The sequence below is a fragment of the Nocardia thailandica NBRC 100428 genome, assembly GCF_000308795.1.
GTDB lineage: Bacteria > Actinomycetota > Actinomycetes > Mycobacteriales > Mycobacteriaceae > Nocardia > Nocardia thailandica.
The window spans coordinates 1-56,720 of sequence record NZ_BAGK01000241.1 but is presented as its reverse complement, the minus strand read 5'-3'; the positions used below and the strand labels follow the sequence as shown (position 1 = coordinate 56,720).

Below are 56,720 nucleotides of genomic sequence, written 5' to 3'. Positions count from 1 at the left end.
ACGCGGCCAAGCTCATGGAATGGGGCGCGAGCACCCTGCAACGACTGGAGAAGGGCCAGTCCGACCGCATCCGCACCATCGACATCCACGAGCTGTGCCGCATCTACGGCATCCCCGACGACCTCGCCGAGGGGCTCAAGGGCCTCGCGCAGCAGGCCGCCGTCAAGAGCTGGTGGCACGCCTACGGCGATCTCATCCCGGAGAACTTCGACATCTACGTCGGCCTGGAGGCCTCGGCCCGCGGGCTCCGCGCCTACCAGTCCGAACTCGTCCTCGGCCTGCTCCAGACCGCCGACTACGCCCGCGCCCTCAATGTCCTGGGCTACCCGGAGGATTCGGCCGCCGAAGTGGACCGCCGCGTGCAGCTGCGCCTGCAGCGACAGGCCCTGATCACCCGCACCCACGCGCCCGCGACGATCGACGTGGTCCTGCACGAGTCGGTATTGCATCGCGTGGTCGGTGATGCAAAGGTGATGGCTGCGCAGTTGCGGCATCTGGCCGACATCAGCACGAGGGGCAATGTCACGCTGCGCGTCCTGCCGTTTGCCGCCGGTGTACCACTCGGAGTCTCCACCGGACCGTTCACGGTTCTCGAGTTCGGCACCGACGGCAAGGGGCAACCGGTCGAACCACCGGTGGTGTACGCCGAAGGCTTCACCGGCGATCTCTACCTGGAACGACGTGCGGATGTCAGAAGGTACGACCGGGCTCACGAGTGCCTCCAGCGCCATGCGCTGGATATCCAGCCGAGTAGACACCTGCTGCGGCAGGTCGCGAAGGAGTATGTGGCATGAGTTTCGAACTTGTCGGTGCGCACTGGTTCAAGAGTTCCCGCAGCGGCGCCGGTAAGGACTGTGTCGAGGTCGCCTTTCTGCACGGTGGCCGGGTCGGCGTGCGCGACAGCAAGAATCCGGCGGGTCCCGCGCTGGTGTTCGACGGTCCGTCCTGGGACGCGTTCACCCGCCGGATCGACGACGGCGAGTTCCTCGCCGGGTCCGTGCGGTGAGCGTGTCGGGCGGGGGATCGATCGATACCAGCGCGGCCACCTGGCTGCGCGCGGGCGAGGCGGCGGCCTCGGGCAGTGTCGAGGTGGCGCTGCTCGCCGACGGGCACGTGGCGCTACGCGACGGCAAGAACCCGGAGGGGCCGGTGCTCGTCTTCACCCCGGCCGAGTGGGCGGCGTTCACCGCGGGCGTGCACGACGGCGAATTCGACCGCCCGTGACCTACGTCGCGCCGCGACGTTTGGTGGCATAACACCCGGGTAACCCTCCCTTCATGGACCGAGGGTTGAAGAAGATGCCACCCCGGTACCGGAGGCCAGTGCCTGTGGTGGACGGGGTGGAACGCTTGATCGTGGTACTGCTTTTCGTGGTATCGGCGGTCGGAATCTATGTACTCACCGGATCATTCCCGACGGCGTTCGGTGTCGGCGTGCTGGTGGGTGCGGTCTCGGTCGGCGTCGTGGCGATGCTCTAGCGATCGCGCCGGAAGAGCTTGTTGCCGAGCCAGACCACCGGGTCGTACTTCTTGTCGGCGACCCGTTCCTTGAGGGGGATCAGCGCGTTGTCGGTGATCTTGATGTGTTCGGGGCAGACCTCGGTGCAGCATTTGGTGATGTTGCAGTAGCCGAGGCCTTCCTCGTTCTGGGCCTGTTCGCGCCGGTCCGCGGTGTCGAGCGGATGCATCTCCAGCTCGGCGATGCGCATGAGATACCGCGGGCCCGCGAACGCGGCCTTGTTCTCCTCGTGGTCACGCACGACGTGGCAGGTGTTCTGGCACAGGAAGCATTCGATGCACTTGCGGAACTCCTGGGAGCGTTCGACGTCCACCTGCTGCATCCGGTAGTCCCCGGGAGCCAGTCCGGCGGGCGGGGTGAACGACGTTATCTCCCTTGCCTTCTGGTAGTTGAACGAGACGTCGGTGACCAGGTCCTTGATGATGGGGAAGGTCCGCATCGGGGTCACGGTCACGACCTCGGCCTCGGTGAAGGTGGACATGCGGGTCATACACAGCAGACGCGGCCTGCCGTTGACCTCGGCCGAGCACGAACCGCACTTGCCCGCCTTGCAGTTCCAGCGCACCGCGAGGTCGGGCGCCTGGGTGGCCTGGAGCCGGTGGATGATGTCGAGGACGACCTCGCCCTCGTGCACCGGCACGGTGAAGTCCTCCAGCGCGCCACCCTCGTCGGTGCCCCGCCACACCCGGAAATGTGCGTCGTACGCCATGGCTACGCCTTCCCTTCCACGCCGGTGCCGGGATGCCCGGCCAGTTCCGCCGCGGTGTAGTACTTCTCGAGTTCGCCGAGCTCGAACAGGGCGAGCAGGTCCTCGCGCATGGGTGTCTGTTCGGCCGGGGTGACCGTCACGTCGGGCACCTGCGCCCCGGCGGTCGCCGGATCGACCGCGCAGACCAGCAGGGTGCGGCGCCAGTCGGCGTCCATGCCCGGATGGTCGTCGCGGGTGTGGCCGCCGCGGCTCTCGGTGCGCAGCAGCGCCGCCTGCGCGACGCATTCGCTGACCAGCAGCATGTTGGCCAGGTCGAGGGCCAGGTGCCAGCCGGGGTTGAACTGCCGGTGCCCCTCCACGACCACGTCGGCGTACCGGGTCCGCAGTTCGGCCAGCTTCTCGATGGCCGCGCGTACCTCGTGCTCCTTGCGGATGATGCCGACCAGGTCGTTCATCGTCTGCTGGAGCTCGGTGTGCAGGGTGTAGGGGTTCTCGCCCGTGCCGGTGGCGGGCGGATCGAACGGCGCGAGCGCGCTCCGCGCCGCGGCCGCGATGTCGGCGTCGTCGGGCCGCGGCCGCGCGGTCAGGCCCTGCACGTAGGCCGAGGCGCCGAGCCCGGCGCGCCGGCCGAACACCAGCAGGTCCGACAGCGAGTTGCCGCCCAGCCGGTTGGAGCCGTGCATCCCGCCGGAACACTCACCGGCGGCGAACAATCCGGGGACGACCGCCGCGCCGGTGTCCGGGTCGACCTCGATCCCGCCCATCACGTAGTGGCAGGTCGGGCCGACCTCCATCGGCTCGGCGGTGATGTCGACGTCGGCGAGTTCCTTGAACTGATGGTGCATCGAGGGCAGCCTGCGCACGATCTCCTCGGCGGGCATGCGCGAGGCGATGTCGAGATAGACGCCGCCGTGCTCGGTGCCGCGACCCGCCTTGACCTCCTCGTTGATGGCGCGCGCGACCTCGTCGCGGGGCAGCAGGTCGGGGGTGCGGCGCGCGGAGTCGTTGTCGCGCAGCCACTGGTCGGCCTCTTCCTCGGTCTCGGCGTACTGGCCCTTGAACACCGCGGGGATGTAGTCGAACATGAAGCGCTTGCCGTCGGTGTTCTTCAGCACGCCGCCGTCGCCGCGCACGCCCTCGGTGACCAGGATGCCCTTCACGCTCGGCGGCCAGACCATGCCGGTCGGGTGGAACTGCAGGAATTCCATGTTGATCAGCGTCGCGCCCGCCCGCAGGGCCAGCGCGTGGCCGTCGCCGGTGTACTCCCAGGAGTTCGAGGTCACCTTGTAGGACTTGCCGATGCCGCCGGTGGCCAGCACGATCGCGGGCGCCTCGAACAGCACGAAGCGCCCCGACTCGCGCCAGTAGCCGAAAGCGCCCGCCACCGCGCCGTTCTCGGTGAGCAGCTCGGTGATGGTGCATTCGGCGAAGACCTTGATGCGCGCCTCGTAGTCGCCGGTCTCGGCGTGGTCCTCCTGCTGCAGCGAGACGATCTTCTGCTGCATGGTGCGGATGATCTCGAGCCCGGTGCGGTCACCGACGTGCGCCAGGCGCGGATAGGTGTGGCCGCCGAAGTTGCGCTGGCTGATCCGTCCGTCGGGCGTCCGATCGAACAGGGCGCCATAGGTTTCCAGCTCCCAGACCCGCTGCGGCGCCTCCTGCGCGTGCAACTCGGCCATGCGCCAGTTGTTGAGGAACTTGCCCCCGCGCATCGTGTCCTTGAAATGGGTCTGCCACGTGTCCTTCTCGTTGGCGTTGCCCATCGAGGCGGCGCAACCGCCCTCGGCCATGACGGTGTGCGCCTTGCCGAACAGCGACTTGCACACCACGGCCACCGACAGTCCTTGCTCCCTGGCCTCGATGACCGCGCGCAAGCCTGCCCCTCCGGCACCGATCACCACGACGTCGTAGTTGTGCCGTTCCACTTCTGGCATGACGAAAAACTCCTGGGAGAATGAGAATCAGTCGATGAACCGGAGATCGGAGATGGTGCCCGAGGCCACCAGCATCACGTAGAAGTCGGTGAGCACGAGGGTGCCCAGCGTCGTCCAGGCCAGGGCCATGTGCCGGGTGTTGAGCTTGGAGACCTGGGTCCAGAACCAGTAGCGCACCGGGTGCGCCGAGAAGTGCTTGAGCCGCCCGCCCGCGATGTGCCTGCACGAATGGCACGACAGGGTGTACGCCCACAGCAGGACGACGTTCACCACCAGCACGACGTTGCCGAGGCCGAAGCCGAATCCGCCGCCGCTGCCGTGGAAGGCGTAGATCGCGTCGTAGGTGTTGATCAGCGAAACGAGCAGGGCCACATAGAAGAAGTAGCGGTGCGCGTTCTGGATGATCAGCGGCAGTTTCGTCTCGCCGGTGTAGCGGGCGTGCGGTTCGGCCACGGCGCAGGCCGGCGGCGAGAACCACACCGAGCGGTAGTAGGCCTTGCGGTAGTAGTAGCAGGTCAACCGGAAGCCGAGCAGGAACGGCAGCACGACGAAGCCGAGCGGGATCCACATCGGCAGCTCGGGGAACGGCGTGCCGAAGTGGCTGGACCCCGGCGCGCACGACGCGCTCAGGCAGGGGGAGTAGAAGGGGGTGAGGTAGTGGTATTCGTTCACCCAATAGGCCGTACGCACAAAGGATCTGACCGTCGCGTAGATGACGAACGCGGCCAGTCCGACCACCGTGACCAGGGGCGGAACCCACCAGCGGTCGGTGCGCAACGTGCGCGCGGAGATTCGGGCTCGGGTCCTGCTGAAAACGCCGGTCCCCGTCGCGGGGCCGGTGGTCGGTGCGGCACTCACAGGCGACGCCTCGCTGATCCGATCATGCGAAGGGGCGGTGATACCCCTCGCGAGCGAATGTGATGCAGAGCACCATACGCCTGATCTCGTGCCGATAAGTGCTTGTCACGGCGGGGCAACAAATCTGTGGTGACCTTGGCCCAGGAGGTCACGTCATGAGAAGAGCTGCCATCGTGGCGCCCGTGCGCACGCCGAATGGGATAGCGGGCGGTGCGCTGTCCGGCATGCCTGCCGACTGGTTGGCGACCACGGTCCTGTCGGCTGTGCTGGAGCGTTCCGGGATCGATCCGCTACGGATCGAGGACGTCGCGCTGGCCTGTATCGGTGGCGGCCTGGCCGACGTGCCCGCCATCGGCAAGCTCGCCGCCCGCGGGGCGGGGCTGCCGTTCGCGGTGCCCGGCTTCCTCACCGAGCGGCACAGCGGCAGCGGGCTGCAGGCGGTGATCACCGCGGCCATGATGGTGCAGACCGGGGCCGCCGACGTCGTCGTGGCGGGCGGGGTCGAGTGTGCCGCGAGCGGCGGTGGCCTGCCCGGGGGCGCCGACGGCCTGCGCAACGCCGAATACCTCGCCGGGTATTACGGCATCAGCCGGACCGAGGCCGACCGGTACGCGGCGGCCGGCCACCACAAGGCGGCGCGCGCCTGGCGGCAGGGCACCTTCGGCGCCGAGGTGGTGCCGGTGTCGGTGGATCCGCGCCACCCCGAGCACTGCGTCGTCCGGGACGAGGGCCTGCGCGAGGACGTGTCGTCGCGGACCCTGGCCGCGCTGCGGCCGCTGCTGGACGGCGGCGTGGTCACCGAGGGGAACATGGGTACCCACCGGCTCGGCGCGTCGGCCTGCCTGGTCGTGGCCGAGGACCGCCTCGAGGAGCTCGGCCTGCGGCCGATGGCCTACCTGGCGGGCTGGGCCGCCGCCGGCTGCGACGACGGCGACGGCCCAGCGCTCGGCGCGGCGCCCGCGGTGGCGAAACTGCTGCATCGCACCGGCTACACCTTCGACGACATCGATCTGCTCGAGATCAACGAGGGATACGCGGTCGAGGTGCTCGCCCTGGCGACCGAGTGGGGGATCGACCCGCTCGAACGGCTCAACGTCAACGGGTCGGCGATCGCGCTCGGGCATCCCGTCGGCGCGACCGGCCTGCGGATCATGACCACGATGCTGCACGAACTCGACCGCTGCGAGGGCAGGCTCGGGCTGGAGGCGATCGCCCTCGGGCCCGATCACGGCATCGCGGCGCTGTTCGAGTCGGCGGAACGGGCCGAACCGGCGGAGGCGCCGCGCGGGGCCCGTTTCCACGGTGCCCGCCCCGGTCGCCGGGGCAGGCACCGCATCTGAGCCGGGGCTCCCGCTACACCGTCCGCGGGCGGGAGTGGAAGCCGAGTCCTTCGTCCTGGGCCCCCATCCAGGCCGCTTCGTCGTGCTTGCTGTCCGGGACGTAGATCGGCGCCGCGCGCTGCCCGGAACGCTCCGGCGGTGGGGACTGCTCGAACTCCTCGGCGTCGATGACGAGGCGTTCGAGATCGTTCTCCAGGCGGCGGATGGTCGGTGCGTCACCGAAGTTGTTGCGCAGTGTGCCGATGGATTGCCGGAGTTGGCCGACCGCGAAGCGGAGTTCCTGAATGTCGCTGCGTGTCATGGATACCTCCTGTGACTCAACACACATCGTGATCTACACCACAGTAACCGATCTTTTCGAATGGGGTGGGAGGTTGCTTCAGCCCGCGACCGCGTACCGGTCGGCGATGCCCGCTGCGGCGCGTTCGACCAGGCCGGCGACGCTGCGCGCGACCTCGTCGGCGCAGTCGAGGATGACGCTGTGGCCGGCGCCGTCGATCCGGACCAGCTCGGCGGCGCCCAGCTGGGAGGCCAGCACGACGGAGTGGGCGAACGGCACCATGAGGTCGGCCGAGCCCGCGAGCACCAGCGCGGGCAGCTCGCGCAGGCGGGCCAGGGTGCCCGACTCGTCGTAGGTCAGCAGGGAGCCCAGGAACCCCGACATGGTCAGCAGGGGCGTCTCGCTCAGGATGGCGGTCGCCACCGCGGCCATGCGCGGAGTGGTGTGGCGGGTGCCCGCGGCGGTCTCGCGGATCAGCGGCGCGAGCAGCCAGCGGGAGAAACGCTTGGAGGCCTGGAGGATTCGCGGCGCGCGCACCACGACGTGCTGGAGCGAGGCGACCGCGAAACGGTTGAGCAGCCTGCCGAGTCCGATCTCGGTCAGCCCGCCCGCCGCGCCCGCGATGAGGCCGATGCCCGCGACCCGCTCCCCGACCGACTGCGGGTAGAGCCGGGTGTAGGCCAGGACCACCATCGCGCCCATCGAGTGGCCGATCAGGACGACCGGCCCGGCAGGGGCCAGGCAGCGCAGGACCGCTTCGAGGTCGTGGGCGAGCTGGTCGATGGTGTAGGTGGCGGGGTCGGCGTGGCCGGATTCGCCGTGGCCGCGGTGGTCGTAGAAGACCATGCGGGTGCCGGAACGCCAGTGGCCGTGCAGATGCTCGCGCAGCACCGACCAGGATTCGGTGTGCAGGCAGTGGCCGTGGACGAAGACGACGGTCAGCGCGGCGTCGGGCTCCCCGAAGGTGCGCACGGAGATCGGCACGCCGTCGTCGGCGACCACGGTCGCGCGGTGTCCGTCGAGATCGGCGGCGCGGCGGATGGGCGGCTGCGGCATGGCGTCCTCCTCCGGTGGGCTCGGGTACCCCTGCCCGGCTTGTCGGAAGTGATTTCCGCGGCGTTAGTGCCCCACGCCCGGCGTTATGGATTCGTTGATCCGTGGCGCCACATCGTTGCGAATCGGCAAAAGATACGGCTTTCTAGCCATTTTCCTAGAAAGTTCGATAGTCGGCTCGATTCCGGCCTCGATCGGTCTCTCTCACCCCTTCTAGCCTCTTCGCTAGACACGACCAGAAAGGTGTAGGCATCACACGCTGCGCAGGTAGCGGCCGAAATGCGGCACGGTGAAGCCGATGGTGCCGCGCTCGGCGGAGTAGATCAGGCCCTTCTTGATCAGGCCGTCGCGCGCCGGGGACAGCGACGCGGGCTTGCGCCCGAGTTCGGCGGCCACCGCCGCGGTGGCGACCGGGCCGTCGTCGCCGGACAGGTCGGCCATCGCGCGCATGTACTCGCGCTCGGCAGGCGTCGCCCGCTCGTAGCGGGACCCGAAGAAGCCGACCGCCAGCTCCTCCTCGGCGGTCGGGGAGGCCACCTCCACGTCCTCGGCCGTGATCGGGCTGTCGGGCGCCTGGTCCCAGGTGGCCTTGCCGTAGGCCTGCACGAAGTACGGGTAGCCGTCGGCCTTGCGGTACAGCGACTCCAGCGCCTCGGCGGTGAACTTCACGTCCTCGCGTTCGGCGGGCGCGATGAGCGCCTGGTCGGCCGACTCCCGGTCGAGCCGGTCGATGCGGTGATAGCCGAACAGCCGCTCGGAGTAGCTCTTCGAGGCCGAGAGCACCGCGGGCAGGTGCGGCAGGCCCGCGCCGACCACGATGAGCGGCGCGGCGTCCTGGCTGAGCTCGTGGCAGGCGCCGCAGATGGCCGACACGTCCGCCGGCCCCAGGTCCTGCATCTCGTCGATGAACAACCCGATGCCGATCCCCATGGCCGCCGCCAGCGCGGCGGCCTCCCGGAACAGTTCGATCAGGTCGATCTCGATGTCACCGGAATCGGCGCGGCCGGTCACCGCAGGCACGTCGATGCCCGGCTGCCAGCGCTCGCGCATGCCCTTGTCGGCGGTGGCCCGCAGCGCGAAGGCCTTCAGGATGCCGAGGAAATCGTCGACCTGTTCGGGGTTGCGGTGCGCGGCGGCGATCGCCCGCACCGCCATGTGCAGCGCCGAGGACAGCGGCCTGCGCAGGTCCTGGTCGGGCCGCGCCTCGATCTTGCCGGTGCCCCAGCCGCGCGAGATGGCGGCCGAGCGGAGCTGGTTGAGCAGGACCGTCTTGCCGACGCCGCGCAGCCCGGTGAGCATGACGCTGCGCTCGGGCCTGCCGCGGGCGACCCGTTCCAGCACGATGTCGAAGGCGGCCAGCTGTTTGTCGCGCCCGGCCAGTTCGGGTGGACGCTGTCCGGCGCCGGGGGCGTACGGATTGCGCACGGGGTCCATGCCCGAAAACCGTAGCGCGTCAGCGTAGGAGATTCTCGGTATCTCTGCCCCGTGTCCTAGATACTGCTAGCGAATCCGATAGTCCACGCGAAACGGAGCGGCATGTCCGACGACGAAACCGGCCCGCGCACCACCGCCGCCATGATCGCCTCCTGGCCCGTCCCGGAAGGCGCGCCCCAGGCCGAGATGATCAAGCAGAACCTGATCGCCGCGTTCGCCGCCCTCGACGACGATCCCCAGCTCGTCGCCGATCTGGCGGTCGGCCAGCTGGTGCTCGCCCTCGGCAACCTGGAAGTCGAACTCGCACAGGCACGTCACCGCATCGAGGCGCTCGAACGCGCGCTCGGCCGTCCCGCCCGTCCCGCCCGTGGATGACCGGGTCACGGCGGCGCCTCGCGGCGCGCGGAGCCGTGACCCGATCGCGACACGCCGGGTAACACCTGGCTGTCCTGCGACGATAGGGATGCGGGAAAACAACTTGCATGCTTCGCTGGACAGGGCGCATCACACGCCGTAATCTTCTCGTGACTTAGCGGAGTCTGTCGTTTCGTCAGAGAAGCGGCGCCGCTGAGTCACCGCCGAAACCACCCGGAGCCAAGGCGATCCGGAGCCTTGGCGGGAAGCGCAAGATCGGAGATTCGTCTCAGTGGGTAAACACAGCTTGCAGCGGGATTCTCGTCTGCCGAGTTCCGTCAAGGGCGCGCTCGTCATGGGTGCGGTGGCCGCTACGACGGGCGCGATGCCTGCCATCCCGGCCATGGCCGCCACCCTGAACATCCCGGGCTTCGGCAACGTCGACCTGCCGCCCGAGCTGGACCAGCCGGTCCAGGAGCTCAACAAGCAGCTGCAGTCCATGCAGGCCGCGCCGAGCGCGCCGCAGGCGCCGCAGTTCGCCAACCCGTTCCAGCAGCAGGAGCAGAGCGCGGGCAACATCGCCCTCGACGCCGCGCGGACCAAGGTCGGCGCCAACTACTCCTGGGGCGCCACCGGCCCGAACTCCTTCGACTGCTCCGGCCTGGTCCAGTGGGCCTTCCGGCAGGCCGGTGTCGAGCTGCCCCGCACCAGCTTCGAACAGTCCCACGTCGGTGCCCCGGTGTCCTTCGACAACCTGCGCGCCGGTGACATCGTCATCACCAACGGCGGCGGCCACGTCGGCATCTACGCGGGCAACGGCCAGCTGCTGAACGCGGTGCAGTCCGGTACCCCGGTCTCCTACACCCACCTCAGCGCCGACGACGTGGTGACCGCCCGCCGTATCGTCTAGGGGGTGTCCCCCGCCGAACAGCGCTCCACCACCCGGGCCCGCGTCGACTCGTGGACCTGGGCGGTGCGACTGTTCAAGACTCGTTCCGCCGCGGCAGAGGCCTGCCGCGGCGGTCACGTGCGTGTCAACGGGGCGACCGCCAAACCCGCTCAGCCGGTGCACCTCGGCGACGAGGTCCGGGTCCGGTAGGCCGGTCTCGAACGGATCGTGATCGTCGCCCGGATCGTGCACAAGCGGGTGGGTCCGCCCGTCGCCGCCGAGTGTCTCATCGACCGCAGCCCGCCACCGCCGCCCAAGGAGATCCTGGCCGCGCAGCCGCGCCGGGACCGGGGCGCGGGCAGGCCGACGAAACGCGAACGCCGCGAAACCGATCGGTTGATGGGCCGCCGCGACTAGACGCTCGGCGTGTCCGGGTGCGGCTCCAGCTTGCGTGCCGCGAGCCTGCCCGCCGCGATCGACGCCACCACGATGGTGCACAGGGCGGCCAGCATGATGGCCGACCCTTCGCCCGGCACCAGCACCGCGAGCTGTTCGCCGACGGTCACCGCGGCCACCGGCACCCCGATCTGCGCCGCGGCCAGCGCGCCGTAGGCGAGCGGCTGCCCGAGTGCCCTCGTCACGCAGTGCACGAGCACCGCGCCGAAGCCCAGCGTCAGGCCGAGCAGCACGAACTGCGGATGTTCGCCCAGCTCACGGAGATTCAGCCGCGCGCCGAGCCAGACGAAGAACAGCGGCGCGAGCAGGCCCTCGCTGATCGCGAACACCTGCTTGGCGACCCGCCGCGGCTCGCCGACCCCGGCCACCGCGAGCCCCGCCGCGAACCCGCCGAGCATGATCGAGACGTGCATCGCGCTGGCCACGCCGCACAGCGCGAACACCATCACCAGGCTGATCCGCAGCTCGACGGTGAACTTGCGGTCCTCGGACACCTCGTGGGTGCGGCGCTGGGCCCCGGTGTCGTAGAGGTAGCGCAGCAGCAGGAACATCACGACCGCGCACAGCCCGACCACGACCGCGCCGATGCCCGCGCGCACCGCGTGGGCCGGGTCGATGACGAGCGGCAGGGCGACCACGCAGGCGGTGTCGGCGATGGCGACCTGCGCGGTCAGCGACAGCACCGGCGGCCCGGTGAGGCCGAGCTGATCGATGATCGGCAGCACCATGGCCGCCGAGGAGGAGGCCATGAGCACCGCGTACACCGCGGCGTGGCCGATGCCGAAGACCTGGGCCACCGCCCAGCCGCCCACCGCCGCCGCCACGCCGACCACCGCCGCCCGGAGCAGCCCCGACCCCAGCGCGCCACGCACCGCCGGATCACGCACCGGGACATGGGTGCCCGCGGCGAACATGACCAGCGCGAATCCCATGTCGGCGAGGAAGGTGAACGTCTCGTCGGTCGCGTCGAGCACGCCGAACCCGGTGGCGCCGAAGACGACGCCGGCGGTGAGTTCGCCGAGCACGACCGGCAGGTGCCAGCGCCGCGGCAGGGCGAGCAGGGGTCCGAGCAGCCCGATCGTGACGACGAGGGCCAGCGTGGCGAAGGTCATGGCAGGGCGGCGATCTTGCAGGGTATGGCGACGTTCTCGTCGGCGAAGTACAGGGCGCAGACGCGGTGGTAGCCGTCGGCGATGAGCATGGGCAGGTCGCGCCGGCAGTCGCCGCGCACCAGCAGGATCGGGGACAGCTTCCTGCCCTCGTTGATCTTGAGCAGGTCGTGGCGTACGTGGGGGTTGTCGGGGGTCAGCGCCTCGAGGCGGGAGGCGCGCAGGATGTCCTTCGCCTTCTTGTGGACCAGCGGCGCGCGCCGGAGTTCGGCGACGAGCTCGTCCACCAGATGGTTGTCCGCGAGCAGTTGGAGGTAGTCCGCGGCGGCGGGATAGTCGTGCTCGTCGGGTTCGTCTTTCCACCGGACGGTGAGGATCTGATCGGCCATCGACCCATCATCGGTCCGCCCGGCGGCGCGAGCCGGGACGATCGCGGGGTGTCGCGCTGATCACCTCGGTTGGTCGGGGTCGGCGCGGTCGCCTACCGTGGCCGCATGGGCGAGTCAGGGGCCGCGGACCGGGCGGAACGAACACCGGGGACGGCGGCGGTGCTGCTCACCTGTGCGGCGGTGGCCGCCACGCCGCTGGACTGGGTGCGGCCCCGGCGGCCCGAGCCCGCGTGGCTCGAGGTGCCGCTCGCGCCGCTGCCCCCGGCGCGCGCCACCGTGACGCTGACCCGGCTCGAACAGGCCGCCTACGGCGGGCCCGCCGCGTTCGTCACCGCGGGCAGCCCCGGGTTCGGGACCACCCGGCTGACCATGTCGGGGTTCCTGGTCGAGCACCCCGACGGCCGGTTCCTCGTCGATCCGGCGCTGTGCGCGGGCGTCGTCGGGCGGGTGCTGCCCGAGCTCCCGTTCCCGCTGCCGTCCCTGCTCGCGCCGGGCGGCCCGGTGCGCGCGCTGACCGACGTCCTCGCCGCGCACGGGCTCGGCGGCGCCGAGATCGATTTCGTGCTGCCCACCCATCTGCACTGGGACCACGTGGCCGGCCTGTACGAGCTGCCGGGCTGGATCCCGATCCGGGTCACCGAGGCCGAATACCACTGGGCCATGGGCGGATCGCACGCGCCGCTCGGCGTCGCCCGCGGCCCGCTGCGCGGGCGCGAATTCCACCGCTACGAGCTGACCGGCCCGCCGGTGCTGACCTTCGCGCGCAGCCACGACCTGTTCGGCGACGGCGCCGTGCTGCTCGTCGACCTGGCCGGGCACACGCCGGGCAGCGTCGGCGTCCTGCTCGCCCTCGCCGACGGCTCGCGGGTCCTGCTGGCCGGTGACGCGGTGTGGTCGACGCGGCAGCTCGACCTGATCCGGGAGAAGGCGCCGCTGCCCGGCCTGCTGCTCGACGCCGACCGCGACACCGCCTTCGCCACCGTGCACCGCTTGGCCGCGCTGCCCGACGACATCGTCGTGCTGCCCGCGCACGACCACGCCGCCGTCGCCGCCTACTGAGCGGCCAGGCCCGCGGCCACGCTGGGATACCGTGGCCGCCAGCCGAGTTCGTTGTGCGCTCGCGCGCTGGAGATCCGCATCGATGTATCGACCATCAGCGCACCTAGATACGGCACCGCCAGCCGGATCAGCCACGCGGGCAACCGGATCGGGCGCGGCGTGCCCGCCGACCGGGCGACCTCGGCGAAGAACTCCCGCCAGGTGATCGGGGTGTCGTCGGCGAGATTGTAGGCGCGGCCGCCCTGCCCGCGCTCGAGCGCGGCGACGGTGCCCGCGGCGGCGTCGGCCACGTGCAGCCAGGTGTTGACGCCGCCGGGGCCGAGCGGGCCGACGGGCAGGCGCTTGCGCATCATCCCGGCGAACAGGTCGCTGAACGCGTGCGGACCGTAGAACAGGCCGTAGCGCAGCGCGATGCCCTCCACGTCGGCGGCGAAGACCTGCTCCTCGGCCGACACGCACGCCCGCACCACCTCGTCGGCCGCGCCGCCGTCGTAGACGCCGAACGGATCGTCCTCGGTGAGCGGGCGATCGCCGTGATCGCGGTATCCGTAGCCGAGGATCAGCGACTGGACCAGGAAGCGGCGGGCACCGAGCGCCTCCGCGGCCGCGAGCAGGTTGGCCGTGCCGACGGTGCGGAGCAGCCCGGTCGGGTCGTCGGCGGGAATGGCGCGTTGCGGCTTCACCTCCCGCAGCGCGGTCGCCTCGTGCAGCACCGCGTCGGCGGTGAGCCCGTCGACGGCGCGCAGCAAGCCGTCGCGGTCGAGGGCGTCACCGGCGACCGGGGTGGCGCCGAGTTCGCGTACCAGCGCGTGCTTGGCCGGGTCGCGGACGAGCGCGAGGACGCTGTGCCCGTTCGCCGTGAGCGCGCGGATGAGCGGCTGCCCGATGGCTCCGGTGGCGCCTGCCAGAAGTACCCGCATGAGATCTCCTTCGTCCGCTGCTGTTCGGTCGGAGATGGGACGGTCCGGGACCGGCCGCTGTGACGCGCTGTGACCGCCCTCACCCTAGGCGGTGACGAACCGGTCCCACCGCGGGGCGATCAGCGCCGCCAGCTCGGCGTATCCCGCGGCGCCCGGGTGGGCGCCGTCGATCGCGGCGACCTCGGCCATCCACGCCGCGGACGCCCGCAGCGCCGCGTACACCGGCACGTACGCGACCCCGGCCGTCGCGCACACGGCGGCGAAGGCGGCGTCCAGTTCCGCGATCGCCTCGTTGTGCGCCGGATCCCGCACCGCCGGCGGCCCGACGACGAGCGCGGGCAGGCCGGCCTCGGCGAATTCGGCGAGCAGCGCGGTGACGGTCTCCACGGAGACCGCGAGCGGCACGCGCCGCGCTCCGTCGAGCACGTGGGTGTCGTTGACCCCGCAGGAGAGCGCGACGCGCGCGTCGGTGCCCGAGGGGAGGCGGGGTTCGCACTCGGCGCGCCAGCGGGCGCGGATCTGCGGCGAGGTCGCGCCGCGCACCCCCAGGTTGTACGGGGTCAGCGGCTGCCCGGCCGCGTACGACCGGGCGGTGAGCCTGCCCGGCCAGCCGAGCCCGGACCGGTCACCGACCCCGGCGACGAGGGAGTCGCCGAGGAAACACACGCGAAGATCTCGAGTCACCCCACGATGGTGTCAGGGCGGCGACGGGAAATAGGATCGGCGTCGATCGTGTGCGGGGAGGGAGAGATCGTGGCCGGGGAATCGGAATGGGCGCCACCGTGGTTCGCCGAATTGCTGGCGCACCGGCACTGGATCCATCGGGAGCGGCCGTTTCCGCACGTCTACGCAGCGGGCGTGTTCGCGGAGTTCTTCGCGGTCCGGCTGGCCGCCGAGGTCGCGGCGGCGGCGGGACAGGGGCGTGACACCACGCACGCCGACTGGACCGACGGCCCGACCGCGCTGTTCGCGAGCCGGGAATGGGCCCGGCTGCTGGCCGGGTTCACGGACGCGCCCGGCGCCCTCGGCGGGGTCCTCGGCCGGGCCGCGGAGGTCCCGCTGTCGCGCGAACACGCCGTCGTCGCGGTGTTCTTCGCCGACGAGGCCGCCGAGCTGACGCTGCGACTCGGCGCGGGCGGGCCGGCGCGAACCGTTGCGGCGCAACCCGGTTCGCTGGCGCTGTGGCGGCCGAACCCGCGCACCGACTGCACGCTCACCGGGGACGGCGGCGTCGTCGTCACCTGGCTGACCGGCGCGCAGGCGCCCGGAACCGGAGGCATCGCATGACCACCCGCCGTGTCTGCCTGCTCATCGGCGCGAGCACCCCGCTCGGCGACGCGTTCTGCCGCCGCCTGCGCGACCGGTACGACATCGTCGCGATCTGCGGCGCGGCCACCCCGGCCGCGCCGTCGCAGGAGGAGTGGTTCGTCGACCCGCTCGCGCCCGGCGCCGACATCGCCGAGAACCGCGACCGGATCTTCGTCGTGCGCGCCGACCTCGCCGAGCCCGGCGCGGTGGCCCGGGTCGTCGACCTGGCGCTGGCGCGGTTCGGCCGGGTCGACCTGCTCGTCGACCTGCCCGCCCCGCCGGAACCGGACGCCGGGCTGCTCGACGCGGGCGCCGCGGCGCTCCGGGCGGGGCTCGACGCCGAGGTGACCGTGCCCCTCGCCCTGTCGGCCGCGCTGGCCGAGCGGGTCTGGACCGACGTCCCGGCGAACCGGGCGGCCGACCGCAACATCGTCACCGTCTGCCCGGACGAGGTCGCGGGCGCGGCCGCCGTCACCCGCGCCGCGCGGGCCGCGCTGGCCGCCGAACTCGCGCGTGTGTGCGGGCCGCTCGGGGTCCGGGTCAACACCCTCGTGGCCCAGGGGTATCCCGCCCGGGTCGCGCCGGAGCCGGTGCTGCGGGCGATCGTGGCCGTCGACCGGGGCGACATGACCGGTGCTGTGCACGGTCTCGGCGCGGATTGACGCTGGTCGGCGCGGCGCGCGATGTCGAGGGCGGGTCGGCGGGAGGGCGGTGTGTATCGTGCGGCACATGCGAGTCGACGGGCGGGAGATCCCGGTAACCGGGAGCCTGCTGCAGCCGTTGATCCGGCGGACCAGTGACATCGTCCGGGTCGTCCTCGCCATGGGCGGCGTCGCGATCGTCGTCGCGGGCTCGCTGATCACCCGGCCCGAATGGCTGGCGCTGGAGAAGTCGGTCTCCGGCATCGTCGACTTCCTCAACCCGGATCAGTCCAACCTGGTCTACCTGATCTACGGAATCCTGATCCTGGCACTGCCGTTCGCGATCCTCATCGAGCTCGCGCTCGGCAGGCAGTGGAAGCTCTTCGCCGGCTACGCTGCCGCGGGCCTGCTCGCGGTCCTCGCGCTGTCGATCACGGGCACCGGGCTCTCCACCCCGAAGTGGCATCTGCAGGTGCCGGACCGGCTCGACAACACCTTCCTCTCGCAGTTCCTCGACGACCCGCGCTGGATCGCGATGCTGGCGGCGATGCTGACCGTGTCGAGCCCCTGGCTGCCCACCCGGCCGCGGCGCTGGATGTGGTTCCTGCTGTTGATGTTCGCGCCGATCCACCTGGTGGTCTCCTCGGTGGTGCCCGCAAGGGCCATGTTCGGCCTCGCGGTGGGCTGGCTGGTCGGCGCGGCGATCGTCTGGCTGGTCGGCACGCCTGCCCTGTCGGTGCCGCTCGACGGCGCGGTCCGGGTGCTGGCCGCGCGCGGCTACACCGTGCGGTCGTTCACGGTCGTGCATCCGGCCGGGCGCGGACCGCTGATGCTGGCCACCGAGGTCGGCGGGCCCGAGGCCGAACTCGTCGTCGAGCTCTACGGCAAGAACCAGCGCAGCTTCGGCGCGCTGAAGCAGCTGTGGCGCTGGATCACCTTCCGCTCCAGCGAGACCGCGCCGCTGCACGGCTCGATGCACCGCGCCGTCGAGCACCGGGCGCTCATGGGCATCGCGATCGGCGACCACGGCATGGCCGACTGCCGTCAGGTCGCCGTGGCCGGCCTCGACCGCGGCTGGGTGCTCTACGCGCACACCGTGCCGACCGCCACCCCGCTGCGGGAACTGTCGAGCCAGGTGCTGCCCGGCGTCTGGCGCTCGCTGAAGACCCTGCACGACAACCAGATCTCGCTCGGCGACCTCCAGCCCGACTACATCCGGGTGCAGCAGGGGGTGACCCTGTTCGGCGGGTTCGCCGCGGCCGAATTCGGCGCCTCCGAGGCGCAGCGGCAGTCCGACATCGCCCAGCTGCTGGTCACCACCACCGCGCTGTTCGGCAAGCACACCGCCGTCGCCACCGCGCTGGAGGTGCTCGGCAAGGAGACGGTGGTGACGGCGGCCGGGCGGCTCACCAAGTCCGCCATGCCCACCGGCATCCGCCGGTTCGTGCCGGACTGGAAGGACGTCCTCTCCACCGCCCGCGAGGAGATCCGCGCGCAGACCGGGCACTCGCGCATCCCCGCCGAGCAGCTCACCCGGTTCAACCGCAACCAGGTCATCCAGCTGGTGCTGCTGGTCGGCCTGGTCTACGTGGCCTACCCGTTCATCAGCCAGGTGCCGACCTTCTTCACCCAGCTGCGCACCGCCAACTGGTGGTGGGCGCTGCTCGGCCTCGCGATCTCGGCGGTCACCTACTTCGGCGCGGCCGCGGCACTGTGGGCCTGCGCCGACGGGCTCGTCCGTTTCCGTCTGGTGCTGCTCGAACAGGTAGCCAATACCTTCGCCGCGACGACGACGCCTGCCGGTGTCGGCGGGCTCGCGCTCGGTGTGCGGTTCCTCCAGCAGGCGGGGATGTCCACCGTGCGGGCCACGGCGGCGGTCGCGTTGCAGCAGTCGGTCCAGGTGATCACCCATGTCGGGCTGCTCGTCGTGTTCTCCGTGGTGGCGGGCACCTCCACCAACCTCTCGCACTTCGTGCCGGACCCGACGATCATCTACCTCGTCGCGGGCGTGATCCTCGGCATCGTCGGGGTGTTCATGTTCGTGCCGAAGCTGCGGCACTGGGTCAGGACGGCGGTCCGGCCGCAGGTGCAGGAGGTGACCGCCGAGCTGACCGGCCTCGCGCGCGACCCCAAGCGGTTCTCGCTGATCATCGGCGGCTGCGGCGCGATCATCCTCGGCCAGGCGCTGGCGCTGTGGGCCAGCGTCGAGGCGTTCGGCGGCAGCACCAATTTCGTCACCGTCGCCATCGTCACCATGATCGGCGGCACCCTGGCCTCCGCCGCGCCGACCCCCGGCGGCGTCGGCGCGGTCGAGGCCGCGCTCATCGGCGGCCTGGCCGCCTTCGGCCTGCCGACCGAGATCGCGGTGCCCGCGGTCCTGCTGTACCGCGTGCTCACCTGCTGGATCCCGGTCCTGCTCGGCTGGCCGATCATGCGCTGGATGGGCGAGAAGGAGATGATCTGAGGCCGGCGCGGACGTGCGGGGCCGTTGCTGTCTGATCCAGACGCGTCCCGTTTCGTCCGATTTCCGCGTGTTTTCGCGGTTGCCGGGCGTTGGCGGGGGAAGTGAGACTGCACACATGTGGGCACCGGGGTGCGAGGTGCGTGCAGGGGCATTCAGGAACACCTAGACTGTCTGGGACGTATCCGGATCATGACCGAGAGGTGATATTTCGATGGGACCCCGGACGGTGGTCGCCGACGTCGCCGACGAGCTGGCCCGCCGGGTCGCCACGGGCGAGTATCTGCCGGGTGATCTGATGCCGTCGGTCCGCCAGGTGGCCGAGGAGTTCGGTATGAACCGGGCCACCGCACAGTTGACGCTGGGCAGGCTCGAGTCCTACGGCTTCGTCGAGGCGCGCCGTGGCAAGGGCTTCACCATCCGTGACGTCCGGCAGGACGGCGGCATGGACGTCTACCGTCACCTCTTCCGCTTCTCCGTCGCCGCGCCGGAACTCGCGGCCGAGATGTTCGCCGACATCGTCGACGTCGAACGCGGCATCGTGCTCGAGGCGCTGCTGGGTTACACGGCCGCCGAGAAGGTGCTCGATCCGGCCGGACTGGCCGCTGCCGTCGACGAATTGGAGGCCCTCGCCCGCCGCGAGGACCCCGACCGCATCGCCATCCTGGCCGCCGAGGTGTCGCTGGTGCGCACGCTGCTCGGCGTGCTCGGCATGAGCATGCAGCGGGCCGTGCTGAACTCGATCGCCGACATGGTCGTCGAGGTCCCCGAGGCGGTCACCGCCTACTTCGCGGTCGCGCCGGATCTGCACGTGCTGGTGTGGCGGGCGCTGCTGGCGGTGTGGGACACCGGGTCCGGCCCGACCGAGGCGCAGCTGGCGCTGTTCGAGGACCTGTTCGCGCTCTACCACGAGAAGGTGCTCGCCCGCTTCGGCGAACTGGTCGGCGTCCTGCCGCAGCCCGCCGAGCGCGCCGCGACCGCCTGACTCAGCTGTCTGGGTCGGGCGAGGGGCGCGGATTCCCGTGCCGCGCCAGCCACGATTCCACCCGGGCGCTGGGATGCGCGGTGCCCATCAGCGTGGTCATGTGCGGATAGGACGTGCGGATCAGGCCGGATCCGACCATCACGCCCAGCGCGATCGACATCACCGACAGCAACGCCGACACCATGACCTCCAGCCCGGACACCCCCACGTCCCGGGTGGTGTGCAGCACCAGCTCGGAGACGCCTTGGAGGCTGATACCGCCGGGCACCAGCATCCAGAACGCGGGCAGGAAGGCCACCTGCGGCGGCGGGGCGTTGCTGCGGTTGCGGATCAGGTAGGCCGCGGGCACCGCGACGAGCCCGCCGAGGAATGCGCCGGTCAGCGGGCCGGAGACGAACTTGCCGAAGGCCTGCGCCGCGAAGGTCGCCCACAGCACGACCAGCAGCCAGCCCAGCGAGTTCTTCGGCGCGCTCGAGCGCCACGAGTGCCCGATGCCGATGAGCAGGACGCCGATCAGCGGCGCCCACCACCCCAGCTGCGACGACTCCGGCTGGGCGGGCGGCAGGTCGCCGAGCACGCTGATCCCGACGTAGAGCCCGAACGACAACAGGAACAGCATGTTGATGCCGTAGACGATGCGGCTCGCCCCGGCGACCATCGACCCGTTGGCCAGCTCGATGGTGCCGTTGGTCAGCATCGTGCCGGGCAGCAGTGTGGCCACCGCGGGGACGAGCAGCTGGGTCGGGTTGCCGCCGGAGAGCGCCTCGGGGAACCCGAACGAGAGCGCGGCGACGGCCGCGGCGGCGACCACCGGCAGCGCGTAGGACAGCAGCCGTACGCGATCGCCGATCTGGGTCAGCACCCCGACGACCAGGCCGAGCACGACGTAGCCGACCAGCGCCTGGGCGGCCGGATTGAGCATCATGCCGAGCCCGACGGTGAGCACCACCTGCCCGAGCAGGATCAGCCACGGCGGGCTGCCCGGCTTCGCCGACAGCAGCGCGGTCAGTTCCCGGTCGGCCTCGGCGGGCGGCGGTACCTCGTCCTGGATCCGGTCGAGCAGCCGGTAGAGGCCGGCGATCTGATCCAGCGGGAGCGTGCCGACCTCGGCGTCGAGCATGTCCACCGACGAGCCCGCGGTGGTGCGGACCCGGACGAACACCGCGGTGGGCAGCACCATGAAGTGCACGGTGTGCGCGCCGTAGCGGGCGGCGAGGTCGTTGAGCGTGTTCTGGACGGTCGCCGAGGTCTCGCCGGCGCCGATCAGCGCGACGCCGACGCGGCACAGCAGCGTCAGCAGCTCGCCGGGGACCTCCTGTTCCTCCTCGACCGCGGGCGGGGAGCCCGCGGGCGCGCCGAGCGCCTCATCGAAGCGGCCCGCCAGGCGGGTGACCGTCCGGCGGAACCGGTGCGAGGCCGTCGACCAGCGGCGGTGGTGGGGAGGAGGGGAGGTCACGGCACCGCCTTCCCGTGCGAGGCAAGCGACCGGCAACGGGATCCGTGCACGCGACGAACGGCGCGATGCCGGCGGCGCGGGGCGCGCCACCGGTGAGTTTATGGCAGGCGGCTCGTTCCGGCAGGCGACCGGCCGCCGGGCGGTGCGCCACGGGCAACCCCGGGGCGCACCGCGGCGGGTCAGCTGTTGAGCTTGGTCAGCCGGTCGCAGGCCGTGACGTACTCCTCGACCAGCCGGTTGACGACGTCGGCGCTGCGCTCGACGCGGTCCATCATCCCGACCACCTGGCCGACCGGGTTGAAGTTGACGTCCTTGGCGGCCTCCGGGTACCGGTGCCCGCGCTTGACGCCGTCGAGCGCGACCATCATCTGCAGCGGCATGGGCAGCGGGTCCGGGGTGCCCTCGGCCTCCCAGGCGTCGGTCCAGTCGTTGCGCAGCATCCGGCACGGCTTGCCGGTCCAGGACCGCGACCGGACGGTGTCGTGGCTCGACGCCGACAGGTAGGTGTCGCGCTGGGCGGGCGGCACGTTGGCCTCCTCGACGGTCAGCCACAGCGAGCCCGTCCACGCGCCCTGCGCGCCCATGGCCAGCGCGGCGGCCACCTGGGCGCCGTTGCCGATGCCGCCCGCGGCCAGCAGCGGCATGTCGCCGATGGCCTCGACCACCTGCGGCCACAGCACCAGCGAGGAGATCTCGCCGCAGTGGCCGCCGCCCTCGGTGCCCTGACAGACGACGAAGTCGAGCCCGGCCTCCTTGTGCGCGAGCGCGTGCTTCACCGAGCCGCAGAGCGCGCCGATGACCCGGCCCGACTCCTGGATCTTGGCGACGACGTCGGCGGGCGGGGTGCCGAGCGCGTTGGCGACCAGCTTGGCCTTGGGGTGGCGCAGGATGACCTCGACCTGCGGCGCGGCGGTGGTCGCGGTCCAGCCGAGCAGCTCGTTGTGGTGCTCGCCGTCCGGCAGCGGCGGGACGCCGTGGTCGTCGAGCAGCTTGGCCGCGAAGTCGCGGTGACCCTGCGGAACCAGCTGGGCGAGCTGTTTCTCGAGCTGCTCGGGGGACAGGCCCTCGACGCCCTTGCCCTCGTACTTCGACGGGATCACCAGGTCGACGCCGTAGATGCCGTTGACGTGCTCGTCCAGCCAGGCGAGTTCGACCTCGAGCTGTTCGGCGGTGAACCCCACCGCGCCGAGCACGCCGAGCCCGCCGGCGTTGCTCACCGCGGCCGCCACGTCGCGGCAGTGGGTGAAGGCGAAGATGGGGAACTCGATGCCGAGCTGTTCACAGAAATCGGTGCGCATGGCGAACTGTAACACGTTCTATTTTGCTCGCGAAAGGATCAGATGGCGGCCTCTTCCAGAGCCGCCAGCGAATCCTCGAGATGGTCGAGCAGCCGGGCCAGATCCGGCAGCGTCCGGCGGCAGCCGACGAGACCGAAGTCCAGGTTCTCCCCGTTCGAGGTCAGGGTGATGTTCACCGCCTGCCCGTCGAGCGGGATCGACAGCGGGTAGCCCGCGTCGAGCCGCGCGCCGTTCCAGTACAGCGGGTCGCGCGAGCCCGGCACGTTCGAGATGACGATGTTGAACGGCGGCGCCGCCATCGAGGCGAACCCCGGCAGCAGCATGGTCGCCATCGGGCTGAGCATCAGCGCCGACAGCGCCATCGACTGGGTGCTGCTCAGCGACCGGTAGACCTCCTTGTTGCGCCGCGTCGACTCGCTGACCACGCGCAATCGCTCCAGCGGGTCCGCGACGTCGGTGCCCAGATTGCACAGCAGCGCCGCGACCCGCACGCCCTGGGTGTCGGTGTCGTCGGCCTCGCGCACCGACATCGGCACCATGGCGATCAGCGGCTTGTCGGGCAGCGCGTCCCGTTCGATCAGGTACGAGCGCAGCGCACCCGCCGACATGGTGAGCACCACGTCGTTGACCGTCGCGCCGGTCGCCTTGCGCACCTGCTTGATCCGGTCCATCGGCCAGGAGCGCACCGCGCACCGGCGCGCGCCGCCGATGGGCACGTTGAACACCGTGCGCGGCGCGGCGAAGGGCAGGGTCAGCTGCTGCTCGACCAGCCCCGTGCGCGCCGCACGCAACAACGCCGTCGTCGAGCGCGGCGCCGACGAGAACAGGTTCTTGGCCAGGCCGAGCGCGCCGCCGTTCCCCGCCCGCTCCGACCGGGCCCGCCGCGGCAGGTTCCACGGCACCCGCGCCTCGCCGGAGGACGGGTCGCTCGTCAGGGTGCGGCGCATCAGCCGCTGCGCCGCGACCCCGTCGATGAGGGCGTGATGCATCTTCGAATACAGGGCGAACCGGCCGTCGGCCAGACCCTCGACGAAGTGGAGTTCCCACAGCGGCCGGTGCCGGTCGAGCAAAGCGCTGTGCAGCACCGAGGCGTGATCGAGCAGCTGCCCGAAACCGCCCGGCGCGGGTAGCGCGCTGCGCTGGACGTGGAAGTCGAGATCGATGTCGCTGTCGGTGGTCCACGCCAATTGCGGCGCGCCGAGCCAGGTGGCGGGCCGCTTGCGGAACGTGGGGTGAAAAGCCTTGTCCGCGATCAGCTTTTCCTTGAATTCGCGCAGATAGTCCGGACCGGCGCCCTCCGGCGGTTCGAACAGTTGCAGCGATCCGACGTGCATCGGATGTTCCCGGGATTCGGCCAGCAGGAACAGTGCGTCCAACGGTGCAATGAACTCCACGAAAATCGCCCCCTGACGAGTGTGGTGTGGTGCTTTTGTTCGAGCGAAATGACGATCGACCACGCTGTCGGGCCGGCACGAGGTGCCGTGTTCAAAGCTACCGTGCCGCCGCGGGCTCCGTCAGGCGATCGTCCGCACCACGCCTGCTCGCGGCACCCCCGGCGACTCAGGCGGGCTGATGGACCACCTGGGTCGGGACGGTTTCCCGGTCGGGCTCGCCCGCGGGCGCCTGCTCCGCGTCGGGCGCGGCCGCCTGCTCGAATTCCGGTTCGGGCGTGGCGGGTTCGGCCTCCTCGGGCTCGGCCGCGGGCGCCGGCGCCGGGGCGGGCGCGGGAACCGCGACCTGCTGCACGGCCGCGGGCTTGGCCACCTCGAGCCCGAGCTCCGCGCGGGCGACCTCGACCAGCGACCGCTCCTGCTCGGCCGCGTGGTGCATCGCCTTGTGCCACAGCGAGGCCATCTCCTCGATCTCCTCGAGCGTGGCCTCCAGATCGATGTGCAGCTTGAGACGCTGCATCGTGATGTGCTGGGCCGCGGTCAGCGTGCGCAGCAGATCCTCGCACTTGTTCGGGATGCGGCGGTGCGCGACGACCCGCAACCGGGTCAACGTGCCGCCGGACTGCTCCCAGATGGTCTTGCTGATCTGCGCGCCGACGGCGTCGATCTGCTCGACGGTGACCAGGTCCCAGTCGCTGCAGCTGCTCAGATCGGTGCGCACCTGCGCGGAGGTGTCCAGGATGGAGGCCACCGCCGAGAGCACGACCTCGCGCCGCCAGGACTGGTGATCACGTTCGCTGCCAACCTGATTGGACAGTTCGATATGGCGCTGGGCGGTGTCGAGGGCCTGCCTGCCCCGCTCGTCCGCCGCGGCCAGTGCCTCCCGGTGGGTCCGGTTGACCAGGATTACGCCGATGAGTATTGCGGCGGCGACGATGAGCGAGCTGAGGAAGGGGAGCCACTGAGTCACGCAGCAAATCATCGCACCGTACCGACATTGCGTCACCATGATCGGCGGGTTGTCCCCGGCGACACACCGGCGGGCCCGGACAGGCGAGGAGGTCCGGACCCACGGATCGGGCCGGACCTCCTTCGATCGCCGAGGGTGGCGATCAGACCTCGAGCTCCTCTTCGATGGACTTGAGCTTGTGCCGGGCCAGCGCCAGATTGGCCCGCCCCCGCTCCAGCGCGAGATAGAGGAAGAGCCCCTTGGACTTCCGGCCGGTCATCGGGCGGATGAGGTGGTACTGCGAGGACAGCGTGATGAGGATGTCCTCGATGTCCTCGTTGAGGCCGAGCTGCTCGATGGTCCGCAGCTTGGCCCGGACCACCTCGGTGTTGCCCGCGGCGGCGACCTGCAGATCCAGCACCTTGGTGCTGGAGAGCATGCCGAGCGCCATACCGCTGTTGAAGTCGACGACCGCGGCGCCGACGGCGCCGTCGATCACCATCATGTCCTTCAGCGCGATATCCATGTTGGACATGTGTTTCCTTTCAATCGGTGTTCTTCGCCTGGTGCTTGCCCAGGTCGCTGGTGGTTGGCGCGAGATGATCGGCGATGGCGCGCGCGACCGGTCGCGATTCCAGGTGCAGCCGGCCGACATTCACGTCGGAACCGGTCAGCACGGTCAGGGAGGTCCAGCCCGCGGCGTAGATGACCACGTGGCCGTCCGTCCCGTGCACGACGACTTCGTGGAAGCCGCTGCCGTGCGCGGTGGTGGCGAGCCGGTGCGAGAGCGACAGCTGCGCCGCCGCCATCGCGGCCATCCCGCCGGGTTCGATGTGCGGGGGTAGGTCGTGGGCGATGAGCAGCCCGTCGCTGGAGGCGACCAGCGTGCCGGTCAGCCGGGGCACCCGGTCGCGCAGTCCTCTCAGCTCCGCCAGCACCGCCGCGTTGGGTTCGGGTCCCGACATCGCCACCTTGGTCAACCTTCCCTTGAGTCTGTCGCGGAGCAATCTCTTCCGCTGGGTCACGCAGAGCCCTCCAGTGCCGCCTTGAGCCGGATCAGCACGTCCCGGTCGACCGGCTCCCAGCGCTCGGGCACGGGTAGCGCCGGCGTCGCCCTGACCCGCCTGCGGGCCAGGGTCGGCCGGTCGGCGCCGGAGACGAGCACGCGCGGCTCGGTGGGCACGCGCGGCTCGGCGGAGGTGATCGGTACGGGCGCCGGTCCGGGACGTTCGACGAGGCCCGCGTCGGTGAGTTCGCGCACCGCGACCAGGCAGCCGTAGGTGGTGCGGCCGAGGTCGCGGGCGATGCCGGCGACGCTGCGCCGGGAGTCGGCCGCGGCGAGGACCTCGACCTGTCCGCCGGTCAGCGCGATGCGCCGCTGCCGAACGCGGCGCGTCGGCACCACCGGCACCCGATCGACCAGGTCGGCGGGCCAGGGGGAGCCGGTGGCGTCGCGGCGGCGTTCGAACTCGTCGACCACCGCGCGCGGCGCGACCCGGCACATGCCGGTCATCCAGTGCGCGGGCCCGGGGCGGAACTCCGGCGACGACCGGGACGACATGAGGAAATAGGCCGCGTCGAACACCGACAGCACCGCGAGCGCCTCGAGGCGGGGCCGGTGCAGCACCCGGCTCGGATCGCCGCTGCGGGCCCGTCGCCATTCCTCCGCGGTCGCCACGCCCGATTCCACCGCGAGCCGTTCCAGGCCGGTGGTGCGGCGGCAGTCGGCGGAGGTGATCGCCCCGTCGGTGAAATGGATCGCGCCGTCGCCCGTGCGCAGGACTCCGGTGCACTTCTGTATTTCGAGCCGGCGTAGGACGACGGCGAGTTCAGCGCTCACGACGTTCCTCGGAGAATTCGGTGAGGATGCTCTTGATCTGATATCGCGCCATTGCGAGGTTGCCGCCCGAGGACTCGTCGAACACGACGTGCACGAAAAGCCGGCCGTCGAAATCGGCGTCCAGGAAATTCAGCAGGTGGTAGCCGCGGTCGTTGCACACGACGATCTCGGTGACGTCGCCGTCGGCCTCGGTCGACAGGGTCGGGCAGCTCAGCACGGCACGCACCACATCCGTTGTGGCGGCGGCGTCCTCGTGTTCGTCGAAGCCCTCGTGCTCGCCCGCGGCGGCGATCGCGAGTCCGCTCGCGCCGTCGGCCAGGGTCACACTGCGCGCACCCGGGATGTCCATGATGCGTTTCAAGCTGCCGTCGATACTGAACACTCGCCCACCGTCAGTCGTGCCCGTGATTTCTGATTCGAGACGCTACACAGCATCGGAAGGTCTGTCCGGCTAACCCGTGGAATTCGCCCCGCAAACGAGCGTTGCCGGGAATTCAGAAATATACCCGATGGTATTGAATACCGTACGGTTTCGCATTTCCCCTGGTGACTACTTGTCGGTACGGGAACATCGCAGCCGGATGACCTGCGCGAAGTCCGAATATTGACTTAGGTCATATCGCCCCGCTAATTCCGGGCAATCGAGTGGACGTACCGGCTGTTCGGTATGTCCGCCCTTGCGCCGCCGTCGCGGTTTTCGGTCAGGAACGATGCAGGAAGTGCGCGAGGCCGGCGAGCTCGGGAACCTGCTCCGCGTCGTCCAGCGCCGCCTCCAGTACGCGGTCGTGCGTCGGCTTGGCGGCGTCGTAGGCCGCGCGGCCCTCGGCGGTGAGTTCGGTGTAGATGCCGCGCCGGTCGTCGGCGCACAGGACCCGGGTCAGCAGGCCGCGGTCCTCCAGCCGGTTGACCAGGCGGGTGGTCGCGCTGGCCGACAGGGCGGCGGCGCGAGCGAGCTGGGAGATGCGCATGTGCCAGCCGTCCTGGCGGGTCAGCGCGTCCAGCACGGTGTACTCGACCACCGAGAGGTCGTGGGCGCGGACGAGTTCGCGCTCCAGCGCGGTCTCGATCCGGCCGTGCAGCGCGGCCAGGGTGCGCCACCCGGAGGCGCGGACTTCGACGGCGTCGTCGGCAATACCCATGCGGCCATGATAACCGGCGGTTGCAATAGTCCGCGTGTGCAACTATCTTGGCCGAGTACTTAGTTGCACACGCGGGATAACCGCGCACGGTGAAAGGAAGCGTGAGCTATGCCTCTGGGTCTCCTCGCCCTGGCGCTCGGCGGGTTCGGCATCGGGCTCACCGAGTTCGTCATCGCCGGGCTGCTGTCCTCGGTCGCCACCGACATGGACGTCTCGGTACCGACCGCCGGGTACCTCATCTCCGGCTACGCGCTCGCCGTCGTCGCGGGCGCGCTCGCGCTGACCCCGGTCGTCACCCGGAAGCCGCCCAAACGCGCGCTCCAGCTGCTGATGATCCTGTTCACCGTGGGCAACGTCGCCTCCGCCCTCGCCCCCGGCTACGCCGCCCTGCTCGGCGGCCGCGTCCTCGCCGCGCTCGCGCACGGCGCCTTCTTCGGCATCGGCGCGGTCCTCGCCGCGAGCCTGGTCCCGGCCGAGAAGAAGGCGGGCGCCATCTCGATCATGTTCGGCGGGCTGACCGTCGCCAACGTCCTCGGCGTCCCGCTCGGCACCTTCATCGGGCAGCAGTGGGGGTGGCGGGCGACCTTCGCCGTCATCGCCGTGGTCGGCCTCGCCGCCCTCGCGGGCATCACCGCGCTGGTCCCGGAGACGCCGGCGAGCGCGCGGCGACCGGACCTGCGCGCCGAACTCGCGGTCTTCCGCGAACCCCAGGTCTGGTATTCGCTCGGGCTGACCGTGCTGGTCTTCGGCGGCATGTTCGGCGCGTTCATGTACATCGAGCCGCTGCTCACGCGGGTCACCGGCTTCTCCGAGGGCGCGGTGCCGTGGCTGCTCGTGCTGTTCGGCGTCGGCCTGTTCTTCGGCAATCTGGCCGGCGGCCGCCTGGCCGACCGGGCCCTCACCCGCACCCTGGCCGCGCTCACCCTGGCGCTCGGCGCCGCGCTGGTGCTATTCGCGCTGCTCGCCGAGCACCGGCTCGCGGTGTTCGTCCTGCTGCCCGCCATGGGCTTCTTCGGGTTCGGCGCCACCCCCGGCCTCCAGATGCGGGTGCTCGACTACGCGGGCGCCGCGCCGACCCTCGCCTCCTCGGCGAACATCGCCGCGTTCAACGTCGGCAACTTCCTCGGCGTCTGGCTGTCCGGCCTGGCGATCGCAGCGGGGCTCGGCTGGGTCTCGCCGCTGTGGGTGGGCGCCGGATTCGCCGCGACCGGCCTGGTGGTGCTGGCCGCCGCCACCGGTGCCGGCCGCCGCGCACGGGCGGGCGCCGCGGCGCCCGAGCCCGTCACGGTGTGATTCAGCGCCGCTCGGCCAGTTCGGCCAGTCGGTCCACCGAGGCCTGGAGCTTGTCCTCCGTCGTCGCCCGCGCCCGGACCTGGCGCTTCTCGTCGGTCAGCGCGGTCCAGTCGTAGGTGTGGGTGACCTTGGTCCGGTCCTCGGCCACCGGCTCGAGCTCCCAGCGCCACAGGTGCCCCGGCGCGGGCTGCCCGACCTCGGACGGGTTCCAGGCGATGAGCCTGCCCTCGGCGAACTCCACGACGTGGTTCTGCCGCACCGCCCCGGTGTGGGTCAGCGTGGTCAGGAAGAACTGCCCGGCCGCGGTCACCCGCTGGCCGTCCTCGGCCTCGGCCAGGTTGTCGTTGCCGTCCCAGCGCGGCTGCTGGGCGGGGTCGGCGATCAGCTCGAAGATCTCGGCCGCCGGAGCGGCGATCTCGCGACTGGCATGAACGATCTTGTTGTCGGCGGTCATGGCACGGATCGAACCACGCCGGGCCCCGCCGCGTGCAGGGTAAGCCTCGCCGCGATCGGAATACGGCGAAGGCGCCGGTCCACGGAACGTGGGACCGGCGCCTTCGTGCGCGGCTACGGAGTCGCGGGAGTCGCGGTGGTGGTCGGCGCCGGCGTGGTGGTCGGCGTGACCGTCGTGGTCGGCGCGGGCGTGGTGGTCTCGGCGGGGGTCTCCGCCTTGACCTTCTTCGGCTCCGCGGGCGCGGTGGTCGTCGTCTCCTTCTTCGGCGCCTCGGCCTGGGTGTCCACCGGCTTGGGCGTGGTGGTGACCGGCGGCGTCGTTGTCGTCGTCTTCGGCGCGGTGGTCGTCGTGCCCGGCTTCGTCGTCGTGGTCGGCTTCGCCGTCGTCGTCGTGCCCTTGGCCGTGGTGGTCGGCGTGGCGGTCGGGGTCGCGGTCACCGCGGCCGCCGCGGCCCGAGCGTCGGCCAGGTCCTGCTCCTCCGGCTTGGCCCTGGTGTCCGGGGTGCGCCCGGCCTGGGCCTCCTTGGCCAGGTGGGTCAGCCACGCGGCGGCGTACTCGGCCGAGGTCAGCGGCTTGCCGTTCGCCGGGTCCGAGTCCCGCCAGTAGTCGAAGTGGTGACCGGTCTTGTTCGGGCCGAGCGTCAGCTGGTACGGATCGCTCATGATCACCGGGATGGTGTTCTGGTTGGTGACGATCAGCCCCACGATCTCGTTGAAGATCTTCTGCGGCAGGTAGGCGATCGGCGAGAGCTGGTCCTGGGTGATCGAATCCTGCGCGACCGTCTTCACCGGCTGCTGACCCGGCTTGTAGGCCGGATCCGACACCCGCAGCAGCACCTGGAGGAAGGTCTCGTCCGAGGCCATCCAGTTCGGCTGCGAGGCGATGTCGGAGAACGCCAGCATGGCGATCTGGCCCAGCTTCATCGCCACGTCACCGCCGGTCGCCTCGGTGAGGCCCTGGGCCTGCAGCGAGTCGACGTCGAGCTGGCGGCCGACATTGGCGGCCAGCTGCAGCAGCGAGATGTTCTGCGGGGCCGCGCAGGTCAGGTCGCCCTCGGAGCAGAACGAGGCGACCTTGCCGTTCAGCTTGCCGAAGCTGCCCGAAGTGCCCGGCAGCGCGCCCTGACCGGGCGCGGTGCCGTTGCCGGTCTGATACGCCGGATCGAAGTTGTCCGGACGGTTGGGATCCACCGCGCCCGGGAACGGGCCCTCCCCGGCCTGCCTGCCCGCGTCGGCCAGGATGACGACGCCGAGCACGTCGTCGGGGTTCACCACGCTGTACCCGTCGGCGGGATCGTCGTTGCCGATACCCATCGCGACCCGGCGGACCACGTCCGCGCCCTCGCTGTACCCGACGATCGAGAACTTGGTGTCCGGGCAGGCCGCCGCGATCTGCTGCATGACCTGCTGGGTGTTGGCGACACCGGTGTTCACCGCGTCCTCGTAGGAGTCCATGTTCGCCGGGTAGGCGATGTAGACCGCCGCGTAGTCCTCGCCGGTCTCCGCCTTGGGCGCGTTGATCACCGGGTCGAGCCATTCGCTGCTGTGATCGCCCGACAGGGCGGCGGGCAGCGGGTTGCCGTTGGCGTCGACCAGCATCGCGGTCGTGCCCTCACGGGGTGTGTCGTTACGTCCGGCGACCGAGATGGTCACCATGTCGTGGCATTCGGTCACCGACGAGACGAGCGTGGTGTCCGCCTTGCGTGGGGTGTCCGTCACCGCGAACGATGCCGCGACGATCGCGGCGATACCGAGCACCGCGGGTGCGGCGACCGCCGACGCGATGCGATGCTGCGCGAGGAACTCGCGAAGTGCCATGGTCCGATCCCATTCCGTTGCCGATACCTGGATGGACAGGCCCCCCGACGGGCCAGATGTCACCAGAGCTGTCGTGCCGCCCCCGAAGATCGTTACCGTGGCGAACACAACGTCGGCGTGTCGGATCACGCCGTGATCACCGCCGATAGGCCACGACCGGGCGCCGTCGGCGGCTACGGCAAACGTCACGCGGTGGTCTCAGCCGCGGGCCATGTCCACGAACCGGCTCAGGTGCAGCTGGTGGGCGACGGTGATCGTGGCGGTGGGACCGTTACGGTGCTTGCCGACGATGAGGTCGGCTTCGCCGCCGCGCGGGTCGTCGCGCTCGAAGGCGTCCGGGCGGTGCAGCAGGATGACCATGTCGGCGTCCTGTTCCAGCGAGCCGGACTCGCGGAGGTCGGACACCATGGGCCGCTTGTCCGTGCGCTGCTCGGGACCACGGTTCAGCTGCGAGATCGCGATGACCGGGACCTCGAGCTCCTTGGCGAGCAGTTTCAGGTTTCGCGAGAAGTCCGAGACTTCCTGCTGTCGCGATTCGACCTTCTTGCCGGAGGTCATCAGCTGCAGGTAGTCCACCACGACGAGTTTCAGGTCGTGCCGCTGCTTGAGGCGCCGCGCCTTGGCCCGGATCTCCATCATCGTCAGGTTCGGCGAATCGTCGACGAACAGCGGCGCCTCGCTGATCTCGCTCATCCGCCGCGCGAGCTTCGTCCAGTCGTCGTCGCTCATCCGCCCCGCGCGCATGTCACCGAGCTTGATCTTGGCCTCCGCGGACAGCAGACGCATCACGATCTCGGTCCGGCTCATCTCCAGCGAGAAGATGACGCTCGCCAACCCGTGCTTGATCGAGCAACTCCGCATGAAATCCATACCGAGCGTCGAATTGTGGGTCGGGATCATCGAGCGGCCGGCCAGGTACAGATGGTCGGGGTTGTCGACTTCGACGCACCGGACCGGCACCGACGCGATCCGGCGCACGTCGACGATGTAGCGGGAGCCCGTCCGCGTGGTGTTGCGCGCCGCGCGACGCTCCTTGTGCAGGATCGCCTTACGGTGCAGGCCGAATACTTCGTCGTCGGTGGCGAACGTGGCGGTGAACGCGACCGAGGTCCGCTCCGTCCGACCGCGGACCCGCTTGGTCGACACCGAGCACCGGTAGCCGAGCCCGACGATGAGCTCCTGCACGTCGCGGAACAGCCGTTCGTCGGTCACCGAGAACTGCACGGACCCGCCGTGGGTCACCGTGCCGTCGGTGTCGAGCAGACCGGCCAGCAGGGCGCGGCGCTGTTCCTCCGAGGCGCGCAGGTAGGCGACGGGGATGTGCTTGTCGCCGAGAACGCCGAGCGTCCGCAGCCGCGCCTGGACGCTGCCGACCGACGAACGACAGTCCTGGCACAACCGCAGCCCGGACGAGGGCGCCGCACAGCGCGCGCACCGCGGGGCGGCGACCGGCGCGGACACGAAACGCGCGCGGCCGCCGCAGGACCGGCCGCACGTCCGGACTTCGCTGGTGCGGGGGATGAACGAGGCGCCGCAGACCACACAGGCCCTGGCCTCGACCGCGCCGTCCTCCGGCAGCACCAGCTGGTACCGCAACCGCGCCGACCGCGAGGGGACGGCGACGATGCCCTCGCCCTCGATACGCGCGACGATCTCCGGATCGGCCGTCGTGAGCTGCGCGGCCGCCGATGTTCCGTCGCCCAGCCACGCGCCGAGGGTGTACGGGGGAACGAGCAGGTCCCGCGCGGGCAGCTGCAGGGGCGCGGTGTTGACGACGGAGTGATCGAGCCTCGCGTCAGCGGTGTCGCACCGCAGCGTCGCGGCGATCTCGGCGGTCGTGCGGACCGCGGCGACGGTGCGCTGACGGCGCTGTCCGCGAGCGCCGGACGCCGCCTGCTGCGCCGAGCGGCGGGACGCCCGCGTATCGGTCAGCCACTGGTGCTGTTCGTCGGCCACGATGACCGAACCGTCGGAGAACTCGACCTCGTAGCACGGTCGGTCGAGCATCACCTCGGTCGCCGCGACGACCCGGGTCGGCCTGCCCTGCGCGTCGATCAGCTCGTCGCCGACCCGCACCTCACCCATGGTGGTCCAGCCCGTCGGTGTCGGCAGCGGCGTGTCGAGGGACAGCGCCTTGCCCACACCAGGCCGTGCCGCGACGATGATCATCTGGCCCGGGTGCAGGCCGTTGGTGAGTTCGTCGAGTTCGCTGAAGCCGGTGGGGACGCCGAGGGAGATGCCGCCGCGGGAGGCGATGGAGTCGATCTCGTCCATGGTGGGCTGGAGGAGTTCTTCCAGGGGCAGGAAGTCCTCGGTGGTGCGGCGCTCGGTGACCTCGTAGACCTCGGCCTGGGCGCGGTCGACGACCTCGGCGATGTCCTGGCCGTCGGCGCCCGCGTAGCCGTACTGGACGATGCGGGTGCCCGCCTCGACGAGGCGGCGCAGGATGGCCTTCTCGGCGACGATCTCGGCGTAGAAGCCCGCGTTGGCGGCGGTCGGCACGGTCTGGGTGAGTGTCACCAGGTACGGCGGGCCGCCGATGCGCTTGAGTTCGCCGCGGCGGTCGAGACCGGCGGCGACGGTGACCGGGTCGGCCGGTTCGCCGCGGCCGTAGAGGTCGAGGATGGTGTCGTAGATGGCCTGGTGCGCCGGGCGGTAGAAGTCGCCGGGGCGGATCACCTCGACCACGTCGGCGATGGCGTCCTTGCTCAGCAGCATGCCGCCGAGGACGGACTGCTCCGCGGCCATGTCGTGCGGGGGCTGGCGGCCGAAATCCTCGCCGGGGGCCTCGGGGGGGAAGTCCGAACGTCCGCGATCGTCGGTGGTGGTCACCTGGCTCGACCGTCCTCTCTTCGGCGCCAGCAATCGGCAGCCGTGCCCGGTCCCGGGTGGTCGGCACACGGCACTGCAACGAACCTAGGCGACCCGGTCGGGACGCGCCAGGACGAAATCTGTCCCCACCTGTGGATAACTCCGCCCCCGTTCACCCAAAGTTGGGTACGCCCTGTGGATAACTTGGGGACAACCAGGGTTTGTCCTGGTGAAACGCCAGATAAGGGCAGAAATCCATGTTCATCACCATGTGGATGAATAAGTTCGCGGCCGGAGTGTGAAGTTGAACGGCCGGGCGTGTTCAGTTAACAGAACGGTCCGCTCTTATGGCCTACGTCACATTACTGCCGGTCGGTTTCGGCATTCATCCACAGGTGGAATAAGTGCTGATCACAGCCGTGCCCGGCTGCGGGGAGGTACTCCGCGAGCGGCGCCGCACACCGTTCAGCCATTGACTGGCAAACGCGGCCGGAGGCACAGCCGAAGAACACTCCCGATGGATACCGGGAGTGTTCTTCGTCAGCGTGGGATCACCCGAAGGTGAGCCGGCTCAGTTCGCCGCGACCTGCAGGGCGAACTTGGCGACCACGTCGGGGTGCAGGTGCACCGCGATGTTGTGCTTGCCGGTGGCCTTGATGTGGGCCTTCGGCAGCTCGATGCTGCGCTTGTCGACGACCGGGCCACCGGCGGCCTTGATGGCACCGGCGACGTCGGCCGAGGTGACCGAGCCGAACAGCTTGCCGCTGTCGGAGGTCTTGACGCTCAGCGACACCGACTCCAGGCCCTCGATGGCCTGCTTCAGCTCGTTGGCGTGGTCCAGGTCGCGCACCTTGCGCGCGTCCTGGGCACGACGGATGCCCTCGACCTGCTTCTGGGCGCCACGGGTGGCCACGATGGCCAGGCCGCGGGGCAGCAGGTAGTTGCGGCCGTAGCCGTCCTTGACCTCGACCAGGTCACCGGGGGCGCCGAGGTTGTCGACATCAGCAGTCAGGATGAGCTTCATCTGCTTTTACCTCCCTTTCTCAGCGAGCGGTCGAGACGTAAGGAAGCAGGGCCACCTCACGCGAGTTCTTGACGGCAACGGCGATGTCGCGCTGGTGCTGCACGCAGTTACCGGTCACACGACGGGCGCGGATCTTGCCACGGTCGCTGACGTACTTGCGCAGCAGCGTGGTGTCCTTGTAGTCGATGTTGACGAGGCCGGACTTGGCTTCCTTGCAGAAAGTGCAGGCCTTCTTCTTCAGCACCTTTTCGCGCGCGGGCGCTTTAGGCATGGTCTTCTACTCCGTAATTCGTGATGGCCGTTCGTCAGAACGGCGGTTCGTCATCCATGCGGCCGCCGCCCCCGAAGGAGCCGGCCGCGGGCGCGCTACCCCACGGATCGTCGTCGCCGGCGTTGCCGCCGCTCGACCGTCCGCCGCCACCGTTGTTGGCGTTGTAGCCGCCTGCGCTGCCACCACCGGCATTCCCGGAACCACCACCGAAGCCGCCACCGCCGCCTCCGCCGCGACCGGCCTTGGCGACCTTCGCTGTCGCGTAGCGCAGCGAGGGGCCGACTTCGTCGACCTCGAGTTCGACGACCGTGCGCTTCTCACCCTCGCGGGTTTCGTAGGAGCGCTGCTTGAGTCGTCCGCTCACGATGACGCGAGCGCCTCGGGTCAGGCTCTCGGCGACGTTCTCCGCTGCTTCACGCCAGATGTTGCAGCGCAGGAACAGAGCCTCGCCGTCTTTCCATTCGTTCGTGTTGCGATCGAATACGCGGGGCGTGGAAGCGACGGTGAAATTCGCCACCGCTTGGCCCGCGGGCGTGAAACGAAGCTCGGGGTCGGCCGTCAGATTTCCGATGACGGTGATGACCGTGTCGCCTGCTGCCATGAGGGGTTCCTCCTGCTCGGGGGTGCAGTCCGTTCTCGCTGTTCGCGCACAGCCTAGAGACAGGCTCCGACGAAAACGAGGTTTGCCGGACTACTTGTCTTTGCGCAGAACCTTGGTGCGCAGCACCGTCTCGTTGAGACCCAGCTGGCGGTCGAGCTCGCTCACCGTGGCGGGAGTCGCGGTCAGCTCGGCGACGGCGTAGATGCCCTCGGCCTGCTTGGCGATCTCGTAGGCGAGACGACGACGGCCCCAGATGTCGACCTTGTCGATCTTGCCGCCCTCGGTCTTGACGACGTTGAGCAGGTTATCCAGGGACTGCCCGACGATGCGCTCGTCCAGGCTCGGGTCGAGGATGACCATCACTTCGTAATGACGCACGGACCAATCACCTCCTGTGGACTAGGAAACGGCCACGGACTTTCCGTGGCAGGAGGGTCGTTGCGTCAGCAACCCGATCAGGCTACAGGAGACCCGCGTGCGGCCCGAAATCGATCCGCGCGTCACAGTCCGCGTCGCCCGGGGTGCTCCGCATATTGTCGAGCCCATGCCGACCGTTTCCCCTTCTGTCCGCAGGCAGGCGCCCGCGGTGCTGGCCGGCCTGATGCTGCTGCTGTGCGCGCTCACCCTGGTGCTGGCCTATGCCAACAAGGCCCGCTGCGCGGGCGGCGAACTCGACGAATGGGGTCGCAGCCTGGTTTTCGACATCCGCAAGGACCGGGATGTCTGCTATTCCGATATCCAGTTCCTGTGGAGCGGCCGGGAGATCGACAATCACGTCTTCCCGTATGTCGACGGCGACCTCGCCGACGACGGCTCGCTGATCGGCGGGGCGGTCGAATACCCGGTGCTCAGCGGCGTGCTGATGTGGGTGGGCGCGATCGGGGTGGACAACGACGCCGATTATCTGTGGCATTCGGCGCTGCTGCTCGCGCCGTTCGCGTTGCTCACCGCGTGGATGCTGGCGCGGCTGGCGGGCTGGGCCGCGCTGGTGTGGGCGATCGGGCCGCCGCTGGTGCTGTACGCCTTCCACAATTGGGAACTGCCGGTCGTGTGCACGGCGGTCGGCGCGGTGTTCGTGATGGCGACGATGACCCGATGGAGTATCCGGGTTCGTGGGATCGTCGCCGCGGTGCTGCTCGGCCTCGGTTTCTGCCTGAAACTGTATCCCGGCATCTTCGTGCTCCCGCTGGCGCTGTTCGTGCTGACGCGTGGTGAAACAGCTTCGGGGCGAAGGGATTTCGATGTCCGTGGCGCGGCGCAGACGATCCTGGCGGCCATGCTGACGGTGGTCGCGGTGAATCTGCCGTTCGCGGTGGCGGGTTTTCCCGGCTGGCGGGCGTCGATCGTCTTCCAGCAGCAGCGTTCGACCGATGTGACCACCAATTCGTTCTGGTACTGGGGTCATCAGCTGATCTTCGGACCGTACGCGGAATTCGGCGCGGCCTGGCACCGCGGCGTCGCGGTGGCCTCGCCGCTGCTCGTCCTCGGCGCGTTCGGCCTCGCGCTGTGGCTGGGGTGGCGTCGCTATGCCGCGGGCGGGGTGTTTCCGTGGGTCGGGGTGAGCGCGGCGATGCTGTGCGGATTCCTGCTTTTCCACAAGGTGTATTCCCCGCAGTACACCCTGTGGATAATTCCGTTCTTCGTCCTGCTCGAGGTCCCCTGGGCGATGGTCGGCGCCTATCTGGTGGCCGACGCGGCCGTCGGCGTCGGCGTCTTCCGCTATTTCGCCGCGCTCGGCTCGGGCCACGGCGTCGCGCTGTGGGAGGCGACCGTGCAATTCGGCGTATGGGGACGCACCGCGCTGCTGGTCGTGTTGTTCTTCGTGTTCCTGCGGTCGGGCACGCGCGCCCCCGTCGGCAAGCGCCCGATCCCGAAGTATCGGCAGTCCAGCGCCCGCCCGCCCGCGCTGTCCGCTTCCCCGTGATCCTGCCCGCCCGGCCGGGCCCCGCATCCCAGCCCGTGACCCACATCCCTGACCGTGCCCCGCATCCTGACCGTGCCGCGCATCCCTGACCGCGCCTCACCGCGGCGGACCCCCACCCCCGATCGCGACCCACACCGGCCGACCCCACCCCCGATCGCGACCCACACCGGCCGACCCCGAGGAGGCCGGCGAGCGAAGCGAGCGTCGCGGCCGCCCCGACGACAAGGACCCCGACCCAATGCGGCGCAGCCGCGAGGATCGGGGTCCTTGTCGTCGGGGCAGAAAGGGCCGCGACCCGAGCGCGCCAGCGCTCCTAGGACACAGCCGTAGGTTCCTTGGCGTCCTCGATCTCGTCCGGCTCGCCCTTGCGGTTGCGCAGGACGCTGGACAGCAGTGCCGCGCCGATGAACGCGACGCCGACCAGGCCGGTGATCAGCTCGTTGACGTGTACGCCGATCGAGACGAACAGGATGGCGGCCAGCGCGCCGATCGCCCACATGGCGCCGTGCTCCAGGTAGACGTACTCCGACAGCGTGCCCTGGCGGACCAGGTACACGGTGATGGACCGGACGAACATGGCGCCGATCAGGCCGAGGCCGAGCGCGATGATGATCGGGTCGGAGGTGATGGCGAAGGCGCCGATGACACCGTCGAAGGAGAACGACGCGTCGAGGACTTCCAGGTAGAGGAACAGGAAGAACGCGGCCTTGCCGGTGGCCTTGACGATCTCGTTGGGGCCGCCGCCGGTGGCGTTCTCGGCCACGTCCTCGGCATGGAACATCGAGCCGAGGCCGTCCACGGCGATGTAGACGATCATGCCGAGCAGGCCGGCGATCAGGACCGTCTCGGCTTTGCCGTCGGGGGCCAGGAATTCGGCGGTCAGCACCAGGCCGATGCCGGCGACCACGACGGCGAGCATGTCGAGCTTGCCCGCCTTGGCCAGCGGCTTCTCCAGCCAGCTGAGCCAGGTGATCTCCCGCTCCTCGAAGATGAAGTTCAGGAACAGCATCGCCAGGAACATGCCGCCGAAGGCCGCGATCTGCGGATGCGCGTCGGTGAGCAGGGTTTCGTAGCTGGGGCTGCCGTCGGGGAAGTAGGCGGCGTCGTCGGCGGGCGGGTTGAGCGCCAGGTCGAAGGCCTCGATCGGGTTCAGGCCCGCGGTGATCCACACGATGGCGAGCGGGAACACCAGGCGCATGCCGAACACGGCGATCACGACACCGATGGTGAGGAAGATCCGCTGCCAGAACTCACTCATCTTCTCGAGGATGGTGGCGTTGATGACGGCGTTGTCGAACGACAGCGAGACCTCGAGGATGCCGAGGATCGCGCAGAGCAGTAGTGCGGTCGGCCCACCGTAGATCACTGCTACGACGAGTGAGAGCACCGTAATGACGATGGACAGCCCGAATATGCGCAGATTCACGCGGGTGGACCTTTCTGTTATCGCACCAAGAGGGGGCTCGTCAGACGAGCCCCCTGTCGGTGATGCCGTTGTCGGCTAGACGTTGACGCCGTAGTCGCGGGCGATGCCCGCCAGGCCGGAGGCGTAGCCCTGGCCGATGGCGCGGAACTTCCACTCGGCGCCGTTGCGGTAGAGCTCGCCGAAGACCATGGCGGTCTCGGTCGAGGCGTCCTCGGAGAGGTCGTAGCGGGCCAGTTCCTCGCCGTTGCTGCGGTCGACGACGCGGATGTAGGCGTTGCGGACCTGGCCGAACGACTGTGCGCGCGAGTCGGCGTCGTAGATCGAGACCGGGAAGAAGATGGACTCGATGGTGGGCGGGGTGTTGGCCAGGTCGACGTTGATGACCTCGTCGTCGCCTTCGCCCTCGCCGGTGGTGTTGTCGCCGGCGTGCTCGATCGAGCCCTCGGGGGACTTCAGGTTGTTGAAGAACACGAAGTGCTTGTCGGACACGACCTTCTTGTCGGCGCCGGTGGCGATCGCGCTCGCGTCGAGGTCGAAGTCGGTGCCGGTGGTGGTGCGCACATCCCAGCCGAGGCCGACGGCGACCGCCGTGAGGTTCGGAGCGGCCTTGGTGAGCGAGACGTTGCCGCCCTTGGACAGACTGACACCCATGCGGGGATCCCTTTCGATCGGTTCGGTGTGTCGGTTCCCAGCATGTCCGAATCGCCGGGTACGGGTACGACAGTAATAGGTTTCGGCGAAGTTGGTCACGGTCCCGGTGCAACCCCCGCTGATCACCGCGAATCTCCTACCATCGGCACGGAGAGGCCGCGGCGGCGCGGGAGGGACCGCCGTCGGCACGGCGGAAAGGATGACGCGTGACAGGCTCCAGGCGCCGCTGGTTCCGTTCGTCGGGACAGGAGGAGTGGATCGCCGACGCCCGGTCGGCGACCGCGGCCGCGTTTCTCGACATGGACCGGCGTCAGAGCGCGGCCGAGGCGGGGGTGGTCGCGGCCGATCAGGTGTTCCCCGAGCGGGGGCTGGGGCGGGCCTGGGAGCCGGTGCGGACCCGCTGTTACGCGGCCGCGGGCGCCTATCTGGAATTCACCGAGCGGCTCGACGCGGCCGAACGGGACGGTACCCGGATCCCCGACGGCCCGGCCCGCGCCCAGGCGGTGGGGCAGCAGCTGAGCGAGGCGGCGCGCGGTGTCGACGAGTTCTATCGGGCGCACGAGGGCGCGCTCGGGCAGGCCCGTTCGCTGCTGGCGGCGACGCCGCAGCTGGTGGCGCACGTGCGGGGCGAGGCCGAGCGGGTGCGCGCGGCGGTCGCGGCGTCGGGGTTCGCGGAGTATCCGTCGGTGCGGGCCGCGGCGGCGGCGCTCGATGAGGAAATGATCACACTGGCCGCGGCCGATCCGGCGGGGGCGGTCGGCGCCGCGCGGAGCGCCGCGAACCGGGTCGAGCAGGCGACCGCGAGGCTGTCGGATGCGTTGGCGCAGGCCCCTTCTCGGGAGAGTGCGGCACGCAACGCGATCGCTTCGGTGACCACCCGGCTCGCGGCGGTCCGTACCAGGGCCGAGGGGTTGGCTCCGGCGTACTCGGCGCTGCTGCGCGAGTTCAACGCTGCGAGTTCGGCGGATCTGACCAACAATGAACGCGAGAGCGCCCGTGGTATCGATGCCGCCGACGCCGCCCTGGCCGGTGCGCGGGAGAAAGCCGCAGCACACGACCCGGAAACCGCCCTCGAGCTGACCGCGAGCGCGCGCGAGCACCTCGCCGAGGCCGAGCAGCTGGTCGACGCCGTGACCCGGCGGCTGACCCTGCTGCGCGAGGTGCGGGCCGATCCGGAGGAGCAGGCGCGCGCGGTGCGATTCCGCCTGCGGGACGCGCAGATGCTGGCGGTCGGGCGCGGCCTCGCCGGTGAATGGGGTTCGGTCCTCGATGCCCAGGTGGAGCGGATCGACCGCATCACGGCGGGACTGACGGGTCGTCACCCGGACTATTGGGCATATGTGACCGAACTGGGTACGGTCGCGGAGTTCATTGCCGGGGTGGTCGACCGGATGAGAAAACACGCAGGTTAGGACATTGCGACGGAGATGAAGAGATGACCGCGGGTTACGCCGCCGCCCCGGAGGTGTGCCTGCACAAGCGCACCCCGCTGCGGCACTTCCGGCAGCTGCAGGGCCCGCGGGCGCGTGAGCTGTTCCTACGGGAGCCGGAGCCCATCGAGGGCACCGAGGATCGTGACCTGCTGGCCACCGCGCTCGGCGCCACCCTGTACGCCCCGGCGACCCGGCCCGACCTGGTCGAGACCATCTGCCGCCGGGCGGCGCAGGGCGTGTGCTCGATGGTCATCGATCTCGAGGACGCGGTCGCCGACCATCAGGTCGAGGCCGCCAAGCAGCACACCGTCGAGACGCTCGACCTCCTGGCGCGGCGCCGCGATCCCAAGCCGATGCTGTTCGTGCGGGTGCGTGACGCGCAGACGGTGCCCGAGATCGTCGACCGGCTCGGCGCGGGCGCCGACCTGCTGACCGGCTTCGTCTTCCCGAAGTTCGACGCGGCCACCGGCCCCGGCTACCTGGCGGCGCTCGAGCGGGCGTGGGAGCGGCTCGGCAGGCCGGTGTACGGGATGCCGGTGCTGGAGTCGCCGAGCCTGGTGCACCGTCAGTCCCGCGACTTCCAGCTCGCCCGCATCGCCGAACTGCTCGCCGAGCACCGGGACCGCGTGCTCGCGGTCCGGATCGGCGCGACGGACATGTGCTCGACCTTCGGCATCCGCCGCGACCGCGACCTCACCATCTACGACGTACGGGTGGTCGCGGACGTCATCGCCGACATCGTCAACTACCTGGGCCGTGCCGACGGCACCGGTTTCGTGATCACCGGGCCGGTGTGGGAGTACTTCGCCGACCACGAGCGGATGTTCCGCCCGCTGCTGCGCACCGCGCCGTTCGAGGAGTCCGACGCGGTGAAGTTCCGGCAGTACCTGGTCAGCCGGGACCTGGACGGGCTGCTGCGCGAGATCAGCCTGGACCGGGCCAACGGCATCCAGGGCAAGACCGTCATCCATCCCTCGCACGTGGCGGCGGTGCACGCGCTGTCGGTGGTGACGCACGAGGAGTACGCCGACGCCCAGGACATCATGGGCGCCGACACCGGCGGCGTGGCCGCCTCGGAGTACCGCAACAAGATGAACGAGATGCGCCCGCACCGCAGCTGGGCCCGGCAGACACTGCTGCGGGCCCGCGCGTTCGGGGTCGCGGGTAAGGGAGTGTCTTTCGTGGATCTGCTCACGGCCTCGGTGCACGGATGACCGCGCCGGACACCGCGACCCCCTGGGCCACCGCGCATCTCGGCCTCACCCTGCATCACGGCGAGTCCTTCGCCGGCGGGCAGTCGGTGGCCGACCTGCTGGAACCCGGCCTGCGGCACAACAATCCGCGCCGCGCGCACCTGCTGGTCTCGACCGTGCTCGGCAAGCACCTGCCGACGGATCCCCGCGTCGTGCTCGACGCGGGCAACCGGCTCGGCGACCTGGTCCGCGAGAAGCTGGGCGCGCGCGAGCCGGTCGTCCTCGGGTTCGCCGAGACCGCGACGGGGTTGGGGCACACCGTGGCCGCGCGCATCGGCGCGGGCTGCTACCTGCACTCGACCCGGCGCGCGGTGCCGACCGCGACCACGTTGACCGGGTTCGAGGAGGGGCATTCGCATGCCACCTCGCACCTGCTCCAGCCCGCGCCCGCCGACATCTTCGTCAACGACCTGCCGCTGGTGCTGGTCGACGACGAGATCTCCACCGGGGACACCGCCCTCGACGCGGTACGTGCCCTGCACGCGTTCGCCCCGCGCGCCCACTACGTGCTCGCCTCGCTGGTCGACATGCGGACCGCCGCCGACCGGGCGCGCTTCGACGCGGCCGCCGCCGAACTGGGGGCGCGCATCGACACCGTGTGCCTGGCCACCGGCCGCACCCAGCTGCCCGAGGACCTGGTCGGCGCGGTGGCCGGCCTGCCCGCCCCGGCCCTCAATCCGGTCGGGTGCGCGACCGGGGCGCACGCGCGCGTGGCGCTGCCCTGGCCCGCGACGGTCCCCGAGGGCGGACGCCACGGGATCCTGTCCTCGGACGTGGCCGCCTTCGAGGCGGCGCTGACCGAGGCCGCCGCGGTCCTGCGGGCGCGGCTGGCCGCGGACTTCGCGGGCAGGCCGGTGATCGTGCTCGGTCACGAGGAGCTCATGTACCTGCCGCTGCGGCTGGCGGGTGCGCTGGCCGACGGCGGTACGCCGACCCGGTTCCAGACCACCACCCGATCCCCGGCCTACGTCCTCGACCGGCCGGGTTACCCGCTGCGCCGCGGATTCCGTTTCACCGCACCGGAACCCGGCGAGCAGGCGCCGCGCTACCTGTACAACGCGCGCTGGCCCGAGGCGGAGGACGACGCCGTGCTCGTCCTCGTGGTCGACGAACCCGCCGACACCGAGCTGCTGCACGCCCCCGGCGGCCTGGTCGACGTGCTGACCGCGGCGGGGGAGGACGTCCTGGTCGCGGTGCTGCCCGGCGCGGATCCGCGCGCGCTGCGCGACCGCCGGACGCCGTCCGCAGGCGGAACGGCCCGGTCGTTCCCGGAACCGTTGCGCGGGCCGGACTTCGGTTCCTACGCTCCCGACGAGGTCGCCTGGCTGCTCCAGGACCTGTCCGAGGTCGACCTGGAAGCCGATGTCGCCGAACGGGAACGGCGCATCCAGGCCGGCGTCGCGCACTACGCCGAATCGCTGCCCGTCGAGTTCCAGCCCGACGCCGCCTACCGCGAGCTGTTCGACGAGGTCCTCACCGCGTCGGCCGAGCGGCTGGCCCTCGCCGTGGCCACCGTCGCCGAACTGGTGGTCGCGCAGCGCGGCGACGATGTCGTGCTGGTGTCGCTGGCCAGGGCGGGCACGCCGGTCGGGGTGCTCATGCGGCGATGGTTGCGCTACGCGCGCGGCCTCGAGGCGCCGCACTACGCGGTGTCCATCGTGCGGGATCGGGGGATCGACGCGGTCGCGCTGGATTACCTGGCGCACCACCACGATCCGTCCTCGATCGTCTTCGTCGACGGCTGGACCGGCAAGGGCGCGATCACCCGCGAGCTCACCGAGGCGCTCGACGCCTACCACGCGGCGGGAGGCGCGCGCTTCGACGACGAACTGGTCGTCCTCGCCGATCCCGGTCAGTGCGTGCGCACCTACGGCACCCGCGACGACTTCCTGATCGCCTCGGCCTGCCTGAACTCGACGGTGTCGGGCCTCGTGTCGCGCACCGTGCTCAACGACACCCTCATCGGTCCCGGCGAGTTCCACGGCGCCAAGTTCTATCGCGAGCTGGCCGCCGACGACGTCTCGAACCACCTGCTCGACACGGTGACCGCCGCGTTCGGGACCGTTCGGGACCGGGTCGCGGCGGCGGTGGCCGGGATCGAGGCGAGCGACCGGACGCCGACCTGGGCGGGCTGGGCCTCGGTGGAGAAGGTGCGCGCCGAATACGGCGTCGCGAGCGTGAATTTCGTCAAGCCCGGGGTCGGCGAGACGACCCGCGTCCTGCTGCGGCGGGTGCCGTGGCGGGTCCTCGTGCGGGAGGCCGACGCCCCTGAGCACGCGCACATCCGGCTGCTCGCGCGGGCGCGCGGCGTGCCGGTCGAGGTCGTGCCGGACCTGGCCTACTCGTGCATGGGCCTGATCAAGGAGATCGACCAGTGAGGGCCGTCGTCGCCACCGACCTCGATCGGACGATGATCTACTCCCGCAACGCGATGCGCGCCGACGGGCCGCTCGAGACGGTGTGCGTGGAGCACTACGAGGGCGAGCCGCTGTCGTACATGACGACCGGCGCGGTGCGGCGGATGACCGAGCTGGCCGGGCTTGCGGCGCTGGTGCCGACCACCACCCGCACGATCGAGCAGTTCCGGCGCATCCGGCTGCCCGGCGCGCCGTGGCGGTACGCCATCACCAGCAACGGCGGCAACATCCTCGTCGACGGCGAGCCGGACACGGTGTGGCGCAAGGGCGTCGACGACAGCGTCCGGGCGGGCGGGGCGACGCTGGCCCGGGTGGGCGCCGAGCTGCGCGACCGGATCGACGACTCCTGGGTGAGCAAGTACCGCGAGGCCGACGAGCTTTTCTGCTATCTCGTCGTGCGCCCCGAGGCGGTGCCGCCGGGTTTCCTCGCCGCGTGGGACGCCTGGTGCAGGCCGCGGGGCTGGTCGGCCTCCCAGCAGGGCCGCAAGATCTACACGATGCCGGACGCGGTGTGCAAGAGCCTGGCGGTGGCCGAGGTGCGGCGCCGCCTGTGCGACGCGGGGGAGATCGCCGCGACGGCGAAGGTGTTCGCGGCCGGTGACGGCGCGCTCGACGCCCCGATGCTGCGCGCCGCCGACGCCGCGGTCCGGCCCCGGCACGGGGAGCTGGAGGAACTCGGCTTCACCCATCCGGGGCTGACCGTCACCGCGGCCGAGGGCATCCTCGCGGGCGAGGAGATCCTGGACTGGTTCCACCGGGCCTGCGCCTGATCAGCGCCCGGGGAACAGGCCCTTCTCCAGGACCGGCCACGACGACTTGAGATCGTCCTGCCAATAGCCCCAGGAGTGGGTTCCGGTGTCGCGGTAGACGAAGGTCGCCGGGATCTTCAGCGCGTCCAGCCGGGCCTGCATGTTGTGCGCGGACAGGAAGATCGCGCCCTCGATGGCGGCGCCGAGGGCGACCGTCTTCGGGGTGTCGGCGGGCTTCTCCATCCGGAACTTGCCGCCGGGCACGTCGTAGGCGCCGGGGATGCCGGTGCCGGTGGAGATGAACAGGTTGGTGCCGCGCAGCTTCTCGGCGTTGACGACCGGGTCGTTGGCCACCCACAGCGGCCCGCCCTCCGGGCCCCACATGTTCTCGGTCGAGCCGCCGCCGTAGAGCTCCACGGTCAGCTTGACCGCCTGCTGGCCGAGCGGGTCGCTCACCTGGGTGAGCCCGGAATAGACCGCCGCGCTGCGGAACAGGCCCGGCTTGGCGATGGCGAGGTTGAGCACCGGCACCCCGGACATGGACAGCCCGGCGATGGCGTTGACGCCGTTGGTGCCCAGCGCGGCGTCGACCAGCGGCGGCAGTTCGTCGGCGATGTAGGTCTGCCACTTGTTGCGGCCGAGGACCGGGTCGTCGGCGATCCAGTCGGTGTAGAAGGTCCAGGCGCCGCCGATGATCTGCACGACGTTGACGTCCTTGTCGCCGAGGAAGTCGAGGGCGTCGGTGCGCAGCTGCCAGGAGGCGTTGTCCACGCCGCCGCCTGCCCCGTTGAGCAGGTAGAGGGCGGGTTTGGGCGCGGAGGTGTCGGCCGGGCGCAGTACGTCGACGGGCAGGGTGACGCCCATGGACGCGGAGTACACGTAGAGCCGCAGGTGCCGGTCGTCGGTCACGTCGACGCGTTCGACGAACGATCCGTTGGGCGACCGCAGCTCGGGCACGGTGACCCCGGGCGCGGACGCCGGGGCGGCGGTGGCGGGGAGGGCGGTGAGAGTCAGCGAAGCCGCGGCGCACACCAGCGCCGCCGCGACCCGCCGGATGCTGCGACGCGGCACGCGTGCACTCCTAGAGATCGAACCGAACCGCCGACACGTTCACTCGGCTTGCCCCACGGTAGCCGCCCGCCGACCGCCGCCGCCGGTTTTTGAGGCAATCGGTTTTCACATCTCAGTAGTGGTGCTGCTGCCCCTGGAGCTGCTGGGTGATCACCCCGTGCAGGCGCTGGAGGCCGCCCACGGTCATCCCGCTCTGCAACTGGCCCTCGATCGTGCGGACGAGGGCGAGATCGCTCATCACCTTCTCCGAGGACTGGATCAGCACCGTCCCCGCCCCGGTGAAGTCGAACTGCCGCTCCTCCCCGGAGTTCACGCCCATCCGGGCCGCGCCCGCGGCCAGGAAGTTGCCGATCCAGCCCTGGTCGTAGTGGTGGCTCGGCGACGGGCAGTCCGCCCAGCCGACCAGCGCCTCCGGGTCGACCCGCAGCGGCGGCTCGGCGAACATGACCGGCCCGTTCGACGACGCCAGGAATTTGCCGGTGCCGATCAGGGTGAGGAACCCGGGCACGATCGACTGCTTGAGCGCCAGACCCGGCTCGAAGGCCAGCAGGTTGGCCGCCCGGATGGTCAGGTTGCCGTTGTCGAGATCGAAGGAGTTGATGTCGTAGCCGCGGTCGCCGATCAGCAGCTTGCCGTGTCCCCCATTCGGATCGGCGACGACGTAGTCACCGGCGAACAGCGGCGCGGAGAAGGCGGTCGACACCATGTGCAGCAGGTTGCCGTGCAGGCCGTGGGTGAGCGCCTGGAACTGCATCTGGCCGTAGTAGGCGATCATCGCGCCCTTGCGCATGAACCACGGCGAGGTCAGGTCGATGCAGTAGGCGTAGCTGTTGCCCGGGACATTGTCGCTCGCGCCGAGAGTGGCGGGGCTCAGGATTTCGCTCACAGCTTCACAGTTTCTCTTCGGAGGCCTGCACGTACACCACACCCTGGCCCTGGCAATGCAGCTGCATCGCCTCGCCCGCACCGCGCCCGACCGCGTCGCGCCAGCTCATCGCCGACTTCAGCTCCGTGTGCACGTTGCCGTAGGCGGCCACGAACGCCTGCGGGTCGACCACCACCGGGTTCGGCCCGCCCACCTGCAGTTCCAGGAAGCCGCCGTGCGCCAGCAGCACCGCCGAGCCCTGCCCGGTCAGCTGGGTGGTGAACATCCCCTGCCCGGTGGCCACGCCCGCCGCCGCGCCGCGCAGCGCGCCCATCAGGCCGCCACCGCCGCCACCGCCGCCGCCGGAACTGGCCACCGACACCACCGAGGCCTGCAGGTTCGCGGTGTTGGCCAGCAGCCGCGACGCCTCGACCCGCAGGGTCGCGCCGGGCTGCATGTGCACGACCTGCACCTCGAGGCCGGCGAAACCGTAATGGACCACACCGTTTCCGCGCGCGAGCATGGTGGACTCGTGCTCGCCCGCCATCATCCGGCCCGCCATCTGGAGCAGGCCGCCGCCGCGCATACCCGGTGACGCCCCGGGGATCTGGTGCGGGGAGAAGAACACCTCGCCGGAGTAGAACAGCATCGCGCCGGTCCGCCCGACGACGCCGCCCGCCTGGGCGACGTCGACCTTGACGACTTTTCCGTTGACCTTCTCGAACATCGCCCGTCCCTACCGTTCCGCCGGCTGGATCGAGACCACGCCGTGGCCGTCCCAGCGCAGCGAGAACGCCTCGCCGCCGTCCTGACCCATCACGCTGCGCCACGACACGTCGGTGACGAACGACTGGGTCACGTTGCCGCGCGCCGCCACGAACGCGTCCGGGTCGACGATCAGCGGATACTGCGGCGACACCTCGAGGTGGATCAGCGGCCCGCCCGCCGACAGCAGCGCCACCTGGCCGACCCCGCTGACCGTGGTGGTGAACAGGCCGTTGCCCGCCGACATGCCGCCGACGCCCGCGAACCGCACGTCGGTGCGCAGGTTGCCCGCGAAGGCGAGCAGCTGCTGCGATTCCACCTGCAGGGTCTCGTTGTTCAGGTTCACGACCGACACGTTCTGGCCGTTGACGGCGAAGAACACCCGGCCGTGCCCGGTGCACTCCATCAGCGACAGCTTCTCGCCGGTGGCGCGGCGCTTGAGCCCGGCCAGCACGCCCTCGCCGCCGCCGAAGCCCGCCGACTTGAACTGCACGTTGCCCTCGTAGGCGACCATCGAGCCGGCGATCGCGCGGATGCTCGTTCCGGCGAGCTGGGCTTCGATCACCTTCTTCGATTGTTCGAAAAGCTGAGCCATGGGTGTCCTGCGGTCCCGTCTCGCCAGGGGAGAAATGCCCGATTCCTGCGTGGTCGTGGACACCCTAACCGATCGGAGCGCCCCAGGTCAGGCCAGTCCGGCCGGTCGGCGGCGGGCGCGCGCGGGCGGCGGACCGCGCCCGTCGCGCGGGGAGGACAACACGCCGGTCCGCGAGTATCGTCGCGCTGTTCGGCGTACGACGAGGGGCCGCGACCCGAGCGCGCCGACGCTAATGTGACTACAAACGCCTACGACAAGCGAAGGGTCGAACTTGTCTGCAACACTCGCCAAGGGCCAGAACGGCCCCCTGGCCGTCAGCGACGTGGTCATCTCCCTCCAGCTCACCGCACCGGCCGACCTGTCGGCCCTGCTGGTCACCGAGCAGGGCAAGGTCCGCACCGATGCCGATTTCGTCTTCTACAACCAGCCGTCCGGGCCGGGCGTGAACCTGCGCCCCGGCGGTGCCGGCCAGGCCGCCTCGCTGGCGATCTCGCTGCCCGCGGTGCCCGCCGACATCGACCAGATCCGCGCCGTCATCACCCTCGACGACCCGAGCGCGAACTTCGGGCGCTTCGCCCCGCCCACCGCCATCGTGTCCGACGGCGCGGGAAATCAGCTGTTCCAGTACGTGATCGAGGGCCTCGACTCCGAGTCCATCGTCATCGCCCTCGAGGTCTACCGCCGCCAGGGCGCCTGGAAGGTGCGTGCCGTCGGTCAGGGCTACGCGGGCGGTTTCGCCGCGCTGGTGACCGATCACGGTGTGCAGGTGGACGATTCGCCCGCCCCCGCGCCCGCCCAGCAGCAGGCCCCGCCGCCTCCCCCGCCGCCGGCCCAGCCCGCCTACCCGTCGCAGCCCGCGCCGACCTATCAGCAGGCGCCGCCCGCCTACGCGCCGCAGGGCGGGAACTACCCGCCGCCCGCGCCGCCGCAGCCGCAGGGCGGCTACCCGACCCAGGGCTACCCGCCGCCCGCGCCGCCGCAGCAGCCGCCGCAGCCGACCGGTGAGGTCAGCCTGAGCAAGGACCGCCCGGTCAGCCTGCAGAAGGGCCAGCGGGTCACCCTCCGCAAGGAGGGCGGCGCCGCGCTCACCTTCGTCAAGATGGGTCTCGGCTGGGACCCGGTGCGCACCCGCGGCATGTTCGGCAACCGCACGGTCGACATCGATCTCGACGCCTCGGTCTGCCTGTTCGCCGACCACAACCTGGTCGACGTGGCCTACTACGGCCAGCTCTCCTCCAAGGACGGCTCGGTCCGCCACCAGGGCGACAACCTCACCGGCGAGGGCGACGGCGACGACGAGATGATCCTGGTCGACCTGACCCGCATCCCGGCGCACATCACCACGCTGCTGTTCATCGTCACCTCCTACAAGGGCCACACCTTCGAGCAGGTGCAGAACGCGTTCTGCCGCCTGATCGACGGCACCAACAACGCCGAACTGGCCCGCTACACCCTCGCGGGCGGCATGCCGTTCACGGCGATGGCCATGGCGAAGGTGTACCGGGTCGGCGGCGACTGGAAGATGGAGGCGCTGGGCGAGGGCTTCCAGGCCAAGCACCCCGGCGAGGCGGTACCGCAGCTGGGACGCTTCCTGGCGCACTGATATCCACCGTCGCGACACACGAGAAGATCAGGGCCGGAAGTGATCGAGCTGAAGCCGGGACAGAACACCGCACTCGGCGCGGACATCGTCCGCTTCACCATCGAGGACTCGGCGGGCGCGCCCGCCGAACTGGGCGCGCTCGTCGTCGGGACGGATCTGCAGGTCGGTGACGACCGCGACGCCGTGCGCCCGGCGCAACCGGCGGCGCCGGGCGTGCGGCTGTCCGCCGACGGTGTCGAGGTGACGCTGTCGCAGGTGCGGGCCGACGCGCACGCGGTGCTGCTGCTGGCCTCGGCCGCGACGGCGCTGCCCGGCCTGACCGCCGTGCTGAGCGAGAACGGCACGGCGACAGCCCGGTTCGCGATCGTCCCGGCGGCGGGCGAGAGCGCGCTCATCTGCTTCGAGCTCTACCGCCGGGCCGGCGCCTGGAAACTGCGGGCCGTCGGCCAGGGCTACGCGGGCGGCGCGGCGCAGCTGCTGGCCGCGCACGGCGCCAAGCCGGTGGCCGCCCCGGTGGCACCGTCCGCGCCGCAGCCGTCCGCGCCGACCGTGGTCGAGGCACGCTTCCAGCCCCCGCCGGTGCCCACCGAGGTCGAGCACGGGCTCCAGCGGCTGTGGATGATCTTCGAGGACGCGGCCCGCTCGGCGGCGTCGCTGGTCTCCTCGCGGGAGTACGCGGCCAACCGGCTCGACCAGGAACTCTCGGCCGCCGTCGCCGACCCCGCGCTGCGGAACTCCGCGGCGGGCGAGGCCGCCCGCGCGCAGGCCCAGCGCAGGCACGACGAGCTGGTCGCCACCGCCGAGGCCGCGCACCAGCGCGACGCCGACCAGCTCGCGGGCGAGCTCGCCGAGGCCGACACCCTGGTGCCGCAGGCCATGGCCTCCTGGCTGTCGCCCGTGTGGGCCACCCCGCCGCGGCCGAGCGACGGCATCCGGCTCGGCGAACTGCACGCCCCCGACCGGGGCGGCCTGCGGGTGCCGTACTGCGTACCCGTGCCGCTGAACCGTCCGCTGTGGGTCGACACCGAGTCCAGCCTCGCCGCCGCTCCGGTGGTCGGCGCGCTGCTGGCCCGCCTGCTGGCCGCGGTGCCCGACCGGCGCACGGTCTTCGACATCATCGACCTCACCGGCGGCCTCGCCGATCTGGCCGGTGCGCTCGGCCCGAGGCTGGCCGGGCCCGTGGTGAGCGATCACCTCGGCATCTCGGCGCGGCTGGGCGAGCTCGCGCACCGCGCCGAGCTGGCAGACATCGCCTACCAGAGCGGGCAGGGCGTGCCGCCGACCGAGCACCGGGTGCTCGTCGTCTCCGACTTCCCGCACGGGTACCAGAGTTCGGACGTGGTCCGGGTCGGCCAGCTCATGATGCGCGGCGACCTGATCGGGCTGTCCCTGGTCATCGTGGGCAGCGGCAACATCGACCAGACCGACAGCACGCTGGCCATGCTGGCCCAGTCGTGCAGGCAGCTGCCGACCATGCCGGGCTCGCCGCTGTTCGACCCGTGGGCGGGCAGTGCCTGGCAGCTCGAACTCGACCAGCTGCCGTCCGAACCCGAACTGCGGGCCCGCTACCTGCGCCCCTAGCGGGGCGCCGGGGCGGGCCTCGGCCGCAACGGCTCCGGCAGCCAGGCGCGCGCCGGGTCCGGGGCGCGATCGAGGATGCCCCCGACCGGGTCGTCGACGAAATCGCGCCGCACCAGGTCGTCCTCGGGCCGCAGGATCTGCCGCACGATCAGCGCGCACAGCGCGACGACGGCCAGGTCGCGCAGCAGCACCGTCGAGGTGAACCACTGTTCGGGCAGGCCCTTGGCGTCCTCGCCGAGGTAGTAGTACATGCGCGGCACCCACACCAGCGCGTCGATCGTCATCCAGGCCAGCAGGATCCGCCGGTGCGGCAGCGCGAGCACCGCCAGCGGCACCAGCCACAGCGAGTACTGCGGGCTCCACACCTTGTTGGTCAGCAGGAACGCCGCGACCACGAGGAAGCAGAGCTGGGCCAGCCGGGGCCTGCGCGGCGCGGTCAGCGCGAGATAGGCGATGGCGGCGCAGGCGACGACGAACAGGACGAGCGAGACGAGATTGAGCACGGTCGGCGGTTGCCCGTGGGCCAGGGCGCCGTCGAAACCGGTCCAGCCGGTGAACGAGCGGATCACGTTGTAGATCGAGTCCGGGTCGGCGTGCCGGGTCGTGTTGAGCCGGAAGAACTCCCGCCACCCCGCCGGGAAGGCCACCGCGATCGGCAGGTTGACCGCGAGCCAGGTCAGCGCCGCCGCCCCCACGGTGAGCCCGGCCGCGCGCAGCGGCCGCACCGCCGAATCCTGGACGCGCGCGGGCGTTTCGGCAAGCCAGGCCCGGGCGCCGCGCAGATCCCGCACGTCACGCAGGCGCACGCCGGAGAACGCGCTCGACGCCCGCGTCATCGGATCCGCGCGCAGGCACAGCACCACGATGGGGCCGAGCAGCAGCAGCGGATACAGCTTGGCCGCCCCGCCGAGCCCGAGCAGGACACCGGCGAGCACCGGACGCCGCCGCGACCAGGCGAGCAGGCCGGTGGCCGCGAACGCCGTCGCCAGGGTGTCGAAGTTGGTGAACGCGTGCACGATCACCAGCGGGGAGGCCGCGATGAGGGCGGCGTCCCACACCCGCCTGCCCGCTAGTCGCGAGGAGGCCCAGACCGTCACCAGCCAGGCCATCGCCAACCCGATCACGACCACGTTGAAGTAGACGACGACCGACAGCGCCCCCGGCAGCGGCAGCCGCTTGTAGAGGTGGGCGATCTCCATCGACACGTACTGGTAGAGCCCGGACAACACCGGATACTCCATGTACCGGACCTCGGTGCCGCCGTCCGGCGTCGACTCGATCCAGTACTTCTTGTACGGGAACGCGCCCTCGTTGAGCCGCTCCGCGCCGTAGAGCGGCACGGTGTCGGAATAGCACAGCGCCACGTACTGGCGGCCGTTGTTCCAGTCGAGGGTGAGCGAGCCGGAACCGTCGGTGGTCTGCTGGATGCAGGCGGCCTTGGTCGACCAGCCCAGCGCCAGGAAGATCACCGCGATCGCCAGCATGACCCGCAGCGGCGTCCAGAACCGGGCGCGGCCGATCAGCGCGTGATCGCCGACCGGCCCGCCGATCGCCGTCGACAGCTGCGCCGCCAGGGAATCGTTGCGGCTGGGGCGGTCCCGGGCATCGGCGGAGCGCAGGTCGGGCGCCAGCCGGGCCGCGGCGACGTAGTGCGCTCGCGGTCCCTGCTGCGTGTCACCCGACGTCGGCTGGTCCGCGAGTCGCTGATCGGTCACGACACCCGAGGCTACCGGGAGCGTGTCGGCTGTGCTCCCGCGCCGGTGTCCTCGTCGTTGCCCGCGCCCGGCCGGGCCGGGCCGGTGCCCGCCCCGCCGTTGCCGGGGCCGCCGGTGCCCGCGCCGCCGTTACCCGGCGTCGAGGGGCTGCCGGTCGCGGTCGGCTGACCGGGCAGCGGGCCCGCGTCGGCCGGGGTCTGCTGGGCGGGGGCGGGCGCGCCCGGGATGGTGATGCCCGGGATGGTCACGCCGGGGAAGATCTCCCGCGGCGGGATGACCGTCGGCGGCGCGGCGGGCGCCTGGGTGGTCGAGGGCGCGGTGTAGGGCGCCGACCACTCCGGCACACCCGCCTGGCCCTTGATCGGCGCCGGCTTCGGGAAGGTCTCGTTCGGCGTGCCCGCGAGCGCGCCGTCCATGGTGGCCTTCCAGATGTCGGAGGGCAGGCCGGAGCCGTAGATGCTGGCGCCGCCGTAGTTCTTCAGCGGCTCGCCCTGCTCGGTGCCGACCCAGACCGCGGTCGACAGCGACGGGGTGTACCCCACCATCCAGGCGTCGCGGTTGGCGCCGGTGTCGCCGAGCTGGTTGGTGCCGGTCTTGGCGGCCGACTCGCGGCCACCGCTGAGGTTGTGGTTGCGCGAGTAGGCCGCGATCGGCTTCATCGCCGCGGTCACGTTGTCTGCCACGGCCGCGCTGACCCGCTGCTCACCGGCGGGCTCGCCGCGGTCGAGCAGGACCTGGCCGTCGGCGGTGACGACCCGCTGCACGAAGTGCGGCGCGTGGTACATGCCCGAGGCGGCCAGGGTGGCGTAGGCCGAGGCCATGTCCAGCGGCCGGGACTGGTACTGGCCGAGCACGATGCCGTTGTTGGGGCCCGCGTCGTTCGGCTCGGTCAGCGTGGCGCCGATGCCGGGCAGTTCCTTCGGGATGCCCAGCTTGTAGGCCATGTCGCGGATCTTCTGCGGGCCGTTCTGCATGTCCAGCTCCATGCGGTAGAAGCTGGTGTTCAGCGAGCGCTTGAGCGCCTCGGCGATGGTGCACATGCCGCAGCCCTCGCCCTCGACGTTGGTGATCTGGATGCCGTGCACCGACACCGGCGAGCTGTCGTACATCTGCGAGAGCGGAATGCCCAGTTCGAGATTGGCCGCGAGGCCGATCACCTTGAACGAGGAACCGGTCGGCAGGCCCGCGTTGGCGAAGTCGTAGCCCTGACCGTCCTCGCCGCCGTAGTAGGCGCGCACGGCGCCGGACTTCGGATCGATGGACACCACGGCGGTGCGCAGGTTCTCGGGCTCGCCCTGGAGCTTGCCGCGCGCGGCGGTGACCGCCGCCTCCTGCGCCTTGGCGTCGATGGTCGTGGTGATCTGCAGACCCGCGGTGTTGAGCTGCTGCTCGTTGATGCCCGCCTCGGACAGCTCGGCCAGCACCCGGTTCTTGATCAGGCCCTCGGGGCCGTTGTCCATCGCGGCCTCGCCGACCGACGCCGCGGGCACCACCTTGGGGTACTGCATCGCGGCCCGGTCGGTGGCCGACAGGTTGCCGCCGTCGACCATGCCGTTGAGGACGTACTCCCAGCGCGTCTTGGCGCCGGTCGGGTTCTTCTCCGGGTCGAGCAGCGAGGGCAGCTGGATGGTCGCGGCGAGGACCGCGCCCTCGGCGACCGAGAGCTCCTGCACGGGCTTGCCGAAGTAGGCCTTGGCCGCCGCGTCGATACCGTAGGCGCCACGGCCGAAGTAGATGGTGTTCAGGTACGCGGCGAGGATCTCCTCCTTGCTCCACGACTGCGCCATCTTCGCCGAGATGACCAGCTCGTGCATCTTGCGCTGCAACGTGCGTTCGTCACCGACGAGCGCGTTCTTCACGTACTGCTGGGTGATGGTCGAACCACCACCGGCGCTCTCCTTGCCCAGCACGTTGTCGCGGGCGGCGCGCGCGAAACCGGACAGCGAGAAGCCGGGATTGGTGTAGAAGTCGCGGTCCTCGGCGGCGATGACCGCGTTGCGCACGTGCGGCGGGATCTGGTCGATCGAGACCTCGGTGCGGTTGCCCTGCGGCGGAACGACTTTGCTGATCACGCTGGTGCCGTCGGCGGCGTAGATCATCGCGACCTGGTTGGTCTTGAGGTCGCCGGGCTTGGGCACCGACACCGTGGTGTAGGCGACGAGGAACACCGCGCTCGGCACGATGATGGCCAGCGCGAGCAGGACGTAGGCGGTGCGCCGGACGATCTTCCACGGCGACTTCTTCTTGCCCGCCGGGCCACGCCGACCCGAACCGCCGTCCCCGCCGCTGCCGCCGTTGCGGTTGCGCGGGCCGTTGGGCGGCGTGGTGCCGCCCGAGCCCGCGGCGCGGCGTTCACCGGTCGACGGGCCGCTGACCCGGCGCTCACCGCCGGTGCGCGGACCCGCGGTGCCCGCCGCGGCGGCACGGGCCGAGGGACCACCCGCGCGGGTGCGGGCGTCGGCGCCGGTCGCGCGGACCGTGCTCTCGTCGCCTCCCGCCGGACCGGGACGGCCCTGCGGCGGACGGCCGGGACCGTTCTGCGGACGCCCCGGCGCGCCCGCGGGGCGCGCGGGACCGTTGTTCGGCCTGCCCGGGGCCGCGCCGCCGGGGCCGCCCTGCGGACGGCCCTGG

The 56,720-nt window shown here is 70.8% G+C and carries 54 protein-coding genes and 1 pseudogene (1 of these 55 running past the window's edge); 21 read left to right on the top strand and 34 right to left on the bottom strand.

The features are described 5' to 3' along the window. The 4 genes from ON36_RS27940 to ON36_RS27925 all read left to right on the top strand — a co-directional run. Positions 1-794, top strand: partial view of a helix-turn-helix domain-containing protein gene (locus tag ON36_RS27940; protein ID WP_444543634.1) — the 3' portion only. Its footprint begins 136 nt before the window's first position; 794 of the gene's 930 nt are visible here — the last part of the coding sequence; its start codon lies off the left edge, out of view; the stop codon is at positions 792-794. After that, positions 791-1,006, top strand: coding sequence for a DUF397 domain-containing protein (locus ON36_RS27935; RefSeq protein WP_043659754.1), 216 nt, complete (start codon positions 791-793; stop codon positions 1,004-1,006). The genes ON36_RS27940 and ON36_RS27935 overlap by 4 nt, the downstream gene beginning before the upstream one ends. Next, entirely contained in the window at positions 1,003-1,224 is a 222-nt protein-coding gene (locus ON36_RS27930; protein ID WP_043659751.1) for a DUF397 domain-containing protein, read from the top strand. Before ON36_RS27935 ends, ON36_RS27930 begins: the two co-directional genes overlap by 4 nt. Before the next feature lie 116 nt (positions 1,225-1,340). Next, on the top strand, positions 1,341-1,478 hold the full coding sequence (locus ON36_RS27925; protein ID WP_245558230.1) for a hypothetical protein: 138 nt from the start codon (positions 1,341-1,343) through the stop codon (positions 1,476-1,478). Here the strand turns inward: ON36_RS27925 and ON36_RS27920 are convergent. The 3 genes from ON36_RS27920 to sdhC are packed head-to-tail and all read right to left on the bottom strand — an operon-like array spanning position 1,475 to position 5,019. Then, a complete protein-coding gene (locus tag ON36_RS27920; protein ID WP_043659747.1) occupies positions 1,475-2,227 on the bottom strand; it encodes a succinate dehydrogenase/fumarate reductase iron-sulfur subunit in 753 nt (250 codons plus the stop codon). The two genes, ON36_RS27925 and ON36_RS27920, sit on opposite strands and share 4 nt — an antisense overlap. Positions 2,228-2,229: 2 nt before the next feature. Next, positions 2,230-4,161: a fumarate reductase/succinate dehydrogenase flavoprotein subunit gene (locus tag ON36_RS27915; RefSeq protein WP_043659745.1), complete on the bottom strand. Its 1,932-nt coding sequence runs from the start codon at positions 4,159-4,161 to the stop codon at positions 2,230-2,232. A 27-nt stretch (positions 4,162-4,188) separates the two neighbouring features. Next, complete coding sequence (sdhC, locus tag ON36_RS27910; RefSeq protein ID WP_043659742.1) at positions 4,189-5,019, bottom strand: succinate dehydrogenase subunit SdhC; 831 nt, start codon at positions 5,017-5,019, stop codon at positions 4,189-4,191. 155 nt (positions 5,020-5,174) lie between these two features. Here sdhC and ON36_RS27905 point away from each other — a divergent pair, with 155 nt between their 5' ends. Continuing rightward, complete coding sequence (locus tag ON36_RS27905) at positions 5,175-6,359, top strand: thiolase family protein (RefSeq protein ID WP_083885471.1); 1,185 nt, start codon at positions 5,175-5,177, stop codon at positions 6,357-6,359. A gap of 13 nt (positions 6,360-6,372) precedes the next feature. Here the strand turns inward: ON36_RS27905 and ON36_RS27900 are convergent, their stop codons facing one another. From ON36_RS27900 to ON36_RS27890, 3 genes are all read right to left on the bottom strand, one after another. After that, positions 6,373-6,660 carry an Rv0250c family protein gene (locus ON36_RS27900; RefSeq protein ID WP_043659739.1) on the bottom strand — a complete coding sequence of 96 codons (288 nt, stop codon included), beginning with the start codon at positions 6,658-6,660 and terminating at the stop codon, positions 6,373-6,375. Between the two features lie 78 nt (positions 6,661-6,738). Beyond that, the gene (locus tag ON36_RS27895) at positions 6,739-7,695 is read right to left on the bottom strand and encodes an alpha/beta fold hydrolase (RefSeq protein ID WP_043659736.1); all 957 of its coding nucleotides are present in this window, start codon (positions 7,693-7,695) and stop codon (positions 6,739-6,741) included. Positions 7,696-7,944: 249 nt separating this feature from the next. Further along, positions 7,945-9,126 carry an ATP-binding protein gene (locus ON36_RS27890; protein ID WP_043659733.1) on the bottom strand — a complete coding sequence of 394 codons (1,182 nt, stop codon included), beginning with the start codon at positions 9,124-9,126 and terminating at the stop codon, positions 7,945-7,947. A gap of 102 nt (positions 9,127-9,228) precedes the next feature. Here ON36_RS27890 and ON36_RS27885 point away from each other — a divergent pair, with 102 nt between their 5' ends. The 3 genes and pseudogenes from ON36_RS27885 to ON36_RS27875 all read left to right on the top strand — a co-directional run bounded on the left by ON36_RS27885 (position 9,229) and on the right by ON36_RS27875 (position 10,786). Further along, positions 9,229-9,501, top strand: a complete 273-nt coding sequence (locus ON36_RS27885; protein WP_043659732.1) for a hypothetical protein — start codon at positions 9,229-9,231, stop codon at positions 9,499-9,501. A gap of 334 nt (positions 9,502-9,835) precedes the next feature. Continuing rightward, on the top strand, positions 9,836-10,390 hold the full coding sequence (locus ON36_RS27880) for a C40 family peptidase (protein WP_052314411.1): 555 nt from the start codon (positions 9,836-9,838) through the stop codon (positions 10,388-10,390). A 3-nt stretch (positions 10,391-10,393) separates the two neighbouring features. Continuing rightward, a pseudogene (locus tag ON36_RS27875) lies at positions 10,394-10,786 on the top strand (RNA-binding S4 domain-containing protein). Here the strand turns inward: ON36_RS27875 and ON36_RS27870 are convergent. Both ON36_RS27870 and ON36_RS27865 read right to left on the bottom strand, forming a co-directional pair. Continuing rightward, a complete protein-coding gene (locus ON36_RS27870) occupies positions 10,783-11,937 on the bottom strand; it encodes a cation:proton antiporter (protein ID WP_043659726.1) in 1,155 nt (384 codons plus the stop codon). The pseudogene ON36_RS27875 and the gene ON36_RS27870 sit on opposite strands and share 4 nt — an antisense overlap. Next, a complete protein-coding gene (locus tag ON36_RS27865) occupies positions 11,934-12,323 on the bottom strand; it encodes a hypothetical protein (protein ID WP_043659724.1) in 390 nt (129 codons plus the stop codon). The genes ON36_RS27870 and ON36_RS27865 overlap by 4 nt, the downstream gene beginning before the upstream one ends. Positions 12,324-12,428: 105 nt before the next feature. Here ON36_RS27865 and ON36_RS27860 point away from each other — a divergent pair, with 105 nt between their 5' ends. Next, positions 12,429-13,382, top strand: coding sequence for an MBL fold metallo-hydrolase (locus ON36_RS27860; RefSeq protein ID WP_043659802.1), 954 nt, complete (start codon positions 12,429-12,431; stop codon positions 13,380-13,382). Here the strand turns inward: ON36_RS27860 and ON36_RS27855 are convergent. Both ON36_RS27855 and ON36_RS27850 read right to left on the bottom strand, forming a co-directional pair. Further along, positions 13,376-14,302, bottom strand: coding sequence for an NAD-dependent epimerase/dehydratase family protein (locus ON36_RS27855; RefSeq protein WP_043659721.1), 927 nt, complete (start codon positions 14,300-14,302; stop codon positions 13,376-13,378). The genes ON36_RS27860 and ON36_RS27855 overlap by 7 nt on opposite strands. 84 nt (positions 14,303-14,386) lie before the next feature. After that, positions 14,387-14,986 carry a GDSL-type esterase/lipase family protein gene (locus ON36_RS27850; RefSeq protein WP_043659719.1) on the bottom strand — a complete coding sequence of 200 codons (600 nt, stop codon included), beginning with the start codon at positions 14,984-14,986 and terminating at the stop codon, positions 14,387-14,389. A gap of 69 nt (positions 14,987-15,055) precedes the next feature. Here ON36_RS27850 and ON36_RS32990 point away from each other — a divergent pair, with 69 nt between their 5' ends. The 4 genes from ON36_RS32990 (at position 15,056) to ON36_RS27830 (ending at position 19,697) form a co-directional block, all read left to right on the top strand. After that, positions 15,056-15,589, top strand: a complete 534-nt coding sequence (locus ON36_RS32990; RefSeq protein ID WP_052314410.1) for a hypothetical protein — start codon at positions 15,056-15,058, stop codon at positions 15,587-15,589. After that, positions 15,586-16,272 carry an SDR family oxidoreductase gene (locus tag ON36_RS27840; RefSeq protein WP_043659717.1) on the top strand — a complete coding sequence of 229 codons (687 nt, stop codon included), beginning with the start codon at positions 15,586-15,588 and terminating at the stop codon, positions 16,270-16,272. The genes ON36_RS32990 and ON36_RS27840 overlap by 4 nt, the downstream gene beginning before the upstream one ends. Before the next feature lie 67 nt (positions 16,273-16,339). Next, positions 16,340-18,715, top strand: a complete 2,376-nt coding sequence (locus tag ON36_RS27835; RefSeq protein ID WP_043659715.1) for a lysylphosphatidylglycerol synthase transmembrane domain-containing protein — start codon at positions 16,340-16,342, stop codon at positions 18,713-18,715. Positions 18,716-18,926: 211 nt separating this feature from the next. After that, on the top strand, positions 18,927-19,697 hold the full coding sequence (locus tag ON36_RS27830) for a GntR family transcriptional regulator (RefSeq protein ID WP_043659713.1): 771 nt from the start codon (positions 18,927-18,929) through the stop codon (positions 19,695-19,697). A 1-nt stretch (position 19,698) separates the two neighbouring features. Here ON36_RS27830 and ON36_RS27825 read toward each other — a convergent pair whose 3' ends face one another. From ON36_RS27825 to ON36_RS27785, 9 genes are all read right to left on the bottom strand, one after another. After that, positions 19,699-21,153, bottom strand: coding sequence for a threonine/serine exporter family protein (locus ON36_RS27825; protein WP_052314409.1), 1,455 nt, complete (start codon positions 21,151-21,153; stop codon positions 19,699-19,701). A gap of 179 nt (positions 21,154-21,332) precedes the next feature. Continuing rightward, entirely contained in the window at positions 21,333-22,451 is a 1,119-nt protein-coding gene (locus tag ON36_RS27820) for an NAD(P)H-dependent flavin oxidoreductase (RefSeq protein ID WP_043659710.1), read from the bottom strand. 38 nt (positions 22,452-22,489) lie between these two features. After that, positions 22,490-23,845 carry a WS/DGAT/MGAT family O-acyltransferase gene (locus tag ON36_RS27815; RefSeq protein WP_043659707.1) on the bottom strand — a complete coding sequence of 452 codons (1,356 nt, stop codon included), beginning with the start codon at positions 23,843-23,845 and terminating at the stop codon, positions 22,490-22,492. 166 nt (positions 23,846-24,011) lie between these two features. Next, entirely contained in the window at positions 24,012-24,812 is an 801-nt protein-coding gene (locus ON36_RS35675) for a hypothetical protein (RefSeq protein ID WP_043659705.1), read from the bottom strand. A gap of 142 nt (positions 24,813-24,954) precedes the next feature. Next, a complete protein-coding gene (locus tag ON36_RS27805) occupies positions 24,955-25,326 on the bottom strand; it encodes a hypothetical protein (RefSeq protein WP_043659699.1) in 372 nt (123 codons plus the stop codon). A gap of 10 nt (positions 25,327-25,336) precedes the next feature. Then, positions 25,337-25,756, bottom strand: a complete 420-nt coding sequence (locus ON36_RS27800; RefSeq protein WP_043659799.1) for a roadblock/LC7 domain-containing protein — start codon at positions 25,754-25,756, stop codon at positions 25,337-25,339. 56 nt (positions 25,757-25,812) lie between these two features. Continuing rightward, the gene (locus ON36_RS27795) at positions 25,813-26,631 is read right to left on the bottom strand and encodes a hypothetical protein (RefSeq protein ID WP_043659697.1); all 819 of its coding nucleotides are present in this window, start codon (positions 26,629-26,631) and stop codon (positions 25,813-25,815) included. Continuing rightward, positions 26,621-27,013 (bottom strand): hypothetical protein, encoded by a 393-nt coding sequence (locus ON36_RS27790; RefSeq protein ID WP_085999711.1) that lies wholly within the window; start codon positions 27,011-27,013, stop codon positions 26,621-26,623. Before ON36_RS27790 ends, ON36_RS27795 begins: the two co-directional genes overlap by 11 nt. A gap of 319 nt (positions 27,014-27,332) precedes the next feature. Beyond that, on the bottom strand, positions 27,333-27,770 hold the full coding sequence (locus ON36_RS27785) for a MarR family winged helix-turn-helix transcriptional regulator (protein WP_043659695.1): 438 nt from the start codon (positions 27,768-27,770) through the stop codon (positions 27,333-27,335). Between the two features lie 108 nt (positions 27,771-27,878). On the opposite strand from ON36_RS27785, the gene ON36_RS27780 reads away from it, so the two are divergent. After that, positions 27,879-29,063 carry an MFS transporter gene (locus ON36_RS27780; RefSeq protein ID WP_043659692.1) on the top strand — a complete coding sequence of 395 codons (1,185 nt, stop codon included), beginning with the start codon at positions 27,879-27,881 and terminating at the stop codon, positions 29,061-29,063. Between the two features lies 1 nt (position 29,064). Here ON36_RS27780 and ON36_RS27775 read toward each other — a convergent pair whose 3' ends face one another. The 7 genes from ON36_RS27775 to rpsF form a co-directional block, all read right to left on the bottom strand. Continuing rightward, entirely contained in the window at positions 29,065-29,517 is a 453-nt protein-coding gene (locus ON36_RS27775; RefSeq protein ID WP_043659690.1) for an SRPBCC family protein, read from the bottom strand. A gap of 113 nt (positions 29,518-29,630) precedes the next feature. Further along, positions 29,631-31,334 carry a cutinase family protein gene (locus tag ON36_RS27770; protein ID WP_043659688.1) on the bottom strand — a complete coding sequence of 568 codons (1,704 nt, stop codon included), beginning with the start codon at positions 31,332-31,334 and terminating at the stop codon, positions 29,631-29,633. 198 nt (positions 31,335-31,532) lie between these two features. Beyond that, positions 31,533-34,166: a replicative DNA helicase gene (dnaB, locus tag ON36_RS27765; RefSeq protein ID WP_043659685.1), complete on the bottom strand. Its 2,634-nt coding sequence runs from the start codon at positions 34,164-34,166 to the stop codon at positions 31,533-31,535. 550 nt (positions 34,167-34,716) lie between these two features. Then, the gene (rplI, locus tag ON36_RS27760; RefSeq protein ID WP_043659682.1) at positions 34,717-35,169 is read right to left on the bottom strand and encodes a 50S ribosomal protein L9; all 453 of its coding nucleotides are present in this window, start codon (positions 35,167-35,169) and stop codon (positions 34,717-34,719) included. Between the two features lie 19 nt (positions 35,170-35,188). Continuing rightward, on the bottom strand, positions 35,189-35,440 hold the full coding sequence (rpsR, locus tag ON36_RS27755) for a 30S ribosomal protein S18 (protein ID WP_043659679.1): 252 nt from the start codon (positions 35,438-35,440) through the stop codon (positions 35,189-35,191). A gap of 34 nt (positions 35,441-35,474) precedes the next feature. Next, the gene (locus tag ON36_RS27750) at positions 35,475-36,041 is read right to left on the bottom strand and encodes a single-stranded DNA-binding protein (RefSeq protein WP_043659676.1); all 567 of its coding nucleotides are present in this window, start codon (positions 36,039-36,041) and stop codon (positions 35,475-35,477) included. Positions 36,042-36,131: 90 nt separating this feature from the next. Then, complete coding sequence (gene rpsF, locus ON36_RS27745) at positions 36,132-36,419, bottom strand: 30S ribosomal protein S6 (RefSeq protein ID WP_043659673.1); 288 nt, start codon at positions 36,417-36,419, stop codon at positions 36,132-36,134. A 166-nt stretch (positions 36,420-36,585) separates the two neighbouring features. Between rpsF and ON36_RS27740 the strand changes: the two genes are divergently transcribed. Beyond that, positions 36,586-37,965: a glycosyltransferase family protein gene (locus ON36_RS27740; RefSeq protein ID WP_043659671.1), complete on the top strand. Its 1,380-nt coding sequence runs from the start codon at positions 36,586-36,588 to the stop codon at positions 37,963-37,965. 313 nt (positions 37,966-38,278) lie between these two features. Here the strand turns inward: ON36_RS27740 and ON36_RS27735 are convergent, their stop codons facing one another. Together ON36_RS27735 and ON36_RS27730 are read right to left on the bottom strand one after the other, a co-directional pair. Next, on the bottom strand, positions 38,279-39,391 hold the full coding sequence (locus tag ON36_RS27735; RefSeq protein WP_043659669.1) for a DUF475 domain-containing protein: 1,113 nt from the start codon (positions 39,389-39,391) through the stop codon (positions 38,279-38,281). Between the two features lie 75 nt (positions 39,392-39,466). Beyond that, the gene (locus tag ON36_RS27730; protein WP_043659665.1) at positions 39,467-40,042 is read right to left on the bottom strand and encodes a TerD family protein; all 576 of its coding nucleotides are present in this window, start codon (positions 40,040-40,042) and stop codon (positions 39,467-39,469) included. A 206-nt stretch (positions 40,043-40,248) separates the two neighbouring features. On the opposite strand from ON36_RS27730, the gene ON36_RS27725 reads away from it, so the two are divergent. The 4 genes from ON36_RS27725 to ON36_RS27710 are packed head-to-tail and all read left to right on the top strand — an operon-like array spanning position 40,249 to position 45,915. Then, on the top strand, positions 40,249-41,454 hold the full coding sequence (locus ON36_RS27725) for a hypothetical protein (protein WP_052314408.1): 1,206 nt from the start codon (positions 40,249-40,251) through the stop codon (positions 41,452-41,454). 23 nt (positions 41,455-41,477) lie between these two features. Beyond that, positions 41,478-42,689 (top strand): HpcH/HpaI aldolase/citrate lyase family protein, encoded by a 1,212-nt coding sequence (locus tag ON36_RS27720; RefSeq protein ID WP_083885469.1) that lies wholly within the window; start codon positions 41,478-41,480, stop codon positions 42,687-42,689. Continuing rightward, positions 42,686-45,106, top strand: a complete 2,421-nt coding sequence (locus ON36_RS27715) for a phosphoribosyltransferase (RefSeq protein ID WP_083885468.1) — start codon at positions 42,686-42,688, stop codon at positions 45,104-45,106. Before ON36_RS27720 ends, ON36_RS27715 begins: the two co-directional genes overlap by 4 nt. Then, entirely contained in the window at positions 45,103-45,915 is an 813-nt protein-coding gene (locus tag ON36_RS27710) for a hypothetical protein (protein ID WP_043659663.1), read from the top strand. The genes ON36_RS27715 and ON36_RS27710 overlap by 4 nt, the downstream gene beginning before the upstream one ends. Here ON36_RS27710 and ON36_RS27705 read toward each other — a convergent pair whose 3' ends face one another. From ON36_RS27705 to ON36_RS27690, 4 genes are all read right to left on the bottom strand, one after another. After that, positions 45,916-46,965: an alpha/beta hydrolase gene (locus tag ON36_RS27705; protein WP_043659660.1), complete on the bottom strand. Its 1,050-nt coding sequence runs from the start codon at positions 46,963-46,965 to the stop codon at positions 45,916-45,918. It lies immediately after the preceding gene. A 112-nt stretch (positions 46,966-47,077) separates the two neighbouring features. Next, on the bottom strand, positions 47,078-47,851 hold the full coding sequence (locus tag ON36_RS27700) for an AIM24 family protein (protein ID WP_043659657.1): 774 nt from the start codon (positions 47,849-47,851) through the stop codon (positions 47,078-47,080). A gap of 4 nt (positions 47,852-47,855) precedes the next feature. Further along, positions 47,856-48,557: an AIM24 family protein gene (locus ON36_RS27695; RefSeq protein ID WP_043659653.1), complete on the bottom strand. Its 702-nt coding sequence runs from the start codon at positions 48,555-48,557 to the stop codon at positions 47,856-47,858. A 9-nt stretch (positions 48,558-48,566) separates the two neighbouring features. Further along, a complete protein-coding gene (locus ON36_RS27690; protein WP_043659651.1) occupies positions 48,567-49,190 on the bottom strand; it encodes an AIM24 family protein in 624 nt (207 codons plus the stop codon). A gap of 271 nt (positions 49,191-49,461) precedes the next feature. Between ON36_RS27690 and ON36_RS27685 the strand changes: the two genes are divergently transcribed. Then, positions 49,462-50,793, top strand: coding sequence for a TerD family protein (locus tag ON36_RS27685; RefSeq protein WP_043659647.1), 1,332 nt, complete (start codon positions 49,462-49,464; stop codon positions 50,791-50,793). Positions 50,794-50,832: 39 nt separating this feature from the next. Next, positions 50,833-52,374 (top strand): TerD family protein, encoded by a 1,542-nt coding sequence (locus tag ON36_RS27680; RefSeq protein ID WP_043659644.1) that lies wholly within the window; start codon positions 50,833-50,835, stop codon positions 52,372-52,374. On the opposite strand, the gene ON36_RS27675 is transcribed toward ON36_RS27680, so the two are convergent. Both ON36_RS27675 and ON36_RS27670 read right to left on the bottom strand, forming a co-directional pair. Next, a complete protein-coding gene (locus ON36_RS27675; protein ID WP_245558232.1) occupies positions 52,371-54,005 on the bottom strand; it encodes a glycosyltransferase family 87 protein in 1,635 nt (544 codons plus the stop codon). The two genes, ON36_RS27680 and ON36_RS27675, sit on opposite strands and share 4 nt — an antisense overlap. Positions 54,006-54,100: 95 nt before the next feature. Continuing rightward, positions 54,101-56,314: a transglycosylase domain-containing protein gene (locus ON36_RS27670; protein ID WP_083885476.1), complete on the bottom strand. Its 2,214-nt coding sequence runs from the start codon at positions 56,312-56,314 to the stop codon at positions 54,101-54,103. Positions 56,315-56,720: the final 406 nt, after the last annotated feature.

Bases quoted from the DNA above. Each gene is read 5' to 3' on its own strand.
- ON36_RS27895 (WP_043659736.1), bottom strand. From the start codon at position 7,695: ATGCCGCAGCCGCCCATCCGCCGCGCCGCCGATCTCGACGGACACCGC.
- ON36_RS27905 (WP_083885471.1), top strand. From the start codon at position 5,175: ATGAGAAGAGCTGCCATCGTGGCGCCCGTGCGCACGCCGAATGGGATA.
- ON36_RS27820 (WP_043659710.1), bottom strand. From the start codon at position 22,451: ATGCGCACCGATTTCTGTGAACAGCTCGGCATCGAGTTCCCCATCTTC.
- ON36_RS27695 (WP_043659653.1), bottom strand. From the start codon at position 48,557: ATGTTCGAGAAGGTCAACGGAAAAGTCGTCAAGGTCGACGTCGCCCAG.
- ON36_RS27750 (WP_043659676.1), bottom strand. From the start codon at position 36,041: ATGGCAGCAGGCGACACGGTCATCACCGTCATCGGAAATCTGACGGCC.
- ON36_RS27920 (WP_043659747.1), bottom strand. From the start codon at position 2,227: ATGGCGTACGACGCACATTTCCGGGTGTGGCGGGGCACCGACGAGGGT.
- ON36_RS27865 (WP_043659724.1), bottom strand. From the start codon at position 12,323: ATGGCCGATCAGATCCTCACCGTCCGGTGGAAAGACGAACCCGACGAG.
- ON36_RS27935 (WP_043659754.1), top strand. From the start codon at position 791: ATGAGTTTCGAACTTGTCGGTGCGCACTGGTTCAAGAGTTCCCGCAGC.
- ON36_RS27915 (WP_043659745.1), bottom strand. From the start codon at position 4,161: ATGCCAGAAGTGGAACGGCACAACTACGACGTCGTGGTGATCGGTGCC.
- ON36_RS27780 (WP_043659692.1), top strand. From the start codon at position 27,879: ATGCCTCTGGGTCTCCTCGCCCTGGCGCTCGGCGGGTTCGGCATCGGG.
- ON36_RS27785 (WP_043659695.1), bottom strand. From the start codon at position 27,770: ATGGGTATTGCCGACGACGCCGTCGAAGTCCGCGCCTCCGGGTGGCGC.
- ON36_RS27880 (WP_052314411.1), top strand. From the start codon at position 9,836: ATGGGTGCGGTGGCCGCTACGACGGGCGCGATGCCTGCCATCCCGGCC.
- ON36_RS27770 (WP_043659688.1), bottom strand. From the start codon at position 31,334: ATGGCACTTCGCGAGTTCCTCGCGCAGCATCGCATCGCGTCGGCGGTC.
- ON36_RS27900 (WP_043659739.1), bottom strand. From the start codon at position 6,660: ATGACACGCAGCGACATTCAGGAACTCCGCTTCGCGGTCGGCCAACTC.
- rpsR (WP_043659679.1), bottom strand. From the start codon at position 35,440: ATGCCTAAAGCGCCCGCGCGCGAAAAGGTGCTGAAGAAGAAGGCCTGC.
- ON36_RS27805 (WP_043659699.1), bottom strand. From the start codon at position 25,326: ATGTCCAACATGGATATCGCGCTGAAGGACATGATGGTGATCGACGGC.
- rplI (WP_043659682.1), bottom strand. From the start codon at position 35,169: ATGAAGCTCATCCTGACTGCTGATGTCGACAACCTCGGCGCCCCCGGT.
- ON36_RS27835 (WP_043659715.1), top strand. From the start codon at position 16,340: ATGCGAGTCGACGGGCGGGAGATCCCGGTAACCGGGAGCCTGCTGCAG.
- ON36_RS27855 (WP_043659721.1), bottom strand. From the start codon at position 14,302: ATGCGGGTACTTCTGGCAGGCGCCACCGGAGCCATCGGGCAGCCGCTC.
- ON36_RS27720 (WP_083885469.1), top strand. From the start codon at position 41,478: ATGACCGCGGGTTACGCCGCCGCCCCGGAGGTGTGCCTGCACAAGCGC.
- ON36_RS27740 (WP_043659671.1), top strand. From the start codon at position 36,586: ATGCCGACCGTTTCCCCTTCTGTCCGCAGGCAGGCGCCCGCGGTGCTG.
- ON36_RS27775 (WP_043659690.1), bottom strand. From the start codon at position 29,517: ATGACCGCCGACAACAAGATCGTTCATGCCAGTCGCGAGATCGCCGCT.
- ON36_RS27830 (WP_043659713.1), top strand. From the start codon at position 18,927: ATGGGACCCCGGACGGTGGTCGCCGACGTCGCCGACGAGCTGGCCCGC.
- ON36_RS27715 (WP_083885468.1), top strand. From the start codon at position 42,686: ATGACCGCGCCGGACACCGCGACCCCCTGGGCCACCGCGCATCTCGGC.
- ON36_RS27800 (WP_043659799.1), bottom strand. From the start codon at position 25,756: ATGTCGGGACCCGAACCCAACGCGGCGGTGCTGGCGGAGCTGAGAGGA.
- ON36_RS27840 (WP_043659717.1), top strand. From the start codon at position 15,586: ATGACCACCCGCCGTGTCTGCCTGCTCATCGGCGCGAGCACCCCGCTC.
- ON36_RS27870 (WP_043659726.1), bottom strand. From the start codon at position 11,937: ATGACCTTCGCCACGCTGGCCCTCGTCGTCACGATCGGGCTGCTCGGA.
- ON36_RS27690 (WP_043659651.1), bottom strand. From the start codon at position 49,190: ATGGCTCAGCTTTTCGAACAATCGAAGAAGGTGATCGAAGCCCAGCTC.
- ON36_RS27730 (WP_043659665.1), bottom strand. From the start codon at position 40,042: ATGGGTGTCAGTCTGTCCAAGGGCGGCAACGTCTCGCTCACCAAGGCC.
- ON36_RS27860 (WP_043659802.1), top strand. From the start codon at position 12,429: ATGGGCGAGTCAGGGGCCGCGGACCGGGCGGAACGAACACCGGGGACG.
- ON36_RS27885 (WP_043659732.1), top strand. From the start codon at position 9,229: ATGTCCGACGACGAAACCGGCCCGCGCACCACCGCCGCCATGATCGCC.
- ON36_RS27890 (WP_043659733.1), bottom strand. From the start codon at position 9,126: ATGGACCCCGTGCGCAATCCGTACGCCCCCGGCGCCGGACAGCGTCCA.